Raw genomic sequence first — 57,671 nt, 5'->3', positions numbered from 1 at the left:
AAGTCGTGTTATCCCCCCCTCGTGCAGACTTACCTCGCAGCAGAACAATTCGCCGTGGTTGTCGGCGATTATCCGGTAATCACCGGGTTTGAGCCCCAGTTCGACTGGATAGCCGTCCGATTTATTCAATTCTACCAGGAGATTGCCCGATGAGTCCCTGATTGAGAGTCTTCCTGCAATATCGTTGGAGATTAAGAGCCCGGCGGAGGTTTCCCTCAGATCGGTCAGGACGAGATCCCCCGTTCCGGTAAGCTGTATATCGTATTTCGGGTGCTGGGGTCCGTATTGTGTTTTTTCCGTTCGGGCAAGGGTTTCGTTAAAAGAAAAGCTGTACGCTTCGTTGAGGGTGACAAGACCGTCGCGCGACGAGTCGGCGGCCCCCCTGAGTCCGGAGACAAGATAATGGGTAAAAAAGGAAGCCCCGATATTATCCGATTCCTGTGCCGCCTCGTCTTCGGAACTCGATGTGAGGAAAGCGTATCCCTTCATCGCACTGGATTCATCGATAAGGAAGGGCGGTCGCCTGAGAACTCCCTTTGTTCTGGTAAAGGCGCCGGAAGAGCAGGAGTCGAGGATCGCGAGGCGGACATCGGTCTTAATCCGCGCGATCTCGTCCCTCAGGCGTGCGTAGGTAAAATGATGCCCTGAAAGGAGAAGCCCTTCTTCATCCGAATGGCCGGAATAATAGAAAATGAACTCTTTTCTGCCCGGTCCGCCTGAAATGCCGTCCGTTATATTTCTGATGGTCCTGAATCTGGCGCTTATTTCTTCGACGCCGGGATCGAGCAGGAGGACGAGGTTTTCTTCGGCGACCGCGCCCATTTCCATCATGACATCCGAAAACGACCGGGCGTCTTTTGTCGCGTACCGCAGTACCGAACGGTCTTTACCCCCGTTATTTGACCCGATCACGAGCGCAAAGCGCCGGAGGACTGTCCGTGAGCCGGTGTCCTCCGGAAAGAGGAATAGTCCCGATACCAGCATGACGATAATAAAGACCGTCCGGGATATGAATCTGTTCGATCGGAATGTCGCCGTCATCATTTTTCCCCCTTTATCAAAAGGATCGATTGCTGATTGAAGCCATCGGGGAGGTCGAGGTCCATAGATCGGGCCGATTCACTGTTTCGGGCGACCGCACGCGCTTGAGCCACGACATTCCCGACATCGAATGGAATCTCGGAGGTCACGAAGAAAAAACGCTCGAAACCGGGTGCCGAATCGAGTTCAAATGCCTCATCGAGTGCAATTTCTCCCCCTTTTTCAAGGGCCGGTGATGCTGCCTGTGTGTCTGGAAAGTGGAGTGTCACATATCCGGCTCCGTCTATGGAAATGATGACCCCGTATGATTTGTCGCCGGCTCGATACTTGATCTGAAATCTGTCTCCTTTTCTGACACGGGCGGATGTCTTGATTGTATCGTAGCCCGCTTCCGTTTTCCTGTAGATGGTCAAGGACGGGGTTCCTTTGAACCGGATCGCTTTGTCATTTTCGGTAAAATGACCCGTTGTACCAAATTCCGGCAATACGATAACGGCAGCGACCACAATGGCGAGGAGGGCGGCGGCCAAAGAAAAGACGCGCATCATGCTTCTTTCTGGTTTTTTTATCTCCCTGTTTTGTTTTCTCTCTATTTTCATCACGATCTCATCCGGGGGATATGCGGCAAGAATTTCTTCGTTCGAGGCTAACAGTTCGCCGTACCTTATCGCACATTCCGGGTCCTCCTCGATACGTGTGCGGATACTCATAGTCGTTTCCGTATCGAGTTCTCCCAGAAGGTAACGTTCAAGCAGCCAGTCGGGAATTGTTTCCCTTTTTCCTCTCATGATATCACCTCCTGTAAGCCCTTTACCCGTTGCTTTAACATTTTTATCCGTTTTCGTACACCGGAAACGGAAAGCCCGACCTCTTCGGCGACTTCTTCGTAGGTCATGCCGTCGATATAATACATGACCGCGATCTCCTTTGTCGAAGCCTTCTCATTCATGAAAATTCGATGCAGGAGATCCCTCACCCAGATGGTCTTTTCCGTGTCACAGGACGACGCAATAAATGCAAGCAGGTCGCAGCCGGAGACAACCGGTCCGGACTTCTGTTTTCTCAGTATGTTGAGACATGTATTTGTCGCGATACGGTAGAGAAGGGAGGACGGATATCTGGCTTCGAGCCGTTTCCGGTGACGGAGCACTTTGAGGAATGTTTCCTGCATTGCATCGAGTGCACCCTGCTCATCCTGCAGGAGCTGTCTGCACCTTCTCAATACCATCGGCCCGTATCGTCTGTAGAGGGCTTCGACATCGACCGGCACTATTGCTTCCTTTCTGATCTTTACTATATAACACATTCCGGAGAAAAAAACGACACCATGTAAAGCGGTGCGATAGACGTTGTTATATCGGGGGGCCGCGCTTGGATCCTCAGGAATGACTGCCGGCTTTTTTACGCCGACGATAAACCGGACAACGCCGATGTTTCCGCGAAATCCGGTATTTTTAGAACAGACTCCGGTCAGCGCGTCTTCCTGTTATCGTTCTCGATGCTGAGGCCGGGGTGCTCTTCCAGTTCATTGAGAAGTTCCTCCGGTTTTTCGCAATTCAATATCATGAGATTTTTAAAATGTGTATACGAGTCAAGACCGATAATATAGAGAAACTGGAATCCTGTACGCCGCTTTTGCCGATGTATGATCGTACAGCGGAACCTGAGGGGGATTCTTTTCGTTCCCGCCTGGAGAATGATCTCACAATCGCATTCGTCTCCCCGGTCGCATGGCGGAAATTTGTCTATGGTTGCAAGAAAACCGCCGAAACTGATGTTGACCGTCCGGCCGGTATAACGGCCGCCGGAAGGAAGTGTCACATCAATATCGAGGCATATCGGGATACGCGAGTTTTTTCGCTTTTCTTTCATAATGGCATCATGTAAGAAAAAGCCGAATGATGCAAGGGGGCTTATGCAATAAATGAAAATCATGAAAATATGATGTGATTTCCGTTTCTCCCTAAAACGATGAGGAACATGATCCAGGCCGCCCCGTATATCCTTGTATAATCACGGTATCCATAGTATGTATACTGATATTCCGGTTTTCATATGGTATCGATAAGCGATGGTGAAAAACAATGAAAAAGATCTTAAAAAGAAACACTATACGGTCTCCTCTCACGACGCCCGTGCCGCCCGGAACGTCGGCCATTCGTCTTGCAAACATCACGCTTTCGTTTCGGCATCCGAATTACCGTCTATGGTTTCTGGGACAGCTGGTTTCTCTCTTCGGAACATGGATGCAGATGACGGCGCAGGGTTTTTTTATCTATGAATTGACCACATCTCCCCTCTACCTCGGCTATGCCGCTTTCGCTTCCGGCATTGCTTCCTGGCTGCTTATGCCGCATGGCGGGGTTGTCGCGGACAGGGTTTCACGACGCAATCTATTGGTTCTCACACAGTCCCTGTTGATGCTGCTGGCCTTTGTTCTCTGGGCTCTCACTTTTTTTAATATCGTTTTAGCCTGGCAGATTATCGTTCTGGCTTTTTTCCAGGGGATCATTGTCGCTTATGACGCACCGGCCAGGCAGGCATTCGTCACCGAATTGGTACCCAGACAGGATCTTACCAATGCAATCGCCCTTAACTCGACGATGTTCAATATGGCCACGATAACCGGTCCTGCGATCGGCGGGATTATCTATGCTCTCTTTGGTCCCGCCTTCTGTTTTCTCGTCAACGGCTTGAGCTATCTTGCCGTCATTATCGCGCTTCTGTTCATGAAATTACAGCCGAGAGTGATGCCGGAAGCAAAACGTTCGTTTTTTCACGATCTCAAGGAAGGGTTGGCCTATATCATTTCACATAAAGTGATACTGGTCATCATCGTTTTGATCACGTTCATCAGTTTTTTCGGTTTTTCAACGATCACCCTCCTCCCGGCATGGGCGGTGAGTGTGCTGCACGGTAATGAGGTGACAAACGGGCTGCTGCAGGCGGCCCGCGGCATCGGCGCATTTTTGAGTGCGCTTACCATCGCCGCATTGGGAAGGTTTACCTTCAGGGGGAAACTGCTTACGCTGGGAACATTCATGTTCCCTGTTTTTCTTTTTATTTTTTCTTTTACAAGGGTACTCCCGCTTTCACTGTTGCTTTTGGTCGGTATCGGCGCTTCCCTTATTTTTATCTATAACCTCGCGAACTCGCTTCTCCAGATGCTGGTCACGGAGAAAATGAGGGGAAGGGTAATGAGTATCTATTCACTGACATTTTTTGGTTTTTCTCCCCTCGGCGGACTTCTTCTGGGTTTAATTGCGGAAAAAATGGGAGAATTCGTCACGATACTGTGCTGTTCGATACTGATATTTATTTTTTCATCCGCATTGTGGTTTTTTAATCCGGCGTTTCGAAGGATCGAGTGATCCGGCTATGTTTTTTTTCCATGGAAGCCTTCGAGTGAGGTTCTATCGTACTCGATTATCGTTCCGGCGAATAACATCTGCCTTGCCAGGTATTCCTTTTCCTCATCTCTTCCCTCACCGCCGCGTAAAACCGTGATTTTTCCCAAAAATGACCCGGAAAGACGAGCCGTTCGGGCGGCGTGTCGCAGGTCAGTCTCATGATAATCGTTTCGGGGGGCAGTAATTCAAGACCCTGTATGACGTACTCGAGGTGCCGTTGTGGAGAGGGGACGACGAGCTCCCCGGCGAGAAATTCCCGGTGTATTGCCGTGTCCCTGGGAATATGAAGATTATGGATTTTGATGCCGTCGGGAGCGAGACCGCTCATAAACGAGACGGTCTTCCGTATTTCACGGCTTCCTTCACCCGGGAGGCCGAAGATGAGATGGACGGCCACGTTGATACCTTTTCCCTTTAATAAACGGTAGGCTTCGGTGAAGGTTGCAACGGTATGTCCGCGCCTGATCCGTTTCAATGTCGTATCGGATGCGGACTGAAGTCCGAGTTCGACCCACACTTTCATATCGGGCTTGACATACGAGTCGAGAAGGTCGGCGATATCGACCGATATGCAGTCGGGCCGGGTCGAAACGACCAGTTCCTTGAATGGCGCCAGGCGCAAGGCCCGGTCATAGATGGCCCTGCAATCCTCGACCGAACCGAATGTCGAGGAAAAGGCCTGAAAGTAGAGAATATAGTCTTCGGCTCCGTATCTGTTTTTGAGAAATTTGATCGCGCCTTCGATTTGTTCTTCGAGGCTTCCTCCGTGGCCGAGATATGGAGCGCGCGACCCGTATTCGTCACAATAGGTGCATCCGGGATGACTCCGCGTTTTTCCCCGGTTGGGGCATGAAAAGCCGGCATCGACGGCAACCCTGTATACGGACCGACCGTAAAGCCGTTTGAGATATAAAGCGTACGCGTTGAATGTATGTTCAGGATAGAGATCCAGCCACGCGGCATCAGTACTCATCGGTATATAATACTCGATTTGTCCCGCTTTGTCTTTTCCAAAAAAAACCGGCGTCGATGTCTCAACGCGTCGAAAATCCTTATAAAATATACGCTTTTTACGTATCCGAAAGGTACCCCCCATTGACATTTGCCGTTATCTTCATTTTAATAGCACAACATGCGGCAATGGTTTTTTTTATTCCTCATTATCGTTCTCCTTCCCGGTTGCGGGGCGTTCAATACATATCGGGTTACCATCGGAACGAATATTCCGGAAATACTCGCGTACAGTGAAACATTCAACGCCTCAAATGAAAAGTACAGAATCGAGATGTTGTATCATCCGGACCCGCAGATGATGCTCGGAGAAAAGGAAACCCCGCCGGATCTCGTTATCGGTGAAAATCTCTGGGCTCCTTCGAATATTCATAAATTCAAATCTCTGGACGGATTGTTCAAGGAGAAACAACTGGATGAAGGGGCGTTTTATCCGAATATCCTCGAGCCCGGAAAAGACATGAATCAACAGCGGCTTCTCCCCCTCTGTTTCAATCTTCCCGTGGTGTTGTATAAAAAGACATCGGCTTTAGAAGATAACACGGATATGTATATGAACCTCGAGACCCTCAAAACACAAAGCCTGCAATTCATTCAGAGTAAGGGCGACAGACTGCTTAAAATGGGGTTCTCGCCGTTCTGGAATATCGATTTCCTTTACCATACGGCCGTTCTCTACCACACCGGTTTTCGGACAGAAGATGGGGAAACCCTCCTCTGGAACGCCGACGCCCTTACCAGGGCGGTCGCCTTTCTCAAGAATTGGATGGATGAAATCCCGGGGGGGTATACGGCAGAGAGGAGTTACAGCAGAAAATATCTCAATGCACCCCCGTATCAACTTGTTAACGATAAAAATATACAATATTTTTTACTTGATTCGAAGGAGATGTTCAGGATTCCCCGTGAAAAACTCCAGGCGATTGATTTCAAATGGCTTTCATATGAAAACGGAATTCCCGTTTACGATAATATTATTTTTCTGGGCATCCCGTTGCGGGCGGAGAATCCGGAAGGTGCACAGGCGTTTATACGGTGGATATTCAATCGGGAGAATCAGGGAAAACTGATGGAAATAAATCATTTCAAACGGCTCGATAATGTTTTCGGTATTGCCGGCGGATTTTCCTCACTGATGGAGGTAAGCAATACCCTGCTGCCCAAGCATTATCCCCTCTTTATAGGGCATATTCCTCCACCGGATTCCCTCATTTTTCCCGGTCCTTTACCCGATCATTGGGACTATATAAAACGCGAGACGATTATCCCGTGGATTTCAGAGGCGATCGTCACGGAAAATTTTAATAAAAAACTTGAAGACCAGTTGAAATATTTTGCAGAATAGGGTACAAAGGAATAAATAAAAGGGGAAATATATCCCATAATAGATTATAATCATCATTATATGATGAAGGGGAGTGTCTTATCATCATCTGCACTGATGCTAAGGGTGATTGTGAGATATACTTAAAGAGAGGTTGCGGGACAACCTTTTAAATATTTTAATCTGGAGGTAAAAATGGCAACAGTTGAATTACGTAATGTGTCCAAAGTTTTTGGACATGATGTCAAGGCAGTAGATAATGCAAATATTACTATAAACGACAAGGAGTTTGTCGTTCTCGTCGGTCCTTCCGGATGCGGGAAAACGACAACACTCAGGATGATTGCAGGGCTTGAAGACATTACAAGCGGTGAAATTTATATCGATGGTACCCTGGTGAATGAAATTTCACCAAAGGACAGGGATATCGCCATGGTATTCCAGAACTACGCTCTCTATCCTCATATGACGGTCTATGACAATATGGCTTTCGGACTCAAAATCAGGAAATATCCGAAACAGGAAATCCAGACGCGTGTCAATGAGGCGGCCCAGATTCTACATATCGAGGAACTTCTCGACAGGAAACCAAAGGCCCTTTCCGGTGGACAACGCCAGCGTGTTGCCGTCGGCCGTGCAATCGTTCGAAAACCAAAGGCATTTCTCTTTGACGAACCGCTTTCAAATCTCGATGCCAAACTCCGCGTGCAGATGAGGGCGGAAATTTCAGCGCTTCATACACGGTTGCAGGCAACGATGATCTATGTGACACATGATCAGGTCGAAGCGATGACGATGGGTGACAAAATCGTCGTTCTCAAAGACGGCCTCATCCAGCAGATAGGTTCTCCACTCGAGCTTTACAACAAACCGAAGAATCGCTTTGTCGCGGCATTTATCGGTTCTCCGCCGATGAATATCATGACGGCGAAGATACTCGAAAAAGCGGGAAAAATCATTGTTGATGAAGGCGACTTTCAGATAATAGTGGAAGGACAGATGGCGGACAGACTCAAATCCTATGTCGACAAGGAAGTCCTTTTCGGAATAAGACCGGAAGATCTCGTGTACACGACGACACCCAAAAAAGAAAACAATATCAAAACCCATGTCGAAGTCGTCGAACCGCTCGGCGCTGAAATCCATCTTTACGTCAGTACACAAAACCATCAGCTTATCGTTCGTGTTCAGCCGAGGTTCGAATTCCATGTGGGTGATGAAGCGGACTTTTATCCCGACATCGACAAGCTTCATTTCTTTGATATGGAAACAGAAGACGTTATTTAGCGGACACTTTCAGGAAAGCGTATGTCGTTATTACCTCTATGATGAGTTTTTAGTGAATGCAGGCGCCGGAAGTGCAGTAGTAAGAAGCTGCCGTAAATCCGGCGCTTTTTTATGGTGATATCCAGAAAGGACTGGAACCATCAACGGTGACAAATAGAAGCGCAGGTTTTAACGCTTTTCTAAAATCCAACGCGTTTTTGTATGCGGAGTAATACGGGTTTCCTCGAATATATTTTGATCCATATAAATCCATGTTGATTTTCTTGTCATATCGTTCTCTTGTGTATCACCCTGCAATGCCGTCTTACCGGTGATTGTAAACCGTCCGGAGAAACGGGGGCTGCCGCATGACAACGCCGTTTTTCCTGAAGCGGTATTGCTCGAAAATGGCCGATATTCTCACGATAATGTCGAGAATACGGTCGATCGGGGATGGGGGGCCGAAAGTGGTATCGTATAATTCGATAACCGCACGGATTTTTTCTTCCGACTTTTTGTTCGGGCAATATTTCATGGCAGTATACAGCACCGGGCGGAACCTCAATGCGTTTTTCCGTAATTCCTTAAGCCGCAAACCCATATAATGGTCGGGCTGTGGGGAGTTGTGATGTTCTCTGTATCGAAGCGTCTCCCGGTCCCAGACCAATCCACGTGCTTCACGAAACTCCGTTTCCTTTTTAATGATCAGGTAACTCTTTATGGCCGTATGGGCCATGTTGATGATGCCGGGACCGTGAGTAAGATATTTTTTCAGGAAGGCATTTTTCAGGTAGACTGATGTTTCGGGCAAGGTAAAATGGGGATGATGAAACCAGAGAGTGCCCTGGCCGTGACGGCTTTGCCACGGATAATCCTCGATCATTTTCCCCTGGGATGTGTATTCCTCAAAAAGGGGAGTGCCCGGCACCGGGCCGAAGAGCATGAATTGAAGCAGATCGGACTCGAGCCCTATTGCCCAGTCGATATCCTCGTGGATTGTTTTCTTGTCGTGATGTTCCAGAAAGAGGATCGAGGAGGCAAGGACCGTAATACCGTGATTCTGGAGGTCCGCAATCAATGCATGAAGATCGATTCCTTTGGTCTTGTCAAACAGGCCCGCCTTTGACTCAACGCCTATCCATATAAAATTGACTCCCATTCTTACCAGAAAATCGACCCCCATGTCTGTTACTGCCCTTGCGGAGGAAAAGGTTTGAAATGTATAGGTTTTCTGATATTTTTCCATTTTTTCCAGCAGCTGCCGGGCTTTTATATCGTTTTGACAGAAATTCTCGTCCATCAATCCGAATGTGGTGACATTGAGTTCGTTTTCAGCCTTATGACAGGCATCGAAAATAGCATGACCGGTATCAAGAAAAGGGGTATATTTTTTTTCGAACTTGTGGGATGTCGCACAGAAACGGCACCCGTTCTGACACCCGACGCCGGGGATAATGGTACCGGCCTTTTCTATAAGCGGTGCACCGTAAATATAGGAATTGACACTGATCTGAATTGTCGGGTGTATGATCGGTTTATCAGTATTTTCCCCAAAATAACCGCGAAGCCATACGACTCCCTCCCCCCTGCATATGTCATCATAATCGATTATGTCACGTAATTCGGGAATCGAAGTTCCATGTCCGCCGACAATGATTTTACTCTCAGGCGAGTACCTGCGGATATATGCGACCATACGCTTTACCCGCAGGATATTCTGTGCAATAAATGTAATACCGATGTGGCTGTAATTGCCTTTTTTTACCTCACGGGTAAAATTCTTCCAGGATGGAAAATCGATGACGGTTGTCGGCACCCCGATATTTTCCGCAAGCAAATATAATCCGAAACTCAGGTTGTTGAATCGGGGAGAATGAATCCCCTGTTCCCTTGTCACCTGGTTGTTCAATAACTCCATTGAACATAACGCTTCACCATATGCATCGTCGACGCCATATGGCTTGAATACGCATGTTAAAAGCAGTTTTCTTTTTTGTTTTCCCTTATTATTCTTTGTTTTCATCTTCATTATTCGAACCCTTCTCGTATTGTATTTGAGACTTCTATCTCTTTTTTAAAGCGATATGTATTACCGGGCAGGCACCGAAGGTTGTCCCATAACCTTTATTCGATAGAGAGTGTCACAGAAAAGCACTCTCTATGGCAGTTTCTCATAAAATGTCCTTTTTTTCAATAAGGTTACAATAACATTTTATTTTGTCACTGTGTTTGCTATATAATCCATGCAAAAAAGTACCTCCATTTATTTATGACAGTCTTCATAGATAAAAAGTTGCAGGGGAAAGATATTTTTTTTACCGGACGATCAGGGGCTTCTCGGACTTGACTCTTTTTTTAATACCATTTATACTGAATGTCCCGAACCGGTTGTTCGTACAAAATACAGTATCCGTCATGCATAGTTACACCGAAAATTCGGAAAGTTCGACCGACTCTTCAACCTTTCATACAATCCAGTCAGGGATATGTATTTTCATAAACGACACATCGAAGGAAGACAGCCGGTGGGTTACCGCAATGTCTTTCGAATAATAATCGACATGGTTAATTCCATACGGATTTTCCGCTGACAAAGGGTCATTATGGAGAAAGACCATCACGACAGGAGAAAAAAAGCGGACCCGCTCGATGTTTCGCCGAACGAAAAGCTTCTCCGTTCGCAAACATCTATCCCGGGAAAGAATTATCTCTCTTCAAAAGCGACCGTTTACCGGTCGGTCAACGGGAGTCCCGCGCAGAATTGCGAGAAAGTAATTGAATTGCTCGGGGGAATCGCCTGTCTCTTTGGTGAGCATGACGTCATTCTCTGTAAGCCGAATGTACAATGGTGGAATCAGGGGGCGCCGAATATCGGTGCCCTCAACCGGTTTGTCGAGCTTGTCATGGGGCGGCCCGGAGGATTTTACGGGGAAGTCGTCTTTATCGAAAATGTGCATCGCGGCTGTCATCCGTGGGAATCGGATGATGCGGGCTGGAACCGGCTATTTGTACGGAACGTCGATCTGGAAGGTGTCCATAATTATAACGAGTTCTGCGGCATCCTGAAACAGCGGTATGGAGACGCTTTTACGGTGAAACATTTGATCGACAGTAAAAGCGGCGGGAGGCGTGTTTACTCGCCTGAGGATGGAGAGGGGTTTGTCCTCTGTGACGGAACGGGCGGTGTGCCGCTTCTCTCCTGTGATAACGGCATGGAAGGCAGCTTTTTCAGGGAAGTGATCATGAGTTATCCCGTGTTCAAAACCGACCGGGGTACCCGGATCGATTTTAAACACGGCATCTGGGAGAACGGCGGTTACTCAAAACGGCCGCTTCGTTTTGTCAATATCGCCGCACTCAATCACCACAGCCCCTATTGCGGCATTACCGGTTGTATGAAAAATCTGCTGGGTATCAATGATCTCAGCGGCGGTCCGGATCCGTATCTTGACGGTAAACTGACCGGCAGCTACTATAATTTTCATTCCTTTCCCTTTGATAAATGGCAGAAGGGACCCGCCAATGGTATGCTGGGCAAGGAAATCGGGATGTTCCTGAAAACCGTACGCAGCCCCGATCTGAATATTACCACAGCCGAATGGACCGGACTCGCTTCGAGGACCGAACCGCCTTTGGCGCATACCCGGACCGTTCTGGCCGGCAAGGATCTGGTGGCCCTCGATTATCACGGTTCAAAGTATCTTGTTTATGCCAATTCCGGTATACCTTTTCACAATCCGGATAATGAGAACCGGCCGCTCCACGATGATCTTGCAATGTGCGGGAAAGAAAGCGGGCTTTCTTTCGATGAACGAACTGTTTCCGTTCGTTCCTTTGACTGGAATTCTTCGAGATTACAGGCGGAGAACGAGTACGCCCGCAGGGTGAAGCGAACGTGGGGAACGGATCCTAAATCGCTGGGTAAATATATGCTTTATCGATGGCGATGGTGATAACGCCGCGGACGAAGGGTTTTCCACTCAACCGGACGGTTAACAACGCATCGGGAGAAACTGGGGGGTGCGGTACCGGTGAACGGGATTATTAATGATAATAAGGCGGATGATGTACCGGGTTAATGACATATCGGAAAAGGAATTGTGCATAAGGCAGACTCGCAACGATACGCTTCCCGCAATAGAGATGAAATTCCGGTTATGTCATCGATCATGAAAGATGGTATGATATGAAAAAAGACAACGGGCTTCCCGATCATCGTCTGGTCCATCATTTTCTTGAAGAAAGCGCGCGCCGCCGTCCCGGGGCGATCGCGCTGGTTCACGGCAAGAACCGGATCAGTTACCTGCGGCTCAATATCATGGCAAACCGGCTTGCTTGCTGGCTGCTCGAAAACGGGATGATTCCCGGCGACCGGGCGGCTTTTATCTTCGAGAACAGCCCGCTTTATGTCGTCTGTTACTATGGAATTCTCAAAGCCGGCGGCGTTGCGGTACCCTTGAGCACGGATCTGACCCCCCGACGGCTCACCTCTATTCTGGACGAACTGAAGCCTTTCTGTGTCTGTGTGTCGGGCCGATATCAACGGCTCATCGACGAAGCGGATACCAGTCAATGCGGCTTCCCGTATCTCCTTGTTTCGTCCCCAAAGTCGGACCGGAAGGGAAGAAGTGAGGCGGCATATGCAGTGAAAAAGCTTGAGGATATCGTTGCCACGGGGGAGGTTTCGGACCAGAGTCTTTCTCCGGATCCCGACTCCCTTGCCTGTATCACCTACACATCCGGCTCGACGGGAGAATCCAAAGGTGTCATGTTGACTCATGCCAATATTGTCGCCAATACACATTCGATTTGCCGGTTTCTTCAATTGACCGACCGTGATATACAGATGGTCGTGCTTCCGTTTTTTTACGTTATGGGGAAATCACTTTTGAACACCCATTTTGCCGTAGGGGGACGGGTTGTCATCAACAACAATTTCGCCTTTACCGCCGCGATGATAAAGCAGATGGTTGAAGAGAAAGTGACCGGATTTTCAGGCGTCCCATCCACGTACGCCTATCTGCTTTGCCGTTCTCCCCTTGTTCACTATCGCAGCATGTTGACCCATTTACGGTATTGTTCGCAGGCCGGGGGGCATATGGCGGCGCAGATCAAAATCGAATTGAGAAAGGCCCTTCCCCGGCATACGGCTATTATCGTGATGTATGGTGCTACCGAAGCGTCCGCGCGGCTGACATGGCTCGATCCGTCCCGGTTCGAAGAAAAAACCGAATCGATAGGTGTAGAAATTCCGGGGGTCACGATAAAAATAATGGATCAGGACGGGAAGGAGCTTCCCGCAGGGGAGACCGGTGAACTCGTCGCTTCCGGCGACAATATAATGAAAGGATACTGGAAAGACCCGGAGTTAACCGCGAAGGTACTTGACGGTGACGGTTTTCATACCGGTGATATGGGGTACCGCGATGCGGAAGGATTTATTTATTTAACCGGACGAAAAGATAATCAATACAAAGTCGGGGGGCACAGAATCAATGTGCAGGAAATAGAAGATATTCTCCTCGGAACCCGGAAGTTGATCGAAGTGGCTGTTCTCGGATTGGAAGATCCGCTTTTGGGCCATCGGCTCATCGCTTTAGGTGTCGCGCGTGAGAATGGTTTGAGCGGAGAAAAGATTTTGGGCGGGTGCGCAAAAATGCTTCCGAGATTCAAGATGCCCCGTTTCCTTTATCTCATCCACAGCCTTCCCAAAACAGCGAGCGGCAAAGTCGACAGGCATCGGTGTATGGAATATATCCGCATGCAGGAAAACGGCCCCGGCTGATATCCACGTTCGCGGGTTCCCCCGTATTTTTTTTCACCTTCGCCGCCAATCACCCGGCATGCCGTACATAATTTTTTCTTTACCTCACCGGGATTGCGTGATACAATAATCGAGGTATACAGGAAAAAAGGAGGAAAGCATCATGAGAAAAATTATGATCAAAGCCGGTATCGTTATATTATTGATCCTTCAGGGTTTTACCCTGCATGCACAGTCTCCGGGCGGCAAAGGAGACGTTAATTCGGACGGCGACATCAATATCATCGACGCCCTGCTCGTGGCGCAGTACTATGTGGGGATCGATGTAACATTCGCTTTTCCCGAGAGGGCGGATGTCAACGGTAATGGCGTCGTCGATATCGTCGACGCCCTCCTGATCGCGCGATATTACGTCGGTCTGATTTCAGCGTTTCCCTCATCGGGCGGGGGAATCGAAATCGTCGGCTCCGGACTGGAACGGGAGACGGCACCGGATCCCGAACCGGGGGAACTCGAGGCCGTTGTCGCCGGCAACAACGCGTTTGCCTTCGACTGCTACGGGCAGGTGAGTGAAGGTGACGGGAACGTCTTTTTCTCGCCGGTCAGCATTTCATTTGCCTTTGGTATGTGTTATGCCGGGGCAAACGGCAACACGAAAACGGAGATGGCGCGGGTCATGCATTATGCCCTTCCGGAGAATAACCTGCACAACGCTTTCAACGCGCTTGATCTCGCCCTGGCGAGCGGATCGGAAGAAGATCCCGATGCCGGGGAACCGCTTAAACTCTTTATCGCAAACAGCACGTGGGGCCAGAAAGATTATTACTTTGTTCCCGCCTATCTCGATGTTCTCGCGAAGTATTACGGCGCGGACATGTTTACCGTTGATTTCAAGACGGCACCGGAAGAATGCAGGATACTCATCAACGACTGGGTAAGCGATAAAACTGAAGAACGCATCGAGGATCTGCTTCCCCCCGGTTCGATAACCGACCTGGCACGGCTCGTCCTTACCAACGCGATTTATTTCAAGGCAACCTGGCTGGACAAGTTCGATGAAGCGCAAACAAGGGATGAAAGCTTCTATCCGGCCGATGGAAGCGCCGTTACCGTACCGTTGATGCACCAGAGTGTCACCACCTCCTATTGTGAGGTTTCGGGGAGTTATCAGGCGATAAAACTCGGTTACCAGGGGAAAAAGAAAAATTCGATGATCGTCATTCTTCCCGCAGAAGGACAGTTCGGGAAATTCGAAGAGAAGCTCTCGCAGGATGTGCTCGATGAGATTATCGGGTCAATGGGAAGGTTCCAGGTCACCCTTACGATTCCCAAATTCAGTTTCGAATGGGAACAATCGTTGAAAGGGACCCTCCGGTCGCTGGGAATGTCCGATGCCTTTGACGATATGGAAGCCGATTTTTCCGGCATTAATGGAGAAAACGATCTTTTCATTCACGATGTTTTCCATAAGACGTTTGTGTCCGTCGATGAAGAAGGCACCGAAGCCGCCGCGGCGACCGCAATTATAATCGGCATTACATCGATGCCGCCGTCTGCGGTGATGAGAATTGACAGGCCGTTTATTTTTCTTATTTATAACGACGATACGGGAGCTATTCTCTTTTTCGGACGCGTTATGCAGCCGTAAAAAAGGCCCTATCTCATCGGCAATCTGTCCTGTTATTCCGGAAACGCGATATCGTTTACGGCCATACACGTGATGCCGTAAAAGAGGCCGTCTTGCCGGCGGCCCCTTTTACGTGCAGCCGTTTGAAGCGGGCGGAACAAAAAGATACTTACCAAAAAGCGGCCGATGATGTATAGTTGATATGCATGAAAACACCGAAACCTGGGCATGGAAGCAATGCCGCCCTGGGAAAACCTTCAATCGATGCATTACGCCGTTTCTGTCCCGATGTCGGCGAAGATTTTCTCAAAGAACATTACCGGCGACTCGATCTGAGTTATTTCGAGAGTTTTTCGATTGAGGCGATCGGACTGCATATTCGTCATCTTTCCGAACTCACCCCCGGCGATCCGGTACGAATAATATTTGAAAATGCGGAGGGCGGGGGCGAACAATGCACGGTACTGGCCTTTGATTACCCCTTCGAGTTTTCCTGTATTACCGGTATTCTCGCTTCCCTGGGTTTTCAGATACAATCAGGGGACGTTTTTACCTACCGGCCGTCCGATATCCGTGACAGCCGGATGAAACGTGAAGGGAAAAAAGGGACCGGGGAAGGAAATACGGCCGCTTACGGAAGACGGCGGATTATCGACCGGTTCAGGGGATTCAGGACCACGCCGAACCCGGACGAACGCTGGAAAAAGGAGTTCCGGCTGCGAATGGATGAGGTATTTCATCTGCTTGAAAGGGGCACGGAAGAAGATTTTTTACAGGTAAAGCAGCGAATCAATGAAATGGTATCCGATAGCCTGGCGGAATACCGTATCGATACGCAGTCGGTGCTTTATCCGCTTCATATCGATATCAGCAATGACGATCCTTATTATACACGGTTGAGGATACTTTCGCAGAATACCCCTTTTTTTCTCTATTCGCTGAGTAACGCGCTGTCCGTTCATAATATTTCAATCGAGCATGTGGCGATCAGGACGATCGAAGACCGGATCGAGGACGAGTTCGGTATTATCGACAGGGCCGGCACAAAAATAACGGATCCGGCGACACTGAATCATGTCAAACTGGCGGTGCTTCTCACGAAACAATTCACCTATTTTCTTGCCAGCGCCCCCGACCCCTACGCCGCCCTCTCCCGTTTCGAATCACTGGTCGGCCAGATCATCAGTCTTCCCGAACAGGGGAAATGGATCGACCTTCTCTCCGATCCCAAAATCATGCAGGACCTCGCCCGTCTGCTCGGCGCAAGCGATTTTCTGTGGGAGGATTTTATTCGTCTCCAGTATGAAAACCTCCTGCCGATGTTTCAGCCCCATATAGCGGGACAGAGTTTCAGTTCCCCTTCACATATGCTTCCCGGTACATTGAAGGATGCCTTGAGGAACGCAAAAACACTGGAAGAAAAAAAGGAGCGATTGAACGAGTTCAAGGACTCGGAGATATATTTGATCGATCTCGATCATATTCTGAGTCCCGGCACCGATATCGCCATTCTCAGCAAACGGCTGACCGCGCTGGCCGAATGTATCATCGGCGCGGCGGTCGATATCGCTTTCGAGGAGTTACAAAAACGATTCGGTACACCCAAGACCGTTGCCGGGATGAAAACGATGTATGCGGTTTTCGGATTAGGGAAAACGGGCGGGGCCGCCCTCGGGTATGCCTCCGATATCGAACTTCTCTTTATTTACAGCGATGCGGGAAAGACGGACGGGCCCGAGCAGATAGAAAATCCGGATTTTTTCGAACGGCTTGTTAAAATGATCGTCTTTCTTATCCGGACAAAACGGGAAGGTATCTTTCATCTCGATTTGCGACTCAGGCCCTACGGAAAAGACGGGCCCCTGGCGTGCAGTCTTGAAAGCTTTTGCCGTTATTTCGCAACGGGGGGACCCGCGTCTGCACTCGAACGGCTCGCGCTGGTCCGTTTACGATTTCTCACCGGCGAACCCGAGTTCGGGGGACTGGTCGAGCGCATACGGAACGATCTTCTTTATTTCGCAAAAGAGAGGATCAGCATCGAAGAACTAAGGGTCCTTCGTGAAAAGCAGTTCAGAGAAAAAACGGATTCAAGCCGGTACAACGCGAAATTCTCACCGGGCACACTTGTCGATCTTGAATACGATGTGCAGATTCTGCAGGTCACCTATGGGGACAGGGTTCCCGAACTGCGAACGCCATTGCTTCATGAAGCTCTTACCGGACTCGCGACGGCGGGGGTACTTGAATCCGCGGAGGCCGAACAACTCAAGAAATCGTATTTTTTTTTCAGGGCGCTTATCAACGGGTTGAGAATGCTCCGCGGTTCGGCCCTGGATCTCCAGCTTCCCGACGTTGATTCGAACGAATATACCCACCTCGCACGGAGAATCGGTTACGGCAGGGAAGGGGAACTCAATCCCTCAATGCGGCTTCACCTCGAGTTCGAAGCGAATATGGCGATTGTGAGAACATTCGTGGAAAGGCATTTCGGCCGCGCGTCCCTTCCCGGTCCTGTTTCCGGCAACCTGGCGGACCTCGTTCTTTCGGAACACCCCTCTGAGCTTCTCGTGGACGCGGCGTTGGGGCACCTGGGTTTCAGGAACAGGGAGCGGGCGTGCAGGAATTTGAGAAGTCTTGCCGGTTCGGGCAAACAGCGGGAGACCTTTACCCGGCTCGCGATCCTCGCGGGCGAGGTTCTGGAGCGGACGGCCGATCCCGATATGGCACTCAACAACTGGGAGCGGTTTATCAGATCGATCCGGCATGTCGAAAGTCATTACGAACTCCTCCTCGCCCAACCCATGAGGCTCGTTATTCTGCTGAGTATTTTTTCCGTCAGCCAGTTTCTTTCGAATACCCTTATTCGTAATCCCGATTTTTTCGACCGGACAATCAAGCCGGACGAACTGCAGACCCTGAGGAAAAAGGAAGATATTGAAACTGAATTATATGCGCTCAAACGAGGCATACGGCAAAAGAGGGAATTACAGAACTATATACGGAGAATCAAAAAAAGGGAAATTCTGCGTATCGCGATAAGGGATATCTGTCTTCAAAAACCCCTGTCGGAGATCGTGAATGAACTCTCGATACTGGCGGAGGCGGAAATAGAATATGCGCTCCGGAATGCGTGGCTTGATCTTCACCGGACTGCACCGGACGGCTCCGGACCGCCGGATATTCCCTTCTGTGTCATGGCCTTTGGGAAACTGGGCGGTGAGGAATTGAATTACAGTTCTGATATCGATATCATGGGAATATACGATGAGACCGTGATTGACGATACACCGGGGGCCGTCGGAGAGAAAGCGGAGACCCTTTTCAGAAAACTTATGGAACAGTGCTGTATCTATCTGACGGAGCATACGGAGGAAGGCTATGTCTATCGCGTCGATCTTCGGCTCAGACCCTATGGCAGTTCGGGCTCACTCGTCCGTTCGATTCCGTCGCTTCTAAAGTATTATCAGAATAATGCGTCACTCTGGGAGATCCAGGCGTTGCTCAAGATCAGGCCGGTCGCGGGAAACATGGCGGTGGGGGAATCCTTTCTCCGCGCGATTTCATCCCTTTTCACGAAAAAGTTCGACACTCATGAGGTGGTTCACTCCATTGAAGCCCTTCGCAACCGAAAAATGGAAATATCGGGAAAACGTATCATAGGCGGTCTTGACATAAAAAACGATGCGGGAGGTATCCGTGATATCGAGTTTCTCACCCAGGGGCTGCAATTGATCAACTGCCATTCGCATGAGGGGCTTTGTGAACGGAATACTATTCGAGCGCTTGAGCGGCTTAACGAGAACGGTATCGTTTCCGCTTATTTCTGCGATACCCTTACCGAAGATTACCATTTTCTCCGGCGAATCGAACATTTTCTGCAGATGTATGAGGATCAGCAAACCCATTCGCTTCCGCAGGACATCGAAGAATTGAAGGCACTGACACGCCGTATCATGGGTATTGAAGTGAAGCCCGAAGAGTTTATTGAAAGTGTCGAGGTGTGTATGCAACGTGTCAGAGATATTTATGCGAAAGCGTTTCTTGGTTTAGCATGATGAGAAAAGTTACATTATTGTAGGATAATTGGCGAATAGCATACATTTTTGTTGAAGATCGGAAAAACCGGCATGAACGTAAGTCAGGATAATAGTTGTATACGGGAAACCGCAAGCATTCCTGTACATCTTCTCAGGAATTGAGGGGATGATCGAGCATATGGTATATAAATTGCATGTATATTTATGGTATCTTTTATTCAGATGGGTATCAAGCCCGACAGACGGATAAAAGAGGTGAGAAAACGGAAGTAAAAAGGAAAGCTGGAGGTTTCATAAATAATGATCGGCAACTCATTTCCGCAAAAGACCGGACTCTATGACCCCGCTTATGAAAAAGACGGGTGCGGCGTGGGTTTTGTGGTCAACCGTCATGGAATCCCTACACATACGATTGTCGAATACGGCATCGGTATTCTTCTCAACCTCCTCCACCGCGGGGCGATCGGCGGCGACTCCAAAACAGGTGACGGCGCGGGAATTACCGTTCAGATTCCCGACGCCTTTTTCCGGAGAATCGCCCAGGAATCTTCCATTAAACTGCCGGAAAAAGGCCCTTACGGTGTGGGGATGTTCTTTCTGCCGCAGGATGTCCGGTATCGCGATGAGTGTATCGAACGGTTCGAGCGTATCGCGTCGGCTTCAGGGTGTGAAGTGTGCGGATGGCGCCGGGTTCCTGTTGATGACAGTGCGATCGAGGGGAAAGCCAGGGATGAGCAGCCCGTTGTCATGCAATGTTTTATACGGGCGGATATACCTGTGCCGGAAGATTTCGACCGCCGGCTTTACATCATCCGGAGGACGGCCGAAAAAACATGCGGGGCTCAGCTTCCTGCCGGGGAGCGTTTTTACATTCCGAGTCTTTCATGCAGAACGATCTGTTACAAGGGCCTTTTTATCGCCCCCCAGTTGAAGGGGTATTTCCCCGATCTTGGCGAAAAAGATTTCGCCAGTGCCCTTGCCGTTGTCCATCAACGCTACAGCACCAACACCTTTCCCTCATGGAGCCTCGCCCAGCCGTTCAGATATCTGGCTCATAACGGAGAGATCAATACAATCAGGGGAAATATCAACCATATGAAATCCCGCGAGCAGAAGCTTTCCACGGCGATTCCGGGATTTGAGATTGAAAAGATTCTGCCGGTGATCGATGAAGGGGGAAGCGATTCAGCCTGTCTGGATAACGCCCTCGAACTGCTTGTCGCCGGGGGGCGTTCGATCGAACACGCGATGCTCATGCTGATTCCCCAGGCGTGGGGAGAGAAGTACAGGATGGGGCCCGATGTACGCGGGTTTTTCGAATACCACGCCGGTATTATCGAACCCTGGGACGGTCCGGCGACCGTTGTTTTTACCGACGGTGTGAAAGTGGGTGCGCTTCTTGACAGAAACGGCCTCAGACCCGCGCGGTATACGGTCACCAAAGACGGTCTCGTTGTTCTGGCGTCCGAAGTGGGCGTTTTTGACGTGAAACCGGAAGATGTCGAAGAAAAAGGAGCCCTGCAGCCCGGTGAAATGATTCTCGTTGACCTCGGAAAAAAGCGGGTACTCAAAGACGGGGAGATAAAGGCGGGCTGTGCGCGAAACAAGCCTTACAGACGGTGGGTGCAGGAAAATAAAATCGAACTGCACGGTTTTTATTCCGCGATAGCACCGATAACCCCCGACACCGGAACCCTCCTGCTTCGTCAGAAGCGTTTCGGTTACACCCGCGAGGATCTTTCCGGCATACTCGGGCCCATGGCGGTCACCGGACACGAACCTGTCGGGTCCATGGGGCATGATGTGCCCCTCGCGGTTTTTTCGGAACAACCGCAATTGCTCTACAACTATTTCAAACAGCTTTTCGCGCAGATTACCAATCCGGCTATCGATCCGATCAGGGAGGAACTTGTCATGTCCCTCATGACCTTTATCGGAAATCCCGCGAATATTCTTACCGAAACCCCGCAGCATGCCCGGCTCATCAAACTCAAGCATCCGATCCTCTCGAATGAGGACATCGACCGTATACGGAACCTGAACCATAAGGATTTCCGCACACGGCTTATCCGCATGGCGTATCCTCGCCACGGGACGGAGGCGGACCTGGAAGAGGCCCTCCGCTATCTCCGCAACAAGGCGGAGGCCGCGGTATCGTACGGCGATAACCTGCTTATCGTAAGCGACCGCGATCTGCCCGACCATCTCACCCCGATCCCGGCACTCCTTGCCGTCTCCGCAATACATCAGCATCTTATAAATAAAGGACTCAGGACAGAGGCCGGAATCATCGTCGAATCGGGAGAACCCCGTGAGGTCATGCATATCGCTTTGCTTCTGGGCTACGGGGCGACGGCCGTCAATCCTTATCTCGCTTTTGAATCGATCGCGGCAATGGCAGGCAATGATGAACTGAGTGAAAAACGAAGCGTTACAACGGCCCTTGAGAATTATATCAAGGCGCTCTGCAAGGGATTGCTGAAAATCATGTCGAAAATGGGGATTTCGACATTGCGAAGTTACCGCGGGGCGAAAATATTCGAAGCGATCGGTTTGAGTGAAGCGTTCGTGGATTCATATTTTCGCGGAACGCCGACACGCATCGGGGGTATCGGACTCAGGGAAATATGCGCGGAAATAGAATCGCGCTATGAAACAACGGCATTGCCTTTTTCGTTTGCCGCGGATCTGCTTCCTTCGGGGGGACATTTCCGTTATCGTAAAGACGGGGAGCGCCATCTCTGGACGCCGGAATCCATTCACTGTCTTCAACAGGCAACGCGAACTTTCGATATGAAGCTCTACCGGCGGTATTCGGCATTGATTAATGAACAGGCGGGGGCCCTTTCGACCATTCGGGGGATGTTTTCTTTCAGGGAAACAAAACCTATCCCCCTGGCCGAGGTCGAACCCGCGGAAGCCATCATCAAACGCTTTGTCACCGGCGCGATGTCGTTCGGTTCGATAAGCAGGGAAACCCACGAGACGCTCGCCATTGCGATGAACAGACTCGGGGCGGCAAGCAACAGCGGTGAGGGGGGGGAAGACCCGGAACGGTACGGAAAGCTGCCGAACGGGGACTCCCGGTGCAGTATGATAAAACAGGTGGCGAGCGGGCGGTTCGGTGTGACCACCGAATATTTGGTCAATGCAAGAGAACTTCAGATCAAGATAGCACAGGGCGCGAAGCCGGGCGAGGGGGGGCAACTGCCCGGTCACAAGGTCAATGCCGAGATAGCCAGAGTACGCCACTCGACGCCCGGGGTTACTCTTATTTCACCGCCTCCGCACCACGACATCTACTCGATCGAGGATATCGCACAACTGATCTTTGACCTGAAAAATGTCAATCCGGAAGCAAGAATCTCGGTGAAACTCGTTTCGGAAATCGGGGTTGGAACGATCGCGGCCGGCGTTGCCAAGGCGCGGGCTGATATGGTTCTGATCAGCGGTTACGACGGCGGCACGGGTGCATCCCCCCTTTCGTCGATTCGCCACGCCGGTGTACCGTGGGAACTCGGCCTCGCCGAAACACACCAGACACTGGTGCTGAACAACCTTCGGAACAGGATACGGGTGCAGGCCGACGGGCAGATGAAGACCGGACGCGATGTCATTATCGCCGCGATGCTGGGCGCGGAGGAGTTCGGGTTCGCGACGGCGCCGCTTGTCGTGTGCGGATGCGTGATGATGCGCCAATGTCACAAGAACACATGTCCCGTCGGGGTCGCGACACAGGACGAACGGCTCAGAAGGCGGTTCAGCGGAAAACCGGAATATATCGTCAATTTTTTTCATATGATCGCTTCCGAAGTGAGGGAATATCTTGCGCAACTCGGTTTCAGAACGCTCGATGAAATAATCGGCAGAAGTGATCTTCTTTCGGCCAACAAGGCTGTCGATTTCTGGAAATCGAAAGGAATGGATTTCTCGCGAATTTTTTCACACCCAGAAGGGACGCTTCAGGCCGTGCGGTGTACGGAGAAGCAGGATCACGGATTGAACGGTATCCTGGATGCGAAAATTATCGAAAAGGCACGGAAGGCGATCGAAAAAAGGGAGAAGGTCACGATCGGTCTGGATATAAAAAACATTCACCGAACCGTCGGTGCCATGCTTTCGGGAATTATCGCCAGGCGGTACGGGTATGCCGGGCTTCCGGACGATACGATTACCCTTCGATTTTCCGGCCCGGCGGGTCAGAGTTTCGGGGCGTTCGGCGCGCACGGTATTACGTTCGTTCTGGAAGGCGAGGCGAATGATTATCTGGGCAAGGGGTTGAGCGGCGCGAAGATTATCGTCAAACCCCCGGAGGGAAGCAGTTTCGATCCCTCAGGAAACATCATTTCCGGAAACGTCAATCTTTACGGAGCGACCGCGGGAGAAGTATACCTGAACGGCGTCGCGGGGGAGCGCTTCGGCATACGGAACAGCGGCGCGCGCGCCGTTGTCGAGGGGGTCGGCGATCACGGGTGCGAATACATGACCGGCGGCGTTGTGGTCGTACTCGGGAAAACGGGGGTCAACTTTGGAGCCGGTATGAGCGGGGGCATCGCTTACGTTTACGATGAAGACAGGCTTTTCGATGAACGGTGCAACCTCGCCATGGTCGATCTGGAGATTGTGACGGAATCCGGTGATTGTGAAGAACTGAAGGAGATGATCGGCCGTCACGCGGCCCTGACGGGAAGCGCCAAAGCGTGCCACATCCTTGACAACTGGGAGGCGTGTCTTCCATCGTTTGTCAAGGTATTTCCCATGGAATACCGGCGCGTTCTGGGGAAAATGATGCGGGAGGATGAGAAGGTTCAGCGAGAGGAGGTGGTCCATGGGTAAACAGGGCGGTTTTCTCGAATACGACAGGACCGATCCGGTGTACCGCGAACCGGAGGAGCGGGTCAGGGATTTCAGAGAGGTGGAGCGGATGCTCGACGAAGAAACGCTCCACGTCCAGGCGGCGCGTTGTATGGAATGCGGGACCCCCTTCTGCCACGGTTACGGGTGCCCCGTTGAAAATATCATACCCGAAATGAACGAACTCGTGTACCGGAAAAAATGGCGGGAAGGGATCAGGCTCATCCTTTCGACAAACCCGTTTCCCGAGTTTACCGGGAGAATTTGTCCTGCGCTCTGTGAGACATCCTGCGTGCTCGCCATCAACGATGATGCGGTGACGATCCGCCAGATAGAACTCGCGCTTATCGAAAAGGGATTCAGGGAAGGATATATCTTCCCGGAACCCCCGGCGGAAAGAAACGGGTTGTCGGTGGCGGTTGTCGGTTCGGGACCGGCGGGACTCGCCGCCGCCCTCTTTCTCAACAGGGCGGGATATACCGTTACCGTATTCGAGAAAGCCCATCGGGCGGGAGGTATCTTGCGGTACGGGATTCCGGATTTCAAACTGGAGAAAAACATCGTCGAACGGCGGGTCGATCTCATGAAGGCCGAAGGGATCGTCTTCGAAACCGGTATCGAGGCGGGAACCGATATTTCGTTTCATTATCTCGAAAGCAGATACGACGCGATATGCCTGGCCTGCGGGGCCGAAGCGCCGCGGGATATCGATGTGCCTGGAAGAAACCTCGACGGGATTCACTTCGCGATGGAGTACCTGATTCAGCAGAACCGGCGTGTGGCCGGAGAGGATGTAAGCGGTATCAGGCAGATTCTCGCGACCGGGAAAAAGACGGTCGTTATCGGCGGGGGCGATACCGGCGCCGACTGCCTCGGCACCGCGATACGCCAGCGTGCCGCACGGATTCATCAACTCGAGATCCTTCCCGAACCCCCGGCTGCGAGATCGGAGTTCACACCATGGCCGAAGTGGCCGTATCAGCTCCGCGAGTCGAGCAGCCACAAAGAGGGCGGAACCCGGCTCTGGTCGGTCAAGACGACCGGGTTTTCCGGGAAAAAAGGGAAATTGACGGGATTGCAAGCGGTCCGTGTCGAATGGTCTGCCGGAGAAAACGGGCTCCCGGCACGGATGAAAGAAAAACCCGGAACCGAATTCGACCTCGAGGCGGACCTGGTGATCCTGGCCATGGGATTTTCAGGCCACGGCAACGGGCGGCTCGTCGAATCCATGGGAATCGAGGTATCCCCGAACGGATTCATAAAGACCGATGAGGAGGGGATGACGAATGTCAAAGGCGTTTTCTCGGCCGGCGACATGGCAAGCGGTCCCTCCCTGGTCGTCCGCGCCATCGAAGCGGGGAAACGGGCGGCGGAAGGGATCATAAAATATGTCGGGTGATAATTGTATTCCAATTGCACCCGAAAGATAACGGTAGATTACCGTCCCGTCCGATTAATTCTCGACGATGATATCGTCTTTCCTTTTTTTGAAATGCGACTTTGTTTTCAATATAGCGTTCTTAAGAGAATTAATGATATTGATCGTTCCCTTTTTCATGTCCTGCCATGTCTCTTCGCTCGTATTTTTTACTTCCTGAAGCTTTGACAGGGCAGCGTCACGCTTTTCACGAAGATACGTTATCCGTGCTTGAAGCCTCGCTTTGGATCCTTCCCTGACTACTTTGACCTTCTTTTCGATATTGTCGATTCCGGTATTCAGTTCATCAAGTTGATTTTTCAAGTCGTTGACAAATTCATCTTTTGTGATCATACTCTTTTCTCCTCATGTGAAGAACAATTAAGATTTTACTACAATTAAAACATTTTTATGTGCTTAAAAAGTATTCTAATTACAAATGAAAACAATATACATGCAAATGTCGGCTCACTAAGCTCATCCGAGAATACCTTGAATTCTCATACATACATTCTCATTCAAAACCGCATTTAACTCAAGAGCGGATTTCCCTTTTTTATTGATCTATTTCCATATCCGTGATTGGTGCATTTTAATCCACTTTTTTTAATAGAATTTTTTTCGCTGATATCAGTTTTTCAAGGTTCATAATGTCAAGAAGAATATCCTTTATTTCCGGTGTCTCTTTGTCGATAGTACCCAGGTGTTTCTCCATTAAGGCCGAATAAACTTCATTCCCGATAATTATAAATTTATTTTCCATTGCTTTTTCCAACCGACTAATGTCGCGGATTAAAAAATTCTTCTTTCCGTATTCTTTAGTCTTTATCAATTGCTGCTCTGAAGAAACCGGCGAGTCTTCAAGGCTTTTTTGGATAATTTTTTTCATTCGATCGACAAAACTCATCATGACCCTCCATTTATTGGGAACGTTCCAATTCTAGACGAATTACGGTCAATTAACATCAGGTGTTTCCTGTTTCTTCTGTCTGTTTTCCGTTTTTCTATTACCTTTGACAATGGCCGCGCCGGCTTTTATTGATAGTGTTTGATTTTATTTATTATATTTTCAATGGTTGATGGTTTGTTGATGACTTCATCGGCATAATCCAGCAATATTTCTTCCACGTCGTTCTTATCCGTTATATACCCTGCCCTGTACAAAGGCCTTCCCGTTAATATAATTATTCTCAACTGATAATGATTATCCTTTAGCCATTTCAGAATTTCAAAACCAGATAAACCGGGAATTTTTATATCCAAAAGGAGTATATCAAATACTTCATTTTCCAGGATTTTCTTCCCGGAAAGTCCGTTGTGAACTATGTTTACACAAAACCCTTCAGCTACTAAAATATCCTGAAATTCTTCACAAAGCTGAATATCGTCGTCGATTATCAGTATGCGCTTTTTCATGGTATCACGTTTAGAGGAAGGGAAATCCTCACAATAGTGCCCTCTCCCTTTTGACTAAGTATTTCTATATTTCCATTATGCAGTTTGATCAACTCTTTACAGATGGTTAGCCCCAATCCCGTGCCCTTGGACTTATTTGTAAAAAAGGGATTAAATATTTTTTCCAAATCTTCATTTTCTATTCCGTTTCCGTTATCCGTAATGTATAAATTCAATCGATTGTTACCTGAGAGATTCCCCTGAATTTCAATACGGCCGTTAACCTGCGGTATGGCTTGATATGCATTATTCACTATATTATTGAGTACTTCACGAATTTGGACGGGATCGATATGAATAATCGTATCTTTTAGGGATTCGTATTTTCTGTTGATGATAATAGTGTCTTTAGTCATTTTGCCCTGGATGTCATCAAACAGATCATTTAAAAAATTATAAATTGAAACGTCCGTCTTTTGAGGAATTTTAAACTTCGAATAACCAAGCAGATTATTGATAATCTGTTCACTCTCTTCGACTTTTGCGTTGATATTTTCTATATGTTTCTCAATATCGCTATTCCGACTTTTTCTCTTGATATTATAAATAGCTGCCTGAATGACCGCAAGGGGATTGCGGAGTTCATGGGCCACCGTCGCCGCCAGTGTTCCGATATCCGATAATCTTTTTGCATTAAATAAATCTTCTTCCGCTTTTTTCCTTCTGGTCACATCGATGAGGACTAAAATGATTCCTTCAACTTTATTATTGTTTTTTATAGGCTGAAGACTCCAATCCCAATAGGTAGCATCGGATTCCGATTTGTCGGGATGAAAAAACGGCTTTACATATGTTATATAGGAAACTCCCGATTTTACAACGTGAGAGAAGACAGCCTTGTTTTCTTCGTTGGGAAATAAATCAAAATGATTTTTTCCCGCAAAAAAATCAGGCGACCGATTAAATGCCCTTGCATAAGCATCATTCACCTGGATAAAAGTAAAGTCCGTGGATAAGTAAGCAATCAGAAAGTGAGTATTGGAAAATATTATTTCCAGCAGTTTATTTGAAACCATTATCTGTGAATCTTTTGTATCAATTTCTTTCTTATCGTTTATTATCTGTTTATCCGATACTTTTTGCTTTTCATTTATTTCGCTAACCAGGTTTTCCAGCTTTTTATTGTTTATTTCCAATTGTTTTTCTTTTTCTGTTATTTCTGTAATGTCATGCCAAACAAGGATAATTCCGGCTACAACGGTACGATCGAGGATTGGCGCGGCTGAACAGCTGCAAAACCTTTTATTTCCGTTTTTATCCGTAAATTGACACGATACATCTTTGCCGATTTCTCCTTTTAAAGCCTTTGATAAAAGAGTCTCGACCGCATCCGGTTTCCCGGTCGATAAACCGGATGCGGGAATTTCGGCAAGTCCGATGGTATGTAATCCTATCGGATTGAATTGTAAAAAATCTTCTGCTGCCTTGTTTGCTTTTATAATACATCCTAAAGCATTATAGACAATGACGGGATCGGTAAAAGCATTGAATATCACATCACATTCGTCGGGATGATACCGGTTTTTACTAAATATGGTTTTTAACAATTTATTCATGTTTTTCTCCATGAAATAAAAGCTGTCTATATTCAGAGGGAGTAACACCTGTCAGGTGTTTAAATATCCTTGCAAAGGATTCGATATTCAGATATCCTATTTTACCGGCAATCTCATTGATATTGTACGTATGCAAACCCAGTAATTCTTTTGCCCTCTCCATTTTTAACCTGAGTTTATATTCATTGAATCCAATCCCGACCTCGTCTTTAAATATTTTTGAGATATATTTGGGACTCAAACAGACAACGTTTGAAGCATCCTTTAGACTTATTTTCTTGTGAAAATTTTTTTCGATAAAATGCTTTAATTTTTCAATGACGCCTTTTACTTCACATTGTTTGTTGTATAAAAGCTGTTTGATTCTTTGCAGCGCCGTTTCTATTTTCAAAGGTTTTTCCAGAAAATCATCGGCATGCCTTCTTAAGGATTCAATTATGACATCCTTTGAACCATAACCGGTAACAATTATGATTATCAAGTCCGGTACCAGTTGCTTTAATTGTTTTAAAACCTCTGTTCCCTGTATTCCCGGCATTTTAACATCCAGAATGGCGAGATCGACAATATTCGGTTTTTTTATGATTTCAATAGCCTTTTCTCCGCTTGCTGCTTCATATACATCATATTCTTCTTCCAGTATATCACGGAACTCGACTCTGAAATCTTTATCATCATCCACAATTAAAATACTATACGGCATGACAGCGTATCATATTACACCCTGGATAATTTTTAGACAAGCGGATTATTGATTCCGGATAAAAAAATCAATATAAAAAGAGAACGGGCGGCAAAATCCCGTGGAGCCGCAGAAGTGAAAAAAAGCAGTAAAAAGAGGATATGTGTCATTATAACTATTAAAAAATAAGAATACGGTATATAGCCATAACAAATAGGTATTTTAATATAAAGTGGAGGAGTCAAACATGCTGCAATTATATTTTATTTCCATTCTAACGCTATTCCTGGGGGGATTGGCTCTCATGTTCAGAAATATAGAAACCGATATTAAGCTGCTTAATCCGATAAGGAGAATTTTGGTCAACAAGGGTATACAAACCGTATTAGGGATCACGGCACTGGCTGTCGGGATTCTTCAGTTTTTCGTGTTTATCAAACCGGGAGGGATTTTTATTCTGGAAGACCTGCTCCCCGCACTGACGGGTTGTGCAATAGGCGGAAGCCTGCTGCTCGCCGTGTTTACAAAAAAGGATAAAGAAGTGGAAGGGGAGATTGTTAAACAAGATACCGGAAAAATAAGATCGACCATCAAGAAGTACCATGTACTGATAGGGATAACCGGTATGTCGGTCGCGGTTATCCATCTGATTTTTCCGGGTGTGGTGCTTCTGTAATAGGGAGACCTTATTCATGGGAATAATCTCCCCCGAAAGCGCTGTCGATTAACAAAAGCAAACCGCCTCCTTTGGAGGCGGTTTGTAAGGCCGCTTACCTTTAAGATATTGAATCTGACCTAAAACCATCTCAATAAACCGTTTCCATGAAGAAAAACCTTTCGCATTCTTTTCGACTTTATAGGTTCGCATGGCTAAATAGGCTGTCAAAATTGCATTATTATCGTGATATTTTTTTACATTCTTGATCTCCTTTTGATATAATGATTTGTTTGTTTTTCAGCTTCAATATACAATGGAGATCAGGCAATTAATCTACCCTGTTTTGTACAGCAATGATACAAGGCATATCAGCAAGATATTCTGAAAAATGGCTGTTTCCGATTTTATAATCTATTATTCTTTATTTCCCTTGTTTTTCCGTAACTCCTGCGAAGAGTTGTCCTCGCCCGAAAATATGTTTCTCTATAAATCAAACTTCCCGGTTGCCCTCTCCATCCGCTTTCCCTGTCCGCATATAAACGAACAAAAGGCCGTCCATAAGCAGGAAAACGATCATCCCGCTCAGTCCGGTCATGCCGGTCAGCAAGTCGTTTCCGCCTTTGATCAATATGACGGTATATCCCGCAAAGGCGTTGATAGTGCCGTGAAAAACGGCGGGGGGTATGACGGAACCCGTTTTTTCCCGCAAGAACTGCATGAGGGGGGAAAGCAGAATGCAGAATGCGGTCATCATGAAAACACCGATTTCGGGGTGGTTCGGGTAATTGTAGCCGGAAAGAATGACCGGCGCGTGCCAGACGCCCCAGAGGAGTCCCGCGGCAAGCGACGATTTCCAGAAACCGAGGCCGCGCAATTCCTTGTAGAGAAGCCCCCTCCATCCGATTTCCTCTCCGAGCGCGAATATCGCGTTGACGGTGATTCCCCCGGCAAACGCAAGGAAAATACGGCCGATCCAACCGCAAACGGAAAGCCCCCCGTTTGACGGCAATGCATCGGGGGCGATGCCGAAACGTTCGAGTCCTTCCATGCCGGGGGAAAACGACATGCCGGGTCCCATCATCAGACTGATGAGGATCGAGAGAACGGCGAGAAAAAAGGGGAGTATCCACGCCGCCGCGTACCACGGACCGATGCTTATTTTCAATCCCAGGTCGGCTGCCGGTATCCGGTATTTTACGGCGGCGACGAGTGTCGCAATGAACGGGAAAAACATATAAAGCGCCGCGAAATAACGGATTTCGGTATGGAGGATAACGGAAACGGCCGCCACTATTCCGATGAGTATGCAATTGACGAGAATATAGAGGATGATTTTTTTATTCATACTCCCTCTCACGACAACCGGTTCCGGAAACGGCCGTCCGCCGCCGGCCTGGACTTCGGACGGTTAACGGCTTTCAGGAATACCGGCGTCGCTTCCTTCCGCCTTGATTATTTTTGTCAGCGTGACGCCGAGACCCGGGAAGGCCGTGTTTCCGCTGAAAGCGGTCATTACATTTAATCCGATTTCCGTCGTCGGGGAGATCAATATATTGCATCCGCCGTTTACAACATAGGTTTCAATCATGGCGGCATTTTCTCCCTTGTATAGCATGATGCCGATATCGTAAAAAAGACTGATCGAGTCGTTGACGATGAAATACAATGATTGAATCAACTGGCTCTTGAACGTCGTGTAGATGGCTTCGGTATCCTTCTCCCGCCAAAGGGGGTATGAAATATTCAGGGATACGAACAATATGACGGGGTCTATGGTGAAACAGCATGTCTCACCGGCAAGCAATGTCAACATTCTGAGATCATCGAGTGCGGCATCGGAATACTCGGAATCGAATGATATGAGAACGTCGCCCGGATTGTCGATCGATGAATAGTCACAGACGGCGGCCATCGACGGAATTTCAAGGCCCGCTATGACTTTGAGGGTCATACGGGAAAAATCGAGTTTATAATGAAGGGCCGCGCTGCTGTTTTCAAGTCGAAGGAACGCCTGGGTTTCATAGGCTGCTTCTTTATTGATGTTTTTAATCGAATAGATAGCGCATGAAAAAGGAACGGTAAGAAACAGAGACAAGGCATCGGTAAAGAAATAGCCCGCCTGAAACGTGTTTGTGATCGTCCGTTCCTGTACATCCGTTGACGTCGCGCTTCTGTAATGGAGCGAATCCGAAAGGACCAAAGCTTTTTCCAGACCGAATTTGAATAATGAATTCTCCGATTGCGCGTGTATATCGTTTGCGGTACAGAGCGAAATAGACGCGCAAAGTATGATGAAGAGAGGGTTTTTAGTATGATTCATAATATAACATCCTTTGTATTCGTTCTATTCCCCGTTCGATGACTTTTTCCATATTCTCCCGGCTGCGTTCAACGGTCGTCTTGTCGTTTTCCGGCGGAACGATAACGAGGATATTGCCGCTCCATTTATCGAGCAACTGGCTTTTCGTATAAACGCAATTGCCGTATGCCGGGTCCTGGATAATGAAATAACCGTCCGTTTCACCAAGCAACAGGCAGAAGTGACCGACCTTCTCCGCGCCGTACCTGACATTCAGATGAATGATAAGCGGCACGGTATTGACTTTCAAAAATTCCAGCAGGGCGGCGAGGTTGATTTTAAATCCCTTTGCGGTAAATCCCCGGTCGGCGGCGATTTTTTTTAAGTCTAAAAAACTAATTCCTCGCCTTTCTTCCATAATTTGTGCGACATATCGATCGATGACTTCTTGTTGTGAAAGGTTTATCTCGAAGTAATGATTGAATAACGTCGTCAACACGGCGATGCCGCACGCATACTCGGATATCTGCCGGTCCATCGATTCGAACTTCAGCCGGTAATACGGTGTGACGACGGTCTGGCCGCCCGAGGCGGCATTGAGTGTGACGGCAAGAAAAAGGAGGGAGCACGCAAGACGCCGATACGGCCCATATCTCATTCCGGGGTGCCTCCTTTTGAATAAAAAGATTTAAAAAACTCGCTTCCCCTGTCCCGTTTCAGAACATGCGAGGGTGCGGATTCCGTTATCGTTCCATTATCGAATAACAGGACATTATCGACGACATCCAGCGTCGAGCTGCGGTGCGTGATGAGAATAACGGTGCCCGATCGTTTCAATTCGCATAATACATCCTTGATCTTTTCTTCCGTCCTGTTGTCGATATATGCCGTCGTTTCGTCGAATATGAAAACCTTCGGATTTAAAAGCAATGCCCTCGCTATGGCGATCCGCTGGCATTCCCCGCCTGACAGATTCAATCCGTGAACACCGATCAACGTGTCGAATCCGGCCGGCATTTTATAATGAAAATCGATTCCCGCTTTTTTCATTGCCAGAAGGACATCCTTTTTATCGACATGACCGGTACCGTATGTCAGATTTTCCCAGAGTGTGCCGTTCATCACATGGTTGTTCTGCAGAGAGAGATGAATCGATTTTCTTAAAGAAGGTATTTTGATTTCCCTGATGTCCCTGTTGTCCAGATAGATGGAGCCCGATTGCGGATCGAACAGTCTAATCAGTAGCCGGCAAAAGGTGGATTTACCTGCGCCGGTCCTGCCGACCAGGGCAGTTATGGAATTCGGTTCGATGACTTCATTGATGTTTCTGAGAACGTAATGGTCATTGTAGCCGAACGATACGCCTTTCAATTCGATCCTGCCTTCCTGGGGTTTGTATGGTTTCAGGGGCCTGCCGCCGGAAGGTGGCGGCAGATATCTTCCGACCCTTGCGAATTCCTCGTACCGGTAAAGGCTGGTTCGTATTTGTTGAAATGAAAGGACCAGTTCGGTCAGCATGAAAATGGGAGTGTTGAGGATATTGACAAGGAGTAAAAACGCGGAAAGCGTCCCTATTGTCATGTTACCCGCCAGTATCTGTGTGCCGCCGTACCAGAGCACGACGAAGATCCACAGATAGGAAAGAAAGGCGATGATGTTGTTATATCCCTTGTTGAGCATGAAGTTTCTGAATGCCGCCCGGAACAATTTCCGTACTGAACCCAGAAATTTCTTTTGTTCGCTTTTTTCGGTGGAATGGGTTCTCACCAGTTCTATTTTTGTAAAAAACTCCACGGTATAGGAAGTGAGCTTTTCCATGTTTTCCTTGATTGAAAATGAGGACCGCATGATCGGGCCCTTGAAGACGACGATGATAAGGATTTGAAGCAAAATAATACTAAAGATAAAGTAGGAGAGAACGGGATTGTAATGAAGCATTATCGCCCCGCCCGCGCCCAGGATAACGATCAGCGGCAATGTCGCGACGGTCTGCGTCCAGAAACCGATAATCCGTTCGGTGTCCGTCAATATTCTGTGGGCGATCGCGCCTTTTTGAATAGTGGTAAAAAAGGTAAATGGCGCATATTGCAGTTTTCTGAAAAAAGAATACTTGAACTTGATCCCGCCCAGACCGTTTACCTTAAAGAGAAGATAATTCGACAGAATCGATGACCCCGCAAGAAGAATGAGAATGACGATCCCGGAGAGTATCGTTATGTTGAGGTAACTGTCAAAACCTTTGAAGATGACGGTGTCGATAATAAATTTCGAAAACAAGGGGATGGATAACGCACATAACCGGCTTATTATCCCCAGAAATACGCCGAGGAACAATAACCCCTTTTTCCCTTTAATATAGGTCGTAAAAATTCCGAGTAACCGTTTTAAATCCTTATACGCCAGTATAGTTTTATTCATCGGTTCTTCCATTTTTCCATGAGTTATATTTCCATCCGCATTTCCGCGGAGACCGCAATCGACTCGGGTGTCGCCGGGAAATACGCCCCGCCGCTTTTCATTATCTCTCTGTCTTTTCCCTTCAGGGCATCAGGCCGTTTTATCCTCCGGTTCCCTGTTCGATAAACGAACGGTCAGGAGAAAAACAAGGGAAAAAACAATCCACGCCGCCAAACAGACTATAAACGTAACAATCCTCGGGGCCGGGGCACTCGTGATAAAGCCGAAAAGCGTCCCCAGAGCGGCCCCGCCGAGCAAGATCTTCCAGGCGGACGGTTTTTTCAGTTTATTGACACCGATCCCGATCACCACACCGATTATCATATGAATGAAGACCACGATAAGCGGGGTCGCGATGAGGGTAATATAATAAATGGTAACCGGGTCCATGCTGATAAGCCGTTCGTACGGCTTGAGTGAGAGTTCGAGCTGGTTTAATGTGACCTCTTTCAGAATAAGTACCGAAAGAAAGATATACAGCCCGATGATAATTCCCAGGACGGTTCCGGCGATAAATCCGGCCCCCGTCATTTCATTTTCCTTTCTCCTGTTCAGGAATCCGATTATTCTGGATAATCTCATATAACATCCTCTCTGATTGTAATTTTTTATCGATCATATAAACAATGGTTTATTGTTCGGGTATTCGCTATACCGATTTATTGAAAAAGATCCTTTAATATACGATTCAGGTCGAAACTTTTTTCCCTGTCCGGATCGAATAACTCGTCGGAGACGCCGGTATTTATGTCGATCTTTTTGATTGAAATTCTCGAGTCCAATATACCGTTTCTGTACAGCTCGATTTTCGTCGCCATTTCGTGCCCGTCGACAACTGATTCAAAACCGCCGTAGACGATAATGATGCTGTCGTCTTCGGAAAACATGATTTCGATTTTTTCGAGAAGCAGATTGTCCCTGTTAACCCAGCACCGATATGTTTCATTGTTGTTATCACTCAGGATGATATAGCAGTTCGTTACCTCATCGTCGGCTTGTTCAAGCCGTGATTCCTCCGAAATTATTTCCCACCAGTTTTTCTGCAAGGCAATCGTTTTGTTCTTCTCCAGCATTTCGTCCCTGTTTATTTTCTGTTTCAGGCCGCTTCCTATTTTCCAGTAATCGCGGCCGTCATAGATGATTGTTTCTTCGGTAATTGCGCCGGCGAACTCACAGGAATTCTCGACCCGGAATTTATCTGACTTTTTGTAAATCGTCGACCGGAGGTGCATCGTTCCCTTCTCCGAATATATTTCGCTTTCCTGTATGATCGTTATATCGGCGATTTTGCCGCTCATTTCCTTTTTACTGTTTTTTATATCCGAAACGATTTTCCCCAGGGCCGGTTCCGCGAAAATGAAACAATGCGAGAAAAAGAAACTCAAAACGAAAAACGATACGTTTAACATATAACGTCGATACATGGTTCGATTCCTGTCACTCCCCTTGTGATATTTCGGTAAATCCGTCCGATTGTGCGCCGGTCCCGTTTCTACTGCGCCAGTCCGCCGATAGCGGTAGCCGCTTTCCTGTTTTTTTCGATCTCATCGATAAGGACGGGATCGTAGCTCAAGCCCATGACGGAAATATCATGATCAAAACCCAGTTCGTCCCTGAACAATCCCTCGTCCCCGAATCCTTCAGATATTAGCAATTCAACCAGGGAGTCGTCAACAGGCTCCTTCGAACTGATAATAAATTTAATTTTCGAAAGCTGCGAAACGGATATGTGCGGGAGATTGTCCGATGCATAGCGAAACAATTCCCTGAAATATTCTTTTGCACAAATGCACATCTTCAATACGGCGGCCTTTGACGGGGGAATGGGCAGCTGAAAGGATAATAATCCTTCTATTTCCCCGTTTTTTGTTAAAAAGAAGAACTCCTCGTTAAAATTGAATATTTTCTGCCGCAATAAAACTTCGTCGTATTCATATGTGTTGACATAAACATTTTTATAATAAAAATGCGAGGAAGAAACGTCGTTCCCATTTGTAAGAATATCGCTGTCCATAATAAATTTCTTTATCTTCAACAAATCGTCTTCGACGCCGATTCTCAATCCGTACGTATCGTCTATGATTTCTTCTCTCAGAAAAAGGTACGGGTTCTCGTGTTCCCATTGAATCAACATCAATCTGGAGGTACTAGCGAGAATTTTGTGTACGTCATTTGTAATGATGGCCGACTGGACCATCGGATATTTCGCTTTCATTTTTGAAATGATGTCTTCGATCGTGTTTTGACCGTCGCATAAATCGATGATTTCTTTCGTTGTTTTGTTTATCACCAATTCTCTCAGTTCGGGGTGGAATTTGGATAACAGTGTGACACAACCTTTGTTTTCCTCCCTCATGTAAAGCAGATTTTCACTTTTAAAGTGCGGTGTTCCTTTTTTCATGATTACATCTCCATTTTATTATAACTAAAATATTATGAACTGATAAGTTTGTCGTCGATAACATCGTATCGAATATTCTGATCGAACCAAACAATCGGCAAATCCTTGTGTTCTTTGGAGAAATCGGACATGCATTTGATGTTATTCGCTATTTTTTTTATCGGTTCGAACTGCCAGACTTTCGGCAATCCCTTTTTCCAGTATTTCAGAATCGAGTGTTTTTTAATATTGCCGATCGTTATCGGCAAATACGGGGAAGCCGCTATATCTCCGTTCGCCTGAACGACGAGAAAGACGTTCAGGTGTTGTGTGACGGTACGGAAGCGAATCAAATGGTCGATCGGATCGCCCCATTCGATCTTAATGTCTGTATATTCGGTCTTTGATTCATTGAGTGTCTTGACGAGGTTGCGGTATTGGTAATTCGAAGGAAGTATATTTCCCATGTTCGTCTTCGCCCGGCCGATACACATCAATGGCTGTACCCTGAAATCCCTGACACCGAGGTTCCGGCATAAAGCGATCACATCGCTTGCCTCGTGACAATTGAAATTGGTCGGGGTGAACGCCACACCGACATCGTCGAATCCCGCAGTCTTGAATATTTTTATCGCCTCGATCGCTTTATTAAAACTTCCCTTTTTCACTCTCAATCGCTCATGGGTTTCCGGACAGGCCCCATCGAGGCTTACCTGGACGCGGCGTACGCCGGAAGCGAACAATTTTTCCGCCTTTTCCTCCGTCAGCAGGTATCCGTTCGTCACCATGGAAACCATGATGTCGTTCTCCTTGAGCATCGAGGAGATGTCGCATATCAAATGAAACCTGATCAGGGGTTCTCCCCCGCACAGACAGATATTAAACGGTTTCATTTTGATTATATCTTTTATAAAATATTTTACCTGTTTGTCGGTTAATTCATCGTTCATCCGGTCGTTCTCGCTGCTTCGATTAAAACAGTGAAGGCACCTAAAATTGCATTTGTTCGTGATATCGAAAGCGATTTGTGTGGGCCCTTTTACGATTTCTGCATGCTTGATCTGTATCGATGTATTCACCGGCAATTGCAATTCCGCCATAGTTGACTCCTTTCCTGATTTGTATTATAATTTCATCAGTATTTTATTATACGATAATGAGCTTTTACAAATGTAAATCGGTCGGAAAAGAGATAATATCTCAATTCCGACCGTGGCTCAGTTAATTGATAATCAGTTACGGAGTGATATCAATTACTGACAAAATGAGTAATACAACGGCTGCTACTGCAACAAAAACAGGACCTATTGCCCAAACAAAGGCTCCCATTACGTTGTTCATCTGGGAATCACCCAGCATTTCAATTGATGGAGATTCGTACATAAGGTTTCCTCCTTTCGTAAAAATGTCAATGCTCAACGAGCATAGGTAATGTCATCCAAATGAATAAAAACGGCATCGCCGGGCGCTTGCGATTTGTGTAAATCATTACGATTTGCGCAAATCGTAAAATACAATTCCAAAAGAGTCAATAAAAAAAAAACAAAAAAATGACATTTATAATTTTTTTTTCGTTAAAACAATACGAAAAGACGCAGTAACACAGGCGGTTTTCCGCACAATCATGGAGAAACACGCCATGAACGCGCGGCTTCAACGTGTAACGAAGCAAAGCCGCTAAGGGCCGGCGATATCGTCAATCCGCCGTTCGATGCGGGGATACACTCCCGGCGAAACAGGAAAAAAAGTCCCTGTACAATCACCCCCGAATCTGTTAATCTGGCGGGGATGAATTATATAGCGGATCTTCACGTTCATTCATGTCATTCACGCGCGACGAGCAAAGCGTCGAACCTCGAAGGGTTTTACCGGTGGGCGAGGGTCAAGGGCATTAATCTGATCGGGACCGGGGATTTTACTCACCCCGTCTGGTTTTCCGAACTCAAGGAAAAACTGAAACCGGATTCGAACGGTTTTTTCATCCTGAAAGATCCGCCGGACGACCTCCCGGAGAATCTTCCGTTCAACGATGCCGGGTGCGGGAATATCGATATCCGTTTCTGCCTTTCGGCGGAAATCAGTTCGATCTATAAAAAGGGCGACCGGACGAGAAAGGTGCATTCCGTGCTTTTCGCCCCGGACTTTGCCGTTGCCGAAAAGATAAACAGAAAACTCGATGCCATCGGAAATATTTCGTCCGATGGAAGGCCAATCCTCGGACTCGACGTCAAACACCTGCTCGAGATCGTCCTCGATGCGTCGGAGGACGCGTATCTCGTTCCAGCCCATGTCTGGACGCCGTGGTTTTCTCTTTTCGGATCGAAAAGCGGGTTCGATACGATCGAGGAATGTTTCGAAGATTTAAGCGGGTATATTTTCGCCCTCGAGACGGGGCTTTCATCCGATCCGGAAATGAACTGGCGGTGGAGCGCCCTCGACCGCTATACCCTGATTTCCAATTCGGACGCCCACTCGCCCCAAAAACTCGGCCGGGAAGCAAATATTTTTTCAACCGGTCTCACCTATGACGCGATGTTCCGGGCCCTTAAAACCGGAGAAGGCTTCGAGGGAACGATCGAATTTTATCCGGAAGAAGGGAAATACCATCTCGACGGTCACAGGAAATGCGGGATTTGCTGCGATCCGGAAGAAACCAGGAGACTCTCGGGTGAGTGTCCGGTCTGCGGGGGAAAGCTTACCGTGGGGGTGATGCACCGTGTTCTGGAATGTGCTGACAGGGAAAAGGGAATAAAGCCGGCAGCTTCCGCGGGCTTCAGATATTGTATCCCCCTGCCCGAAATCGTTTCCGAAATCACGGGAACCGGCCCGGGCTCGAAAGGGGTTCTCTCGACCTATGCCGAACTCGTCGGATTCGGGGGAAACGAGTTCACCTTTCTTCTCGATGTTCCGCTTCCGGATATCGAACAAAGGTTCGGTCCCGTTTATCGAGAGGCGATCGGACGGATGAGGGAAGGAAGAATTCGCCCGAAGCCGGGTTTCGACGGTGAGTTTGGTGTTATACGGGTATTCGATGCCGATGAACTCGAAGCCCTGCTCGGCCAGGAAAGCCTTTTTGAGGCCGGCAATCTTCCGGAAAGAAAAAAATTTTCTCCACGGCGGTCATCCGGGCACAAGGGAATCCGGAAAGGGGAAAAGGGGAAAAGCGAAAGAAGCGGTGAACCCGAAAGTAAGGATACCCTCAACCGGGAGCAGCGGGAGGTTCTGAATACGACCGAAGGGGCGCTCCTAATTACGGCCGGGCCTGGGACCGGCAAGACAAAAACCCTCACATCGTGGATCGCACGCCTCATCGAAACCGGGCAGGCCTCATCGGGCCAGGTTCTTGCGATCACCTTCACCAACAGGGCGTCAAAGGAACTGGCATCGAGGCTCTCGGTCATGCTGGGGAAGTCTTCAGGCGGTATCAAGGTCTGTACGTTTCACGGTTTTTGCCTTGACATTATCAGGGAGAGATTCCCACGAATCAGGAACATCTACGATAAATACAGGCGGATCGAGTTGCTTTGCATACTCAATCCCGATATGAAAAAAAAGGAGGTACTTCGTCTGGCTGACAGGATGGAGCGGCTTTTTATGAATCCGCGGGAATCCTCAGATAAACGGCTCCGTTCCCTTGCGCAACGCTACCTCGATGCGGTCAAGGCGTACGGCGGATTCGACCTTTCGTCGCTCATTACGGGCACGTGCGCCTGCCTCCAAAAAGATCCCGAACTTCTTCAATCCCTGAGGATGCGATACAGGTTTATCGCCATCGACGAGTTTCAGGACATCAATCCGGGACAGTATGAGCTGGTTTCGACGCTCTTTCCGCGGTATCATGAAACAGACGACGGACTCAGGCGGTGTCTTTTCGCGATCGGTGATCCGGATCAGGCAATTTACGGATTCAGGGGGTCCGACGTGAAGCTGTTTTTCCGCCTCGGGCGGGAATATTCACCCGTTTCGATCACACTCATTAATCACTACCGTTCCACTGAGGAAATCCTCCGTTCGGCGGCTTCCGTTATCGGAAAAAACGGGGCAACGGGGAAGAAAACACTCGTACCGGTCAGGGGCAGGGGTGAACAAGTGCTGATTTTCAGGGCGGGAGAACCGGTTGAAGAAGGGGCTTTTATTGCTTCACGGATAGAGGAACTCGTCGGCGGAATGAGTTTTACCTCCGTGGATTCCGCCTTTGCGGGAAAATGCGAGTATTCGTTTTCCGACATTGCCGTACTGACACGGACCAAAGCGGCGGGTGAAGCACTCGTACCGTTTCTGGCGGGAGCCGGCGTACCGGTTAGCGGGGGGGCCGCACGGCCGGTTTTTTCGGAAAAACCGTTCTCCTGCGCGGGCAGCCTTCTCCACCTTCTTTTGAACGAAAATGATATCGTTTCTCTGCGTGATGTGCTGGTTCATCTTTACGGGGTGTTTTCGGAAAATGAACCGCTTCCATTTCTTGATGAAAACGCGAAACAGACGGAAGACCGGTGTCTGATGAGGGGACTCGCTGAAAGCGGGCTTTTGACGGAGAAGCAGCAGCGGAAGACGGATGAGTTGCTGGCTTTTCACGGTGACCTTTGCAAGCTGCTTCAAGAAAAAGGGGTCCCCGCAGTTTTAGAGTGTATTTTCGACACATTTCCCTGTTTCCCGGTGACGGACCAGACGATCGTCATGAAAAAGGACGCCCTTCTCGAATCGGCCGGGCGGTTTCAATCCGATCTCGAAGGATTTCTCACCTATTGTATGATCGGCCCGAACGAAAGCGGGTGCCCTTTTAAAACGGATACGGTACGGCTGCTTACCTTCCACGCTTCGAAGGGTCTCGAGTTTCCCGTTGTGTTTGTCGCGGGCTGCGAAGAGGGAATTACCCCCCTGACCGGTCCGTCGAGCGATCCCGATGAAGAACGAAGGCTTTTTTATGTCGCCCTAACAAGGGCGAAAGATCTGCTGTATCTTTCATGGAGCAAACGCCGCAAGGTTTTCGGAAAATGGAAGGAGAACGAACAAAGCAGGTATCTTCGGGATATCCCCGCGCGATTGACAAGTGATGCGGAGGGTGCAAGAAAAAAAACGGCCGATGAAGATTACCGCCAGCGTTTGCTGTTCAAGGATTATACGCAATGAAGATAAAAAAAAGAAATCAATTGATAGAGACACTCGCCCTCGTGAAAACGGGAACCCTTGGTATCGAAGCGGGGGAGCGTTATAATCCCGATTTCACAGAGTACCGGAAGCAGTTCCTGAAATCGGGCGACTCGTCGGTCGTCCGGATTACCTTCGGGGGAAAGCATTATCTGGTCGACACCGGCTATGCCGATGAGTGGAATCTGGAGCCCGCTTCGAGGGAATTGAACAAAGCGATGCTGAATTACCATCTGACGCTTCAACGGCTCTCTTTCGAAAGTATCGCGGGCATCTTTATCACGCACTGGCATCACGATCATTTCGGCAACCTCCCGTTTTTCCCGAACGCGCGGCTTTACACCACCGGGCCGGAGAAGGGGCTGAACCTCGAGGTGCTTGCCGAAAAGTGCGGTTTTACGCACATGATGCCGCCGAGTTATTGCGGAGCAGGGGATACCTTTGCGGGCTGCACCTTGCTGCCGACACCGGGACATACACCGGATCATTGCTCCCTTCTCGCGGAATACGGGGGATGGGTTTTCTGTATCGCCGGGGACGCGATCGTTTCGCAATCGTATTACGAACGGGGGGAGGCGTGGCCGTATAACGCCGGTAATATGGGAAAGGAAAAGTGCGCGGAAGCGATGAACGCCATTATCGAATCATCGGACTATATCATACCGGGACACGGCCATGTCTTTCAGAATTACCGCCGGAAAACGGGAATGCGATGACGGTGGTAACGCAGCCGGAAAGATAGCGAAAGCATAAAACGGTAATGATTATGTGGAAAATGATCCTTGTTTGTCACGGAAGTGAACGGTAATGTATATAAATACGGCCTCGGTATAAATAACGGATGGAGGAGCGATTGTGGTTATGCCCCGGTGCGGCGGGCCGCACCGGGGAGACGACAAAAAGGAGGAATGTATGTCAATTAACATCGAAAAAGTTCTCGGCGCGGAGGCGGAAAGCCTGCTTACCCATACTTGCAAAACGATTCCGGCCGGTTCTATTCATGTCCCGTCTCCCACCTTCGTGGATGATGTCTTTATTGATTCGGACCGGCCGGTTCCGGTCCTGAAAAACCTCGAACAGCTTTTCAATCACGGGCGCCTTGCGGGCACGGGGTACCTTTCCATCCTCCCCGTCGATCAGGGCATCGAACATTCGGGGGGCGCTTCGTTCGCGAAAAACCCCTCCTACTTTGACGGCGAAAATATCGTCAGGCTGGCTATCGAAGGGGGGTGCAACGCCGTCGCTTCGACGCTCGGCGTGCTGGGCTCGGTCGCGCGGAAATACTCACACAAAATCCCTTTCATCCTCAAGTTCAACCACAACGAATTATTGTCGTACCCGAATACCCACGATCAGACGCTGTATGCCGATATCGAACAGGCATTCGATATGGGGTGCACTGCCGTTGGCGCCACGATTTACTTCGGTTCTCCGGAATCAAGGCGGCAGATTTGGGAGGTAAGTCAAATGTTCAAGGAAGCCCACAATCTGGGCATGGCGACCATCCTCTGGTGTTATACGCGAAACGCCGCCTTTAAAACAAAGGAAGCCGATTTTCATGTTTCGGCGGACCTTACCGGCCAGGCAAACCATATCGGTGTCACCATCGAGGCGGACATCATCAAACAGAAGCTGCCGGAAAACAACGGCGGTTATATCGCCCTGAACTCAGGCGGGGTCGGTTACGGCAAGTTCGACAAGCTGATGTACGAGCGGCTTGCCGCGGACAACCCGATCGATCTCACCCGCTACCAGGTGGCCAACTGCTACATGGGGCGCGCCGGTCTCATCAATTCGGGCGGCGCATCCGGCACCAACGACCTCGCGGATGCCGTCCGGACGGCTGTCATCAACAAGCGGGCGGGAGGTATGGGCCTTATTTCAGGCCGGAAGGCCTTCCAGAAACCCATGGCGGAAGGAATCAAAATCCTGAACGCGATACAGGATGTCTATTTATCAAAAGAGGTGACGATCGCCTGATAACGATACCGCCTTATATGGTCGTCCCGGTGATCGCTTTGTTTCGGGGGTGTATGTAAAACGGCCGCCCCGATACCCTCGTCCGGGGCGGCCGCGATAACCATATGTCAACAGAATTGATCGATCAACCCGACGTAATATTGCGCGATGAGCAGGGCATCGACGATATCGATATTCCCGCTGCAGTTGGCGTCCGCGCTGGCTGAGGTGAAATTCGCGGGTTCGAGTCCCACATAGTATTGGGCGACAAGCAACGCATCGACAATATCGATCGTTCCATTGCCGTTCACGTCCCCGATAAGCCCCCCCGCTTGCGTGGGGACCGGGGTCTGGTCCGGGACAGGAGTGACGCCGCCGTCGCAGGGCCCGATAAGCGTCCAGACCTGGTATTCACCGGAGTTCTGTTCGGGATTCTGGTTCTTTGAATACCAGTTGTTTTCATACAGATTCCCGTTGTACTGAACCCGCATACCGGCGGTTTCATAAACGGCGTCGGCGGTCCAAACGGGAACATTGGTACAATCTCCGCCCGCAGGCGGGCCGGTCGGGACGGGCGTTTCCTGTCCGGGAGGCGCCGTGGTCACATCCGTCGGCTGCGGCGTCGAGCCGCTTCCTGCGGTAAAATTGAACCAGTTGATGTTGTAAAGGTAGCCGCTTCCTCCCTTGTAGACCATGTATATCGTGTTGAGGCCGTTGACGGTTCCGACGTCCGCGCTGAAGGTCTGCCATGACTGCCATCCGCCGGTACCGCTGATATTCACGGTGCCCAGGAGTGTCCCCGACACGCCGTCGAGCCTTACTTCGAGGGTTCCGCCGGAGTTTTCACTCGCCGCCCGTACTTCAATACGGGAGGCCCCGTCGGTAAAGTCGACAAGATATGCCGAATAATCGCCGTCTTCGATATATCCGATCCCTTCACCGCCTTCATCACAGCTTTCCACCATGATACCGTTCATGTCGACGAACAATTCGGCTTCCACCGTATTATACGCATTCTGGGGGTCAGGTGTCGGGGTCGGAACATCGGTGGGAATCGGCGTTTGGGCCGGGGCCGGTGAGGCGTCCGTTTTAAGCAGATAGTTGGTCTTGAGCCAGGTAAGGGCGGGACGTTCGGAACCGCTCGATCTGAGAAGGTACGCCTCTTCCTCCCATATCGATCCTTCGATATATCCCCAGCAGGTAATTCCCCTGACAGACGAATTATCCGCCAAAACGGGAAATTTCTCCCGGTAACGCTGTAATTGCGTATTGTCGTCTCCGGTCATATCGAGTTCGGACGCGTATATGGGCAGGCCGGTGGCGGCCAGTGAATCGAGTACCTGGTTCATGGTGCTTGTCGACGCACCGTCCATGTTGAACGAATGGCATTGGATACCGATCCCGTCGATGAGGTTTTCGTTTTTCAGTAAATTGATGATATTGAGATAATTGTTTGCGGCCCCCGGATCGCTGATAATGCCGTAATCGTTTATGAGAAGGCGTGCGTTCGGACAGTACTGGCGGGCCTTCTCGAAACTCCAGATAACCCAGTCCCATCCACTCGAGCCCGAACCCCCGAGGGCGTCCGCGAACGACGGAGGATCGTGTAACGGTTCGTTGACGACCTCGATATAATCCGTGTCCGTGTACCGCTGGCCGTAGGCCTTTATCCATTCTTCGACTTCGGCCGCTTTTTCGCTGCTGGACAGTGAACTGATCCAGCTCGGTTCCTGATTACCCCACACGAATGTGTGTTCCTTGAAGGGGATGCCATTGCTTTTCGCATAATTGTATGCCCCGTCGAGCCATCCCCATGAAAAGCTGTCGCGTTTCGATTCCGCGACGCCCCATTTTCCCCCGTTTTCAGGGGTGACCTGGTTCCAGTAGGACCCGAATTCTTCCGGTACGGACTCGTTTAGAAAAACGTTCCCGATAAAATCGAGGGCCGCGCCCGTGTGCAGTATTGCGCACATCAACAGAATAATCCAGAGAAACAACAGGTTTCTTTTCATGTTATAAAAACCTCCTTTTGATTTTTGCCAATGGTTTTTTAACAGATGTCAACACGTCTATTATGACAAAAAAAATTATTCGTTTATTATGGCTAGATTGAATATTTTTGTTAACCGCCTGACTCATTATGACATGGAATCGCTTCAAAATCAATGTTTTTTTGGCGGGCGCTTTCTCGCCGTTCCGGCGGCTCACATTGACGGCTTCTCTGATTTTTTCTTTTTTTCCTCTTATTCTGATAGCCTTTCTCCTTTCACTCGTCATTTCGATTATCGGCGAGCAGCACGTTCCTGATATATTCCTTCGGATCGCCACCAACCGTTTTAACCTGTTTGAGAAGCGCTATCGTCGACGGCAGATCTTCCCCCTGCCGCCTGAAGAGGTCATAGTAAAGGGAAAGATCTTCCGTATAGGTGATAAAAAGCATGATATAGGCATTGTTGATGGGGAAGGTGAGGGGGACACGGTAGCCCTCCGATTGAAACTCCTTCCGGTAAAAGAGTCTGTAGCGTTCCTTGAAGGCATGTATGATCCGTCCGCGCGCTGAAAGTTTGTACTGTCTTCCGATGTCCTTTTCGTAAAGGATTTCGAGGTCCTTGTACAGGGACTTGATAAGCCGGACGAATCTTGATGAATCATCGATGACGGCAACCGCTTCCTTGTAGTGGGGTGAGTCTTCCCCGTAGGTTTCACTTATAAATGCGAGCGCGCCTTCCCTGCCGACGAATGTCGCAAGTTCTTCGTTGAACTGAATGCGGCCGGAAAGCCAGATCGTCGCATGCGTCTGTTCGTGGATAATAAGCGATGCGAGGGCGTAAGGTGAATAGTCGGCCATGTAACAGTAGACGGGATCGGTGAAAAAACCGAGTGTGCTGAACGCATCGACCTTTCTCAAGAGAACGTCGAGGCCCTTTTTCCCAAGCGCTTCGGCTTCCCTGAGTGCGTCCTCCCGTTCGAAAAATCCCTTGTAGGGAAATGATCCGAAAAAGGGATACCACCATGTGTACGGTTCAAAGCAATCCTTTTTGGATGCCGAAACCACATCGGCGCAGTAATCCCTGTCGATTGCTACATAGGTGGTGTAATTTTTATCATCGGCAAGACCGAGGGTGGAAACGGCATAGGATTTGATTTTTGTAACCAGCGAAAGCATTTCCCTTTTCTCCGGTGAAATGGAGGGGTCTTCGATGAGGGTGTCGATTTTCTTCGCCCTCATGTTATAGGAGATAATGTAGCTTCCCTGTTTGAGAAGATAGCAGCCTGCGAGAAGCGGCAAGAACAGGCATATGACTGCAAAAACAGAATATTTCTCTGGCAATGTCGTTTTCATCGATATTATGAAATAACGTTTGAAAAAAAAAGCGGCTGTCCGCAGCTCCGCGAACAGCCGCGCCGTATTACATGAGTTTGGCTTTTATCGCTTCGACTTTATCTGTTTTTTCCCAGGAGAAGATGTCCCTCCCGAAGTGGCCGTAGGAGGCCGTCTGCTGGTAAATGGGTTTTTTCAGATTGAGTGACGATATGATGCCGGCCGGTTTGAGTTCGAAAACTTCCCGGACCGCGCCTTCGATTTTTTCATCTTCGATTTTACCCGTTCCGAATGTGGTGACAAATACCGAGACCGGTTCGGCGACACCGATCGCATAGGCGAGTTCAACCTCGCATTTGTCGCAGACGCCCGCTGCGACGAGGTTTTTGGCGATATACCTGGTCATGTACGCGGCGGATCGGTCGACCTTCGAGGGATCTTTTCCCGAAAACGCGCCGCCGCCATGCCGTGCCATACCACCGTAGGTATCGACGATGATTTTTCTTCCCGTCAGCCCCGAATCGCCGTGCGGCCCGCCGATGACGAATCTGCCCGTTGGGTTTATATGATAGGTCACATTTCCCTTGAGCATTTCCGGCGGCAGCGCCTTTTTGATAATCGTTTCAATCAGGCTTTCACACAATTCCTCGCGGCTGATTTCTTCCGAGTGCTGATGTGAGAGAACGACGGTCGGTATATTCACCGGCTTATCGTTTTTGTATTCGACCGTTACCTGGCATTTGCCGTCCGGTCTGAGGAAGGGCAACAATCCATTTTTTCTGACTTCGGCGGCTTTCAGCATGATCTGGTGGGCGTAATAAATGGGTGCAGGCATGAGGTGCGGTGTTTCGTTTGTCGCGTATCCGAACATCATCCCCTGGTCTCCCGCCCCCTGTTCCTTGTGATGGCAATCGTCCGGGTCCACACCCATGGCGATATCCGGGGATTGGGGGTGAATCGTCGAGACAACGGCACATGATTCGAAATCGATGCCGTAAGATGGATCGTCGTATCCTATGGATTTGAGAACGCCGCGGACAATACGCTGAATATCGATAAAACCGCGGGTTGTTATTTCTCCACCGACCAGTACGAACCCGGTGGTGGTAAAGGTTTCACAGGCAACATGCGAGTTTTCATCCTGGCTGATCGCGTTGTCTAAAATGGCGTCTGAAATCTGATCGCATACTTTATCCGGGTGGCCTTCGCCGACGCTTTCGGACGTGAATACAAAATGCTCTCTTTTGTTCAATGGTTTATATCCTCCCGATGTATTATAGATTGTCGGGAAATTACTCGTGTATGGCGGGTTACTGGTAATTTCCTTTTGATAACACTACTGAATACCAGAAGTTGTTGAAAAGGTCAAGTATAAAGTGCCGGCTTTATCGTGTATCAGGCGGCTTTATCGTGTTCAAGCGAACTCTTTATCGCATTCAGGCGGGGCTTTAATCGCGTACAGGCGACTTTATCGCACTCAAGTACCCTTATTCTCACGCTGAAGCAGGACCTCGGTATCTTTCAGGTAATTGAGTGTGTCCTCAACGATAAACGGTTCGTATCTGACGCCGAGGCTTCCTTTTTTTACCCAGATTTTTATTAATTTCAGGATATCTCCTTTTTCCGATGCGATCTGGGAAAGTTCTTCCAGATGGGTGATATCCTTGAGATTGAACTCGAAAAAAATGGTGTTCGAACTGAACGGATCGGAAACGAGAAGGAGTTTCTTCGGGTCATAGGGGTGTTTTCGGGGTGCACCGGTAAAAGAAACATTCCCTTTTGAATAATCCTGCTTCCTGTTGTATTTTACGATGTCATGAATCGTTTGTGTATCCAGGTATTTGCTGATACTCATTCTTCATCATCTCCTGTTTGTTATCGAAGTATCCGGGGCTTTTCCCAGAAAGCCCCCCTCAATACCTTGCGTCCGTCCGGCCTTCTCAGCGGCCCGCCGTACCCTCACCGTTCTTCATTATATATGGTTGTCCTGTCGCCTCGAGAACGGACAACCAGAGGGAATCTTCCGGAGAAAGATACTTATTCCTGCTTGTCACGAGCGCGAGAGGGATATGGGTGAACTTTCCGTTCCATATCCCGACAACCATACCCGATTTCCCGGCCATACCCGCGTGGACGGCATTCTGTGCGAGTTGCATACAAAAGATCGCATCATGGGCATTCGCCGGTACGGAACGGATCATATAGGAAGGATCGATGTACTTGAGATTGACTTCCATCGATATTTTTTTCGTGAAATATTCCTTGATCGCGGTCTTCAGAAATATACCGATGTCGCCCAGTTTCGGATTGCCGGAAGCGTCCCGTTCGGAGGATGCGGTTGCCAGCAATTCCTGGCCCGCCCCTTCGGCGACAACGATGACCGCATGTCCCTTTTTTTTCAAACGTGTTTCGAGATGGGTGTAGAGACCGTTCGGGCCTTCAAGGTCAAAGGGAATTTCCGGAACCAGGACGAAATTGACTTCGTTCAGTGCGAGTGCGGCATTGGCCGCGATAAAACCGGATAACCTGCCCATGACCTTTACCAGACCGATCCCGTTCGGGGCCCCGATCGCTTCCGTATGCGCGCTGCGGATGGCAAAGCCGGCAATGGAAAAAGCGGTCTCGAGCCCGAAGGTCTGTTCGACAAAAGAGATATCGTTGTCGATGGTTTTCGGTACACCGATGATTGACATTGACATGCGCCGCTTTTTCACTTCTTCATGAATCGCATGCGCCCCGCGCAGGGTTCCGTCCCCGCCGATGGTAAAGAGGATGGATACCCCGAGTTTCGAGAGGGTGTCGACGATTTTCCCGACGTCCTGTTTCCCGCGTGACGATGCGAGAATACTCCCGCCCTGCATATGAATATCCTTGACAAGGTCCGGTGTCAGGAGAAGAGGTTCGTAGCCGTATTCGGGAATGAATCCCTGATACCCGTATCTGATACCATACGTGACGGGCACCCCATACCGGTAAAAGAGTTCCATGACCAGGGACCTGATGACATTGTTGATGCCCGGACAAAGCCCCCCGCAGGTGACGATGGCGGCTTTTGTGTTCGAGGGTTCGAAAAAGATATTGTATCGGGGGCCCGCCTTCTCGAAAGCCGGAAGTTGTTCGTTTTCTTTGATTTTCTCGAGGATCATGTTTTTATCCGAGTAAAACAGCACGGATTCGGTATCCTCGACATAATTGGCTATCTGGTCGCCGTATACCGTCGAAAGCTTGAGCGGCGATCGCAGTGCAGGGGTTCCGAGCGACTCTATATGAAGATCTTCTTCATTTATGTTCAAATCTTCCATACCGGGTTTATCCCCATTTTTTCTTTTGTCTCAAGTATTGTCTGTTTGGCGATGTGTCTGCATTTTTCCGCGTTGTTCGTTAATATCTCGCGAATGCTGTGCTTGTTTTTCATGAGATTCTCGTACCGTTCCCTGATGGGGTTGAGGACATTCATGAGGTGCTTCATGAATACCTTTTTACAGTCGAGACACCCGATTGTCGCGTTCATGCAGCCTTCGGCGACCTCTTCACGTTCTTCCTCGGGGGTGACGAGTTTATGGTAATAGAAGATATTGCATATATTCGGATTTCCCGGATCCGACCGTTTGATCCGTGCGGGATCTGTTTTGGCCACGGATACCCTATTCCATATCTCGTTTTCCGTTTCCAGAATTCCGATATAATTGTTTTTGCTTTTACTCATTTTTGTTTCACCGTCGAGCCCCATGATACGCGGTGTTTTTGTGAGAAGGGCCTGGCATTCGGGAAAAGTTTCCCCGTATCGCTTGTTGAAATAGCGCGCAATTTCCCGCGTGAACTCGATGTGCTGCACCTGGTCTTCTCCAACGGGGACGAGTTCAGCCTTATAAAGGAGGATATCGGCGGCCTGGAGTACGGGATAATCAAGAAGCCCCACATTGATATTTTTTCTGTGCTGGCTCGCCTTTTCCTTGAATTGCGTCATTCTCTCGAGTTCGCCCAGCGGAGTAATAGTATTGAATATCCAGGTAAGGTCGGCATGGCCCGGTACTTCGGACTGGATAAAGAGAATAGTTTTTTCAAGATCTATCCCGCAGGCAAAAAGATTGACGGCCATGTCCATCACTCTGTCGGGCATCGCCGACGGCTCATATTCCACGGTGATTGCATGGTAGTCGACCACACTGATAAATGTTTTATAGGAATACTGTATTTTGACCCAGTTTTTTATCGCGCCAAAATAATTACCGATATGAAGCGAACCGGTGGGCTGTATTCCGGAAAAAAGAACTTTCACACGTTTCTCCTGCACTTGTATTATTATCAATGGATAAGGATAGGTAGCTTCCCTGAAAAAACTTGTTTTTCCTTAAAAGGATTCCCTCTTTTCATGGAGGATACGAAGTATTTTCAGCGGATATCCCATATCCCCTCCGACAATAATGTATACAACTTTGGAGTTTTGTGTCAAGGGAGAGGTGATGCCGGGATCGATTGAGTGTGGGATTTTTTTCACAAGGGTTATTTTCTGGAATCGACGGGATAACGGACGGGGACAGACGGGAATGAAATGGGGCGGCAGATCGGATGACACCGGGACTGTCCTTGCCGCTTACTAGACTGAACGGGCTGTCCCGTCCGCTACCCGGTTCTCGGCGAGGCGTCGAAACGGCACCGCGTTGTATGCCGCTCGATATTACAATGTAGCCAGTCTGCTGAAAAAAATGTTCTCGAGTTCCGTATCCATTTCCGGTACTTCGACGATCCGTTTTTTCTTTTTGTCGTTCACGATCGTATGAAGGCGTTTTTTTCCGGCAATCCTCAAAAGAAGTTCCCTCTCGATATCGGTGCGGACAAGGGCTTTCGCGGCATTGATGTACCTGCTAAGCCTGAATGCGGTGATGAGGGTGGATGTCGAAAGCGAACCGTTCCAGGGATATGCCGACGATCCTGCCGTCAGGGCGGGGGAACGGGTCATGAAGCGGTTCATATTCTCGAATCCGGGAAGTCCCGGAACCGGATAGAAAAGGGAGATTCCGCAAACCGTCGGCTGCCGCGCGAGATAAAGCAGGCTTTCCGCGACGGACTCCTTTGTATCGTTTTCAAGTCCGCAGATAAAGTAGGTCACGGACGGGATATCGAGTCCGTTCAGCACTCCGATAATCGTTTCGTAACGGGGAAGATCAAGGGACCTTCCTTCCGCCTCGCAGCATTCCGGATCGGTCGAAGCAAGGGAGAGATTGAACCGTGACAGGCCATGGGCGACAAGGGTATTTACCAGGAAAGGGGTAAGCAGCGTATAGTCGATACCGCTTTCGATATAAAATGAAGTCTTCCTCCGCGGGGAGGCGAGGCCCCTGAGGAGACGGAGAAAGTAAGAAGAGCGGAGAAGCAGATTGTCGTCCTCAAAATTGAGGGCGATCTCCTTTTCGCGGCATTCCGTATCGAATGCTTTCTCGCTTTCTTTCAGGATTTTTTTATAGGGGACTGTTCTGAGGGTGGTTTCATGGTAGTGTACGCAAAACCGGCACTTTTTCGTACAACCGCGCGTCACCGCGGTGGAAAAAAAGAGTGAGTTTTCAGTTTCGTGTGTTTTGTTGAAAATGCAGAGGAGGTCGTCGCCGCTTGATTTTCCCTGAAGCGGAGGGGCGACTATCCGGTTCCCCTCTTTCCGATAGAGATTGGGAACATGACGCATGCCGGTTTTGTGTTCTATGGCGTGTATGAATGCGGCAAGAGAGACTTCCGCTTCACCGGTCAGTACATAATCGATACAGGGATGTTCGAGGAAATAATGGGGATACACCGAAACCCCGTTTCCCCCCGCCGTGACAGGAACACGCGGAATGATGTTCTTGAGTGCCGCTGCCGTCTCAAGCAGGTCTCCCGCGTAACAGAAAGCAAAACAGCAGAGAAAAAGGATGTCCGGCCGGGAGGAGGCCACGATCCGTGCGGCATTCTCAAAGGAAGGTCCGAAATGTTTGTACGATGTAAAAAAACTCGCTTTTCCCGTTTCGTTCGGAATGATAAACCGCTCGAGGTAGGATAGATCGAGGGGAAGCGGAATAACCGCCGGTTTATTTCTCATCACCGGGAAATTAAAAAGCACCGGCTCGATATTATTTTTTTGAAGGATCGCGGTGACGGTTTTTGCTCCCAGAATGGAAAACCGGTGCCGTGTCATATAAAAATCTCTGAGTGGGGGAACAACAACTGCCGCTTTCATCAATATATCACCTGAATGAACATACAATACCATCTTCTTCCCTCAAGGAAAAGCGACACGAAGCCCGGACGATGAGATAGACGGTTAAAATTGTCGATGAACGTAGAAAATCGGCAAGTGAAAATAACATTTTTTCTTGTTTGAAAAGCCTCTTTTTGCGTAAAATTTACACCGAAATTAAAAAAGGAGTGGTTTTTTTTATAAAAAAAATGTAAATTTAACAGACAGGTGAAGAAAATGAGAAATATAGAGGGTTCTGTGATTCGGACCAGAAAAACAACATTTCTCTTACAACCTGAAATGTCTGACTATTATCAAGAAAGGTTTTTGAATCTCGGGAACGGGTATGGGATGAGGGGGAGAAGGATATGGATATAAAGGAAATAGACATTACTCCTGCCGAACTCAAAGCCATTGAGGAACACAAGTATTATATGTCTCAACGGCAGAATCGTGAAGTCACGATTGAGGAGGCGATCGAGGATTTTATCCGTCATTACAAGGAAGCCTGGATCAAGGAAAAACAGAAAAATGAGAATCTCGAACAGATAGAAGAAATAAAGAAATATATGCATATGCGATCGGAGGAAATGGGGCAGACGATCGGGGAATTGACCGCGGCGGAGGAATGGCGGACCCAGTACGCGCATATCTGGCGTGCGGAAAAGGAATCGCTTGAAAAAAACGGATTCGCAAAGATTAATGTCATAGTCCAAAACGAGAAGGGACTTCATATGCGGCCGTCGTCGACACTGGCCGTTCTCACCAGCAGGTACGATTGTGATGTCTATGTCCATAAAGACGGGATGGAGCATTATAATTTTGTCCTGAATGGACAGAAATATATGAATGTCAAGTCCGTGCTGGGGGTGCTTACGCTTGCCGCCTGTAAAGGAGAGAAACTGGAGTTTATCGCTACCGGCCGGGAAGCGAAAGAAGCTCTGGAGGCAATCGAAGAATTTGTGAATAACGGGTGTCAAACCTGTAAGTGAATCGAATCACAATTTCCGTTGAGGCAACCTTCGTAATAAAACTCTCAAGTCACTTTCTCATGAATGACGAAAATCATTATATACATAGATAACCTGTTGTTACGGGAGAGGGGGAGAAAGATTTCAGTCAAAGCGGCTGAATCGTTACGTCCGGTTATGCAAGAAAAAAAGGTTTTCTCCGGAAAACGGAATTTACGTTTGTTTTTTTATCGATGCGCCGAGAAGGGTAACGCGTCCGTTCTTTCCGGTTTGATATGCACGATGATTTTATTATCCGCGTTATTTTTACTTACTTCCGCATCGAATGTGAGTGTCGACTCGATCCGTGTCAGGAAAGAGGTGGATTGGGAAAAAGGGGTTTTATCCCTCAATCTCTCAACGCCGGTTGTCTCAGCAGGTGAACGGCAGCCGGACGGCAGATATTCGGCGGAGATGCAGATTCAGGAAATGATGCCGGATATATTCATCTCGTCTGTCCTGGATTTGAGGATCGATTCATATTATACCCTGGGGGATATGCTTCAACGGGAACGAAACGGTTTGTCGGGATTAAAGAAGGTGATGATCGGGGGAAAAAAGGAGTATGCCTGCCTCTCCGAGGATTTGAACAACATTATCGTCTCATATTCATATCCGCTGTATGGTGAAAAAGGAATCGCCTGCGTATTTATCAGGCATGAACGTGCGAATCCGGTAAGAAGAATACTAGGATTCGTCCCTTCGAGAGACTATACGGGTCTTGTCATCTATGTAAAAGGAGAATATATGATGCACGGCAAGGATTCGCCCGGGATGTTGAATCCCGTCCTGTTTCCGACCCTGTATGACGTGAATATGAACGTTATCCTGGATAAACACACGTGTGATCCAGGATACCTGAAGAGGTGGGGGATGGCGTTGTATACGGAATCCCTGAATGAGATCCCGTTTACCAGGAGAATCGGTATCGATCCGCTGCGAACGACGGCGAACCGGATATTCGGAAAGCATAACGGTGATATCATCCTCCCCGACGATGCGGTAAAAAAGCTGACGAAAAGGGAATCGAACAGAAGGATGCTTCAGGAGTGCCGAATTCTCATTATCTACGAAAAGGAACACGGTGACGGGGAACCGGTTCTGATTCAAAATGAATAAAAAAAAGGTTAATACATCGGTATAACAGATACTTCGGAATACCGTCTGAGTTATTACCCGCAATAAATAATAGAGTCTTTTTCGTTATAGCAGCGATAAAGTTATATCAACCATATCGCCGTAGTCCGGAGAATGTCCTTTGCAGACGGCATTGTACCTCACGACAAGATACCTATAAAGCGAGCCCGTATCCACGGAGTTATGTATGTTTCATGCTTCGTTCACCACTTTCTTGAAGGGTTCAAGCATGCCGCTTTTGATCCTGGAAGGAAAATGTTTTCGGATCACGGGCAGTCCGGTTATGAGGGTGGCGATAAATATTTTCAGCCTGGAAGCGATTCGCTTTTGCGGGAAATCGTAGAACCCCATGCGTTTGTAGGCCTTGTGATCGGCACGGAATATAAAGCGCAGACCGCCCCAGATTTCGTCGCGGAAGAGTTTCATCCCCGCGATCCCGTAAAAGGTGCGCGGCGCTACATAACCGCTGTCCGCACAAAGGACGAGCCGCCGGGCGCACTGATCGATCGCCGCGTCGAGTGCCGGGGATGTGATCATATCGTCCGATATAAAATCGATGAGATTAGCCCGCTGGATTTCCAGCCATGCCTCATACGGCCGTCTGATGTCGGGAAGCTGCTTGAGGGGGCCCGAAACGAGAAAGGCGATCTGTTTGTTCATCAGGGTAGGGGTATGATTGTTGAAAAAACTCCGGTCGAAAAAACGCCTCCAGACGGCACTCAATTGCCGACCGGCAATCGTCCCCGCAAAAACGAGAATATCGGCCTTTTCGACGATATTCCTGTACAGCCCGATAAAATCATCCCTGCCCTCATAGACACAGCGGTTGTTTTGTCCGCACCGCAGGCAGCCGAGGCATCCGCCCGTAAAATCGATTTCGCGGAGGTTGACGATTTCCGCTTTTTCCGAGACTGCCGCAGAAAATCGTTCGATCATCGCCTTCAGGTTTTCGTCTCCGGGCCGGGCATCGGTAATACAGGCGATGCGTTTACCTTTGGTATCGACTTTTACGACCGGTCTTTCCGGAATATAGGGGCGTTGACAATGGACGACCGGCTGAAAGGCGGGAATGAAGGGCGCAGGCGATTCGGTGAAAAGCAGAAACACGTCAAAAAAAGCGAGTAGACGCGCACGTTCCCGGCTGTCGGTCAAATCGGACATATACGCCGAATAATTGCCGCCGCAGCGCATCCCGAGGTCATCCATGATCGATCTCATGTACTGATGCGCCATGTTGTCGAAAAATCTGATCGAGGTGGACAGGGAAACCGCCGGTTTCCCCGAAAACGCCGATTCGGCGTTTCGCTCGAAGACAAGTTCGATAAAGCGTTTGTACTGGGAGGAGACAAGAAGATAATAGACGGGAAACGCCCAGAGAACGGCATCCGCACTTCTTATTTTCGTTATCGCGGCCTTGAATGCGTCGATGTTATTTTCCAGACGGCCTATCATTGCGGCAACATGCAGGGTGTTGAATGTGTGTCCGCCCCTCTTTTTTGCCAGATAGGCTGTATACTGCATGGTGATACTCTGCTTCCCTTTCGGGCTTCCGTTTATGACAATGATATTCATGTCGTACTCCTTTAACATAGTTAACTTAACAATGTTAAGTTTTTGCTATAAAAAAACCACCTTATCTGGTGCCGTTTGCC

General features: G+C 48.8%; 44 protein-coding genes (1 of these 44 only partly in view). 16 read left to right on the top strand and 28 right to left on the bottom strand.

Annotated elements, in window-relative coordinates; all coding sequences use genetic code 11:
• The 4 genes from JW881_02950 to JW881_02935 form a co-directional block, all read right to left on the bottom strand.
• On the bottom strand, positions 1-1,044 hold the 5' portion of the coding sequence (locus JW881_02950) for a caspase family protein (GenBank protein MBN1696451.1). The gene continues 1,170 nt to the left of window position 1, outside the view; 1,044 of the gene's 2,214 nt are visible here — the first part of the coding sequence; the start codon lies at positions 1,042-1,044; the stop codon falls past the left edge of the window.
• Positions 1,041-1,829, bottom strand: coding sequence for a hypothetical protein (locus JW881_02945; protein MBN1696450.1), 789 nt, complete (start codon positions 1,827-1,829; stop codon positions 1,041-1,043). Before JW881_02945 ends, JW881_02950 begins: the two co-directional genes overlap by 4 nt.
• The gene (locus tag JW881_02940) at positions 1,826-2,311 is read right to left on the bottom strand and encodes a sigma-70 family RNA polymerase sigma factor (protein ID MBN1696449.1); all 486 of its coding nucleotides are present in this window, start codon (positions 2,309-2,311) and stop codon (positions 1,826-1,828) included. Before JW881_02940 ends, JW881_02945 begins: the two co-directional genes overlap by 4 nt.
• 200 nt (positions 2,312-2,511) lie before the next feature.
• Positions 2,512-2,913 (bottom strand): PilZ domain-containing protein, encoded by a 402-nt coding sequence (locus JW881_02935; GenBank protein ID MBN1696448.1) that lies wholly within the window; start codon positions 2,911-2,913, stop codon positions 2,512-2,514.
• 212 nt (positions 2,914-3,125) lie between these two features.
• On the opposite strand from JW881_02935, the gene JW881_02930 reads away from it, so the two are divergent.
• Positions 3,126-4,412, top strand: a complete 1,287-nt coding sequence (locus JW881_02930) for an MFS transporter (GenBank protein ID MBN1696447.1) — start codon at positions 3,126-3,128, stop codon at positions 4,410-4,412.
• A 55-nt stretch (positions 4,413-4,467) separates the two neighbouring features.
• On the opposite strand, the gene JW881_02925 is transcribed toward JW881_02930, so the two are convergent.
• Complete coding sequence (locus JW881_02925) at positions 4,468-5,424, bottom strand: TIGR01212 family radical SAM protein (GenBank protein MBN1696446.1); 957 nt, start codon at positions 5,422-5,424, stop codon at positions 4,468-4,470.
• A 159-nt stretch (positions 5,425-5,583) separates the two neighbouring features.
• Between JW881_02925 and JW881_02920 the strand changes: the two genes are divergently transcribed.
• On the top strand, positions 5,584-6,807 hold the full coding sequence (locus JW881_02920; GenBank protein ID MBN1696445.1) for a hypothetical protein: 1,224 nt from the start codon (positions 5,584-5,586) through the stop codon (positions 6,805-6,807).
• Between the two features lie 174 nt (positions 6,808-6,981).
• Positions 6,982-8,073 (top strand): sn-glycerol-3-phosphate ABC transporter ATP-binding protein UgpC, encoded by a 1,092-nt coding sequence (gene ugpC / locus JW881_02915; GenBank protein MBN1696444.1) that lies wholly within the window; start codon positions 6,982-6,984, stop codon positions 8,071-8,073.
• 304 nt (positions 8,074-8,377) lie between these two features.
• Here the strand turns inward: ugpC and JW881_02910 are convergent, their stop codons facing one another.
• Positions 8,378-10,081, bottom strand: coding sequence for a hypothetical protein (locus JW881_02910; GenBank protein MBN1696443.1), 1,704 nt, complete (start codon positions 10,079-10,081; stop codon positions 8,378-8,380).
• Between the two features lie 574 nt (positions 10,082-10,655).
• Between JW881_02910 and JW881_02905 the strand changes: the two genes are divergently transcribed.
• From JW881_02905 to JW881_02880, 6 genes are all read left to right on the top strand, one after another.
• Positions 10,656-12,005 carry a DUF362 domain-containing protein gene (locus tag JW881_02905; GenBank protein MBN1696442.1) on the top strand — a complete coding sequence of 450 codons (1,350 nt, stop codon included), beginning with the start codon at positions 10,656-10,658 and terminating at the stop codon, positions 12,003-12,005.
• Between the two features lie 233 nt (positions 12,006-12,238).
• Positions 12,239-13,837: an acyl--CoA ligase gene (locus JW881_02900; protein ID MBN1696441.1), complete on the top strand. Its 1,599-nt coding sequence runs from the start codon at positions 12,239-12,241 to the stop codon at positions 13,835-13,837.
• A 142-nt stretch (positions 13,838-13,979) separates the two neighbouring features.
• A complete protein-coding gene (locus tag JW881_02895) occupies positions 13,980-15,464 on the top strand; it encodes a hypothetical protein (protein MBN1696440.1) in 1,485 nt (494 codons plus the stop codon).
• 185 nt (positions 15,465-15,649) lie between these two features.
• The gene (locus tag JW881_02890) at positions 15,650-19,498 is read left to right on the top strand and encodes a glutamate-ammonia-ligase adenylyltransferase (GenBank protein ID MBN1696439.1); all 3,849 of its coding nucleotides are present in this window, start codon (positions 15,650-15,652) and stop codon (positions 19,496-19,498) included.
• 282 nt (positions 19,499-19,780) lie between these two features.
• A complete protein-coding gene (gene gltB, locus JW881_02885) occupies positions 19,781-24,316 on the top strand; it encodes a glutamate synthase large subunit (protein MBN1696438.1) in 4,536 nt (1,511 codons plus the stop codon).
• A complete protein-coding gene (locus JW881_02880; protein ID MBN1696437.1) occupies positions 24,309-25,733 on the top strand; it encodes a glutamate synthase subunit beta in 1,425 nt (474 codons plus the stop codon). The genes gltB and JW881_02880 overlap by 8 nt, the downstream gene beginning before the upstream one ends.
• Positions 25,734-25,787: 54 nt before the next feature.
• On the opposite strand, the gene JW881_02875 is transcribed toward JW881_02880, so the two are convergent.
• The 5 genes from JW881_02875 to JW881_02855 form a co-directional block, all read right to left on the bottom strand.
• Positions 25,788-26,105, bottom strand: a complete 318-nt coding sequence (locus JW881_02875; protein ID MBN1696436.1) for a hypothetical protein — start codon at positions 26,103-26,105, stop codon at positions 25,788-25,790.
• A 238-nt stretch (positions 26,106-26,343) separates the two neighbouring features.
• A complete protein-coding gene (locus tag JW881_02870; protein MBN1696435.1) occupies positions 26,344-26,661 on the bottom strand; it encodes a hypothetical protein in 318 nt (105 codons plus the stop codon).
• A 125-nt stretch (positions 26,662-26,786) separates the two neighbouring features.
• A complete protein-coding gene (locus tag JW881_02865; protein ID MBN1696434.1) occupies positions 26,787-27,167 on the bottom strand; it encodes a response regulator in 381 nt (126 codons plus the stop codon).
• The gene (locus JW881_02860; protein MBN1696433.1) at positions 27,164-28,762 is read right to left on the bottom strand and encodes a PAS domain-containing protein; all 1,599 of its coding nucleotides are present in this window, start codon (positions 28,760-28,762) and stop codon (positions 27,164-27,166) included. Before JW881_02860 ends, JW881_02865 begins: the two co-directional genes overlap by 4 nt.
• The gene (locus tag JW881_02855) at positions 28,755-29,444 is read right to left on the bottom strand and encodes a response regulator transcription factor (protein ID MBN1696432.1); all 690 of its coding nucleotides are present in this window, start codon (positions 29,442-29,444) and stop codon (positions 28,755-28,757) included. Before JW881_02855 ends, JW881_02860 begins: the two co-directional genes overlap by 8 nt.
• 247 nt (positions 29,445-29,691) lie before the next feature.
• Here JW881_02855 and JW881_02850 point away from each other — a divergent pair, with 247 nt between their 5' ends.
• Complete coding sequence (locus JW881_02850) at positions 29,692-30,120, top strand: hypothetical protein (protein ID MBN1696431.1); 429 nt, start codon at positions 29,692-29,694, stop codon at positions 30,118-30,120.
• Between the two features lie 472 nt (positions 30,121-30,592).
• Here the strand turns inward: JW881_02850 and JW881_02845 are convergent, their stop codons facing one another.
• From JW881_02845 to JW881_02805, 9 genes are all read right to left on the bottom strand, one after another.
• Positions 30,593-31,447, bottom strand: a complete 855-nt coding sequence (locus JW881_02845; GenBank protein MBN1696430.1) for a CPBP family intramembrane metalloprotease — start codon at positions 31,445-31,447, stop codon at positions 30,593-30,595.
• A gap of 63 nt (positions 31,448-31,510) precedes the next feature.
• The gene (locus JW881_02840; protein MBN1696429.1) at positions 31,511-32,422 is read right to left on the bottom strand and encodes a hypothetical protein; all 912 of its coding nucleotides are present in this window, start codon (positions 32,420-32,422) and stop codon (positions 31,511-31,513) included.
• The gene (locus JW881_02835) at positions 32,409-33,059 is read right to left on the bottom strand and encodes a hypothetical protein (GenBank protein MBN1696428.1); all 651 of its coding nucleotides are present in this window, start codon (positions 33,057-33,059) and stop codon (positions 32,409-32,411) included. The genes JW881_02840 and JW881_02835 overlap by 14 nt, the downstream gene beginning before the upstream one ends.
• Positions 33,056-34,819 (bottom strand): ABC transporter ATP-binding protein, encoded by a 1,764-nt coding sequence (locus JW881_02830; GenBank protein MBN1696427.1) that lies wholly within the window; start codon positions 34,817-34,819, stop codon positions 33,056-33,058. The genes JW881_02835 and JW881_02830 overlap by 4 nt, the downstream gene beginning before the upstream one ends.
• A gap of 129 nt (positions 34,820-34,948) precedes the next feature.
• Positions 34,949-35,440, bottom strand: a complete 492-nt coding sequence (locus tag JW881_02825) for a hypothetical protein (GenBank protein ID MBN1696426.1) — start codon at positions 35,438-35,440, stop codon at positions 34,949-34,951.
• Between the two features lie 77 nt (positions 35,441-35,517).
• The gene (locus JW881_02820; protein MBN1696425.1) at positions 35,518-36,282 is read right to left on the bottom strand and encodes a hypothetical protein; all 765 of its coding nucleotides are present in this window, start codon (positions 36,280-36,282) and stop codon (positions 35,518-35,520) included.
• 68 nt (positions 36,283-36,350) lie between these two features.
• Positions 36,351-37,259: a PqqD family peptide modification chaperone gene (locus JW881_02815; GenBank protein MBN1696424.1), complete on the bottom strand. Its 909-nt coding sequence runs from the start codon at positions 37,257-37,259 to the stop codon at positions 36,351-36,353.
• 32 nt (positions 37,260-37,291) lie between these two features.
• Positions 37,292-38,338 carry a radical SAM protein gene (locus JW881_02810; GenBank protein ID MBN1696423.1) on the bottom strand — a complete coding sequence of 349 codons (1,047 nt, stop codon included), beginning with the start codon at positions 38,336-38,338 and terminating at the stop codon, positions 37,292-37,294.
• A gap of 136 nt (positions 38,339-38,474) precedes the next feature.
• Complete coding sequence (locus JW881_02805; GenBank protein MBN1696422.1) at positions 38,475-38,621, bottom strand: hypothetical protein; 147 nt, start codon at positions 38,619-38,621, stop codon at positions 38,475-38,477.
• A gap of 405 nt (positions 38,622-39,026) precedes the next feature.
• Here JW881_02805 and JW881_02800 point away from each other — a divergent pair, with 405 nt between their 5' ends.
• The 3 genes from JW881_02800 (at position 39,027) to JW881_02790 (ending at position 44,363) form a co-directional block, all read left to right on the top strand.
• On the top strand, positions 39,027-42,365 hold the full coding sequence (locus JW881_02800; protein ID MBN1696421.1) for a UvrD-helicase domain-containing protein: 3,339 nt from the start codon (positions 39,027-39,029) through the stop codon (positions 42,363-42,365).
• On the top strand, positions 42,362-43,099 hold the full coding sequence (locus tag JW881_02795) for an MBL fold metallo-hydrolase (protein ID MBN1696420.1): 738 nt from the start codon (positions 42,362-42,364) through the stop codon (positions 43,097-43,099). Before JW881_02800 ends, JW881_02795 begins: the two co-directional genes overlap by 4 nt.
• 196 nt (positions 43,100-43,295) lie before the next feature.
• Positions 43,296-44,363, top strand: coding sequence for a class I fructose-bisphosphate aldolase (locus JW881_02790; protein MBN1696419.1), 1,068 nt, complete (start codon positions 43,296-43,298; stop codon positions 44,361-44,363).
• Positions 44,364-44,470: 107 nt separating this feature from the next.
• Here JW881_02790 and JW881_02785 read toward each other — a convergent pair whose 3' ends face one another.
• The 6 genes from JW881_02785 to trpS form a co-directional block, all read right to left on the bottom strand.
• Positions 44,471-46,354: an endo-1,4-beta-xylanase gene (locus JW881_02785; protein ID MBN1696418.1), complete on the bottom strand. Its 1,884-nt coding sequence runs from the start codon at positions 46,352-46,354 to the stop codon at positions 44,471-44,473.
• Positions 46,355-46,608: 254 nt separating this feature from the next.
• Positions 46,609-47,685 carry an aminopeptidase gene (locus tag JW881_02780; protein MBN1696417.1) on the bottom strand — a complete coding sequence of 359 codons (1,077 nt, stop codon included), beginning with the start codon at positions 47,683-47,685 and terminating at the stop codon, positions 46,609-46,611.
• A gap of 67 nt (positions 47,686-47,752) precedes the next feature.
• The gene (locus tag JW881_02775) at positions 47,753-48,916 is read right to left on the bottom strand and encodes a methionine adenosyltransferase (GenBank protein MBN1696416.1); all 1,164 of its coding nucleotides are present in this window, start codon (positions 48,914-48,916) and stop codon (positions 47,753-47,755) included.
• Positions 48,917-49,141: 225 nt separating this feature from the next.
• Complete coding sequence (locus JW881_02770; protein MBN1696415.1) at positions 49,142-49,519, bottom strand: hypothetical protein; 378 nt, start codon at positions 49,517-49,519, stop codon at positions 49,142-49,144.
• 85 nt (positions 49,520-49,604) lie between these two features.
• A complete protein-coding gene (locus JW881_02765; GenBank protein MBN1696414.1) occupies positions 49,605-50,966 on the bottom strand; it encodes an ATP-dependent 6-phosphofructokinase in 1,362 nt (453 codons plus the stop codon).
• Positions 50,954-51,943: a tryptophan--tRNA ligase gene (trpS, locus tag JW881_02760; GenBank protein ID MBN1696413.1), complete on the bottom strand. Its 990-nt coding sequence runs from the start codon at positions 51,941-51,943 to the stop codon at positions 50,954-50,956. Before trpS ends, JW881_02765 begins: the two co-directional genes overlap by 13 nt.
• A gap of 184 nt (positions 51,944-52,127) precedes the next feature.
• Between trpS and JW881_02755 the strand changes: the two genes are divergently transcribed.
• Positions 52,128-52,265 carry a hypothetical protein gene (locus JW881_02755; GenBank protein ID MBN1696412.1) on the top strand — a complete coding sequence of 46 codons (138 nt, stop codon included), beginning with the start codon at positions 52,128-52,130 and terminating at the stop codon, positions 52,263-52,265.
• A gap of 77 nt (positions 52,266-52,342) precedes the next feature.
• On the opposite strand, the gene JW881_02750 is transcribed toward JW881_02755, so the two are convergent.
• Positions 52,343-53,872: a radical SAM protein gene (locus JW881_02750; protein ID MBN1696411.1), complete on the bottom strand. Its 1,530-nt coding sequence runs from the start codon at positions 53,870-53,872 to the stop codon at positions 52,343-52,345.
• Positions 53,873-54,240: 368 nt separating this feature from the next.
• Here JW881_02750 and JW881_02745 point away from each other — a divergent pair, with 368 nt between their 5' ends.
• Positions 54,241-54,864: an HPr family phosphocarrier protein gene (locus tag JW881_02745; protein MBN1696410.1), complete on the top strand. Its 624-nt coding sequence runs from the start codon at positions 54,241-54,243 to the stop codon at positions 54,862-54,864.
• A 198-nt stretch (positions 54,865-55,062) separates the two neighbouring features.
• Positions 55,063-56,001, top strand: a complete 939-nt coding sequence (locus JW881_02740) for a hypothetical protein (protein MBN1696409.1) — start codon at positions 55,063-55,065, stop codon at positions 55,999-56,001.
• Between the two features lie 210 nt (positions 56,002-56,211).
• Here JW881_02740 and JW881_02735 read toward each other — a convergent pair whose 3' ends face one another.
• Positions 56,212-57,591, bottom strand: a complete 1,380-nt coding sequence (locus JW881_02735) for an NAD(P)H-dependent oxidoreductase (protein ID MBN1696408.1) — start codon at positions 57,589-57,591, stop codon at positions 56,212-56,214.
• Between the last annotated feature and the right edge of the window lie 80 nt (positions 57,592-57,671).

It is taken from the genome of Spirochaetales bacterium (assembly GCA_016930085.1).
Classification (GTDB): Bacteria; Spirochaetota; Spirochaetia; order SZUA-6; family JAFGRV01; genus JAFGHO01.
The sequence above is the reverse complement of the archived record's forward strand: the minus strand, read 5'-3'. Positions and strand labels throughout refer to the sequence as shown.

Coding starts and splice junctions, on each gene's coding strand:
- JW881_02945 (MBN1696450.1), bottom strand. CDS start 1,829: ATGAGAGGAAAAAGGGAAACAATTCCCGACTGGCTGCTTGAACGTTAC.
- JW881_02935 (MBN1696448.1), bottom strand. CDS start 2,913: ATGAAAGAAAAGCGAAAAAACTCGCGTATCCCGATATGCCTCGATATT.
- JW881_02930 (MBN1696447.1), top strand. CDS start 3,126: ATGAAAAAGATCTTAAAAAGAAACACTATACGGTCTCCTCTCACGACG.
- JW881_02925 (MBN1696446.1), bottom strand. CDS start 5,424: ATGAGTACTGATGCCGCGTGGCTGGATCTCTATCCTGAACATACATTC.
- JW881_02920 (MBN1696445.1), top strand. CDS start 5,584: ATGCGGCAATGGTTTTTTTTATTCCTCATTATCGTTCTCCTTCCCGGT.
- ugpC (MBN1696444.1), top strand. CDS start 6,982: ATGGCAACAGTTGAATTACGTAATGTGTCCAAAGTTTTTGGACATGAT.
- JW881_02910 (MBN1696443.1), bottom strand. CDS start 10,081: ATGAAGATGAAAACAAAGAATAATAAGGGAAAACAAAAAAGAAAACTG.
- JW881_02905 (MBN1696442.1), top strand. CDS start 10,656: ATGGAGAAAGACCATCACGACAGGAGAAAAAAAGCGGACCCGCTCGAT.
- JW881_02900 (MBN1696441.1), top strand. CDS start 12,239: ATGAAAAAAGACAACGGGCTTCCCGATCATCGTCTGGTCCATCATTTT.
- JW881_02895 (MBN1696440.1), top strand. CDS start 13,980: ATGAGAAAAATTATGATCAAAGCCGGTATCGTTATATTATTGATCCTT.
- JW881_02890 (MBN1696439.1), top strand. CDS start 15,650: ATGAAAACACCGAAACCTGGGCATGGAAGCAATGCCGCCCTGGGAAAA.
- gltB (MBN1696438.1), top strand. CDS start 19,781: ATGATCGGCAACTCATTTCCGCAAAAGACCGGACTCTATGACCCCGCT.
- JW881_02880 (MBN1696437.1), top strand. CDS start 24,309: ATGGGTAAACAGGGCGGTTTTCTCGAATACGACAGGACCGATCCGGTG.
- JW881_02875 (MBN1696436.1), bottom strand. CDS start 26,105: ATGATCACAAAAGATGAATTTGTCAACGACTTGAAAAATCAACTTGAT.
- JW881_02870 (MBN1696435.1), bottom strand. CDS start 26,661: ATGATGAGTTTTGTCGATCGAATGAAAAAAATTATCCAAAAAAGCCTT.
- JW881_02865 (MBN1696434.1), bottom strand. CDS start 27,167: ATGAAAAAGCGCATACTGATAATCGACGACGATATTCAGCTTTGTGAA.
- JW881_02860 (MBN1696433.1), bottom strand. CDS start 28,762: ATGAATAAATTGTTAAAAACCATATTTAGTAAAAACCGGTATCATCCC.
- JW881_02850 (MBN1696431.1), top strand. CDS start 29,692: ATGCTGCAATTATATTTTATTTCCATTCTAACGCTATTCCTGGGGGGA.
- JW881_02845 (MBN1696430.1), bottom strand. CDS start 31,447: ATGAATAAAAAAATCATCCTCTATATTCTCGTCAATTGCATACTCATC.
- JW881_02840 (MBN1696429.1), bottom strand. CDS start 32,422: ATGAATCATACTAAAAACCCTCTCTTCATCATACTTTGCGCGTCTATT.
- JW881_02835 (MBN1696428.1), bottom strand. CDS start 33,059: ATGAGATATGGGCCGTATCGGCGTCTTGCGTGCTCCCTCCTTTTTCTT.
- JW881_02830 (MBN1696427.1), bottom strand. CDS start 34,819: ATGAATAAAACTATACTGGCGTATAAGGATTTAAAACGGTTACTCGGA.
- JW881_02825 (MBN1696426.1), bottom strand. CDS start 35,440: ATGAGATTATCCAGAATAATCGGATTCCTGAACAGGAGAAAGGAAAAT.
- JW881_02820 (MBN1696425.1), bottom strand. CDS start 36,282: ATGTATCGACGTTATATGTTAAACGTATCGTTTTTCGTTTTGAGTTTC.
- JW881_02815 (MBN1696424.1), bottom strand. CDS start 37,259: ATGAAAAAAGGAACACCGCACTTTAAAAGTGAAAATCTGCTTTACATG.
- JW881_02810 (MBN1696423.1), bottom strand. CDS start 38,338: ATGGCGGAATTGCAATTGCCGGTGAATACATCGATACAGATCAAGCAT.
- JW881_02805 (MBN1696422.1), bottom strand. CDS start 38,621: ATGTACGAATCTCCATCAATTGAAATGCTGGGTGATTCCCAGATGAAC.
- JW881_02800 (MBN1696421.1), top strand. CDS start 39,027: ATGAATTATATAGCGGATCTTCACGTTCATTCATGTCATTCACGCGCG.
- JW881_02795 (MBN1696420.1), top strand. CDS start 42,362: ATGAAGATAAAAAAAAGAAATCAATTGATAGAGACACTCGCCCTCGTG.
- JW881_02790 (MBN1696419.1), top strand. CDS start 43,296: ATGTCAATTAACATCGAAAAAGTTCTCGGCGCGGAGGCGGAAAGCCTG.
- JW881_02785 (MBN1696418.1), bottom strand. CDS start 46,354: ATGAAAAGAAACCTGTTGTTTCTCTGGATTATTCTGTTGATGTGCGCA.
- JW881_02780 (MBN1696417.1), bottom strand. CDS start 47,685: ATGAAAACGACATTGCCAGAGAAATATTCTGTTTTTGCAGTCATATGC.
- JW881_02770 (MBN1696415.1), bottom strand. CDS start 49,519: ATGAGTATCAGCAAATACCTGGATACACAAACGATTCATGACATCGTA.
- JW881_02765 (MBN1696414.1), bottom strand. CDS start 50,966: ATGGAAGATTTGAACATAAATGAAGAAGATCTTCATATAGAGTCGCTC.
- JW881_02755 (MBN1696412.1), top strand. CDS start 52,128: ATGCCGGGATCGATTGAGTGTGGGATTTTTTTCACAAGGGTTATTTTC.
- JW881_02750 (MBN1696411.1), bottom strand. CDS start 53,872: ATGAAAGCGGCAGTTGTTGTTCCCCCACTCAGAGATTTTTATATGACA.
- JW881_02745 (MBN1696410.1), top strand. CDS start 54,241: ATGGATATAAAGGAAATAGACATTACTCCTGCCGAACTCAAAGCCATT.
- JW881_02735 (MBN1696408.1), bottom strand. CDS start 57,591: ATGAATATCATTGTCATAAACGGAAGCCCGAAAGGGAAGCAGAGTATC.